This window comes from Pseudomonas entomophila L48 (genome assembly GCF_000026105.1).
Taxonomy (GTDB): Bacteria; Pseudomonadota; Gammaproteobacteria; order Pseudomonadales; family Pseudomonadaceae; genus Aquipseudomonas; species Aquipseudomonas entomophila.
The window spans coordinates 4,085,872-4,143,542 of the sequence record NC_008027.1; the positions used below are offsets into that span (position 1 = coordinate 4,085,872).

Sequence of the window (57,671 nt, forward strand, 5' to 3'; positions counted from 1 at the left end):
GCATGTAGCGCTGGCGCCCGTTCTGGTTGAAGTTGACCACGAAGGCCGGCGCCAGGGGTTCATAGATCGCCGCCGCCTTGACGTTGGCCTGGGCCGGGTCCACGGCAGGCGCCGACTCGCTCTTGTGCATGAAGAACCAGGTCGCGCCCACCGACAGGCCGACCGCCAGCAGCAAGGCCAGCACCAGCAGCAGGATCAGCTTGAGTTTGCCTTTAGTGGCGGGGTCTTTCACTGCGTCGCTCTTCGCCATGCCAATAATCCGTCGTCCAACAGGGTTTCTAAGTAGGATGACGTGGCTTGAGCAAGTGTTATGCCAGATTTGTCTGTAGGAGCGGCTTTAGCCGCGATCACCCGCAACGCGGGTGTCAGGCACCGTGGTGGCGGCATCGCGGCTGAAGCCGCTCCTACAGAAGACCCCTGGCGGGATCAGGCGTAGTAGTCGACCACGCTGTCGCCGATGACGACCTGCTGCTCCACCGGACGAGCGGCATCGGCCAACTCACCTGGCTCACCCTCACCGCGCTCGGCGCGACGGGCCGCTACGCCAGAGAGGTTCGAGCCCTCCTGCTGCGCCTGCTGCTGTTGCTGCTGACCTCGTGACTGGTCGGCGACACTGACATCAGGCTGGGCCAACCCCTGCTGGGCGAACAATTCGCGCAAACGGTGGGCCTGGCTGTCCAGAGCGTCGCGCACGCCCGCGTGACCACTGATGAAGTGGATCTGCGTGGGCTGGTCCGCCGCCACATTGACGCGGATGTCCAGGCGACCGAGCTCGGCAGGCTCAAGCTGGATATCGGCCGACTTGAGGTTCTGGCTGGACAGGTACATGACCCGGTTCACCAACCCTTCGGTCCAGGCGCCCTGGTTCATCTGCAAAGGTTGCTGCAACGGGCTCGGCGTGACAGGCACGGCGTTGGCCGTCTTCGGCGTGGCCGCCTGGGTGAGGCTGGCCAGGCGATTGGCGAAGTCATCCACCCGCGTGTCGCTGCTGGCGCTCTTGAGGTCCTTGAGGCCGTCGTCGAGCAACCCGGCAAAGCCTTTTTCACCATGCTCGGATCGGCCCGCCTCAGCCTCGACCTTCTCGGTCAGGTTCGCCAAGGTATTGACGGGCGCCTGATTGGTTTCCGCCGCCTGCTGCCCCTGGTCGGCGCGAGCGCTGCCGGCATGCGCCGAGGTGGTACCGCGCGCCTGCGCATTCTGCTCAAGCGCCAGGCGCAACGTCGGCATATCGGCCAACGGGTCGACCTCCGGGTCGAACGCCGCCTGCACGGGCTGCTCTTCGACTACAGGGGTTGGGACTGGCGCAGGAGCAGGCGGCACTGGCGGCTGGACCGCAGCCTGCAGCACGGGCGCAACCGCCTCGGCCTGGGCCTGCAACAACTGGGCGCCTGGCTGGGCGTCGGTCACCTGCCCGGCAACCAGGCTGGCATCCACGAGCGCCGAAGCACCACTGTCAGCAGCCTCGTCACTGCCATCGGCAACGGGCGGCTTGTCCGTGACGGGCAACTTCTTGCCGCCATCGGCAACCGCAGGCGCAGCATTGCCATCCTTGTTGCCGCTGGAGGCGTCGACTTTGTCCTTGGGTTTGGCTTGCCCCGAAGCGCCCGGGGAAACCTTGTCATCGCGCGCCGGGGCCGCGTCACGCCCTTGCCGGGCCATGACTTGATCGAAGCCCGCGCCTTGGTCACCCGCCGCCTGCAGCGGTTTGTCGGCCACACTGGCGGCCGGACGCGCTGCCTTGCCCAGCAGGCCGGCTTGCAACAATGGATTGGATGCGACAGGCATTGAAAAGTCTCCGCGCCAGAAACATGAAAATTACGTCCAGGCAAAGACAGGCAAAACTCGCGCCAGGTTTCCTAACCTGCGGAAATCCGTTGCCGCTCGTTCCGATAGAAGCGCTGCACCTCCAGGTACTCCTGGTCGATGCGATTGATCAGGTCTTCGATACCGTACAGCGGCACCTGGCGCACGCGATCCTCCAGTTGCTGGCAGAGACCGGCCAGGCCCACGGCCCCCATGTTGCTGCTGCTGCCCTTGAAGCTGTGCGCCGCCATCCCGAGTTCACCGGCATCCTTGGCTTCGTGCAGCTGATTGAGACGTCGCTCGGAGTCCTCGAGGAAGGTTTCCAGCAATTGCGGGTAGCCGTCCTCCATGACCTCCCGAAGGTCACTGAGCACCTTGTGATCGATATGCACGTCCACCACTTGCTCACTCCTTGATCAAGCCTGTTTACACCTCGGCCCGAAGCTCACTTCGGGCCAACCCTCGACTCACCACTCGAACTCCACCCGCGCCAGGCGCCCACCCTCAAGCCACTGAGCGCGGCAACCCAGGCGGCGAACCAAACCCAACCCACGCCCACTGAAGCCCTGCTCGACCGGCGCCAGCGCAAGCATTCGCGCAACATCGAACCCGGCACCGCTGTCGCGAACCTCGATCCTCAGATGCCCGCCCTCACCGCGCGGCTCCACCAACAGGGCGATTTCGACAAACCCCTCGATGCCGCCCGCCAGGCGCTGCCCCCGTTGACGATAGTACTCGGAGAAGCCCTGCGCGTCGCGCTTGAGGCGCGAATCCAACCCCAGCACACCGTGCTCCAGGGCATTGGAATACAACTCGCTCAACACACTGTGCAGCATCCCGCTGACAGGCCGCAGGCCATGTATTTCCTGCAAGAGCTGCACCAGGTAAGGCACCGGGTTGAAACGCCTGAGGCTCTCGCCACGCAAGGTGAAGTTCAACGCCCACTCCAGCGGGCTCGAGCGCCCACTGTCGGAGTAGACCACCGCCTGCGGCACGACATCCGCAGGCGCCAGCATGCGGATGTCGCACAGGCTGATGTCGTCCCGGGTCTGGCCACCGAAGCGCTCCAGCGCCTGCATGACCTCCTCGAACAACAGCGCGGGCTGACGATTTTCAGCCAGCACCTGACGCAGCCGCGCCACACCGAACAGGCATTCCTGCGCATCGCCGCTGTCGATCACGCCGTCGGACAGCAGAAACAACCGCTCCCCCACGGCAAGCGGCATGACCTCGGTGGTGTCGTCGAACTGATCAGGTGCCAGGATCCCCAGGGGCAGATGACGCGAAGGCATTACCGCCAGCACCTCACCTTGCGCCGAAAGCTGGTAGCCATCCGGCATCCCGCCATTCCAGATCTCCACCGTCCCACGCTGGAAGCTCAAGTTGAGCAGCAGCGCGCAGCAGAACATGTCCACCGGCAGGATGCGCTTGAGCTTGGCGTTCATCTCGCGCAGCGTCTCGACCAGGCCGTAGCCCTTGGCCGTCATGCCGTAGAAGACTTCCGCCAGGGGCATGGCGCCGACCGCTGCCGGCAGGCCATGCCCGGTGAAGTCCCCCAGCAGAACGTGCATATCGCCGGACGGCGTGAAGGCGGCCAGCAGCAGGTCGCCGTTGAACAACGCATAAGGCGACTGCAGGTAGCGGATGTTCGACGCATTGAGGCAGCCGGAATGCGCGACCTTGTCGAACACGGCCTTGGCCACCCGCTGCTCGTTGAGCAGATGATGGTGATGGCGGGTGATCTGGTCGCGCTGCTCCAGCACCACGGCCTGCAACCGGCGCAAACGGTCCATGGCGCGAATCTTGGCGCCCAGGATCACCGCGCTGTAGGGCTTGGCCATGAAGTCGTCGCCTCCGGCCTCCAGGCAACGCACCAGCCCCTCTTCTTCGTTGAGCGAGGTCAGAAAGATGATCGGCACCAACGCCTCACCCGCCAGCGCTTTGATCCGCCGCGCCGCCTCGAAGCCATCCATCACCGGCATCAGTGCATCCAGCAAGACCAATTGCGGCCGCTGCTCGGCGAACACCGCCACCGCCTGCTCGCCGTTCTCCGCGGTGATGACCTCATGCCCCTGGCGCCGCACGATCTGCGCCAGCAGCATGCGGTCCGCGGCGCCGTCCTCGGCGATCAGCACGGTCAACGCCTGTTCGGCAGGCATGACGGCATTCAACTGATGTCGAACAGCTTTTCAAAATTGGAGATAGCCAGGATCTTGCGAACGTCGGGGCTGGCGTGGACCACGCGGATATCCGGCTCATCCCCCCCGACATGATCACGCAGCAACAGCAGCATGCCCAACGCGGAGCTGTCCAGATAGGTGGCCTCTTTCAGATCAACGATCACCGAGTCCGGCTGGCGACGCTCGTAGGCGTCCCTGAATTCCTGATGCTTGCCGAAATCGAAACGACCCTTGACCTTGATCGTCAGCTGTTTCCCGTCCTGTGAAAAATCAGTCTCGACTGCCATGCCAGCGATTCCTTCGGTGATGGCTAATACAACATCTGAAGGTTTAGCAGCCAGCCCGGCACCCCGCAAGCCAAGCGGTTTTTCCCAAACCTCTGTAGGAGCCAGCTTGCTGGCGAACCCGGACACCACGATTCGCCAGCAAGCTGGCTCCTACAGGGGAGCGTGGCGCGGCAGGCGCTGGGAAAGTTCGTCGAGCAGGCGCTGCTCGCGCTTGTCCTCGGCTCGACGGGCCTCGTCCAGGTAGCGCTGCACCAGCTTGCGCAGCCCCTCCACCCGGGCATAGGCCTGCTGCCAGGTGTTGCGCGCGTTATTGAGGTTGTTCTGGTGCCAGGTCAGGCTCTGGCGCTGCTGGGTCATCGCGGTTTCCAGCTGCGCAAGGAAACGCTGGTAGTTGAGCAGCCAGCTGCCATCGACGCCCTGCCCGCCGCGATTGATCCACTGCATCTGATAGGCTTCGCGGAAACTCTCAAGTTCCGCCAGCTTGACCTGGGCGTCACTGACCAGCCGCTGGAAATGCCCCACCCGCTGGGCAGCCTTGCGCTCGGCCTCTTCGGCCATCTCCACCACCGGCACCAGGCGCGCGGCGCGACTTGGCTGGGCCATGACCTATCACCCCGCCGGCGGCACGAAGATTGCGCCCAGCTCTTCGCGGCTCTGGGCCATGCCGACATTTTCGTCCAGACCCTGGCGCAGGAAGTCCACCAGCTTGGGCTGCAGGGCGATGGCCAGGTCGGTCTCCACGTCGCCACCGGCCACATAGGCGCCGACGCTGATCAGGTCGCGGCTCTGCGACAGGCGCGACCACAGCTGCTTGAACTTCTGCGCCTGGCGCAGGTGGTCGGGGTCGACCACCTGGGGCATGACCCGGCTGATGGACGCTTCGATATCGATGGCCGGGTAGTGCCCTTCCTCGGCCAGGCGCCGCGACAGCACGAAGTGGCCGTCGAGCACACCCCGCGCCGAGTCGGCGATCGGGTCCTGCTGGTCGTCGCCTTCGGATAGCACGGTATAGAACGCCGTGATCGACCCGCCACCCGGCTCGCCGTTACCCGCCCGCTCCACCAGCTTGGGCAGCTTGGCGAACACCGAAGGCGGATAGCCACGGGTGGCGGGTGGCTCGCCGATGGCCAGGGCGATTTCGCGCTGGGCCTGGGCGAAACGGGTCAGGGAGTCCATCAGCAACAGGACGTTCTTGCCCTTGTCGCGGAAATACTCGGCAATTCGCGTGCAATACATCGCCGCGCGCAGCCGCATCAACGGGGCGTCGTCCGCAGGCGACGCGACCACGACCGAACGCTTGAGCCCTTCCTCACCGAGGATGTGCTCGATGAATTCCTTCACTTCGCGACCACGCTCACCGATCAGCCCGACGACGATGATCTCGGCTTCAGTGAAGCAGGTCATCATGCCCAGCAACACCGACTTACCGACACCGGTGCCGGCGAACAGGCCAAGACGCTGGCCGCGCCCGACCGTCAGCAAGCCATTGATGCTGCGAATGCCGACATCCAGCGGCTGGCTAATGGGGTCGCGGTTGAGCGGGTTGATGACCGGGCCATCCATCGGCACCCAGTCCTCGGCCTTCATCCCACCCTTGCCATCCAGGGCCCGGCCGGCACCGTCGAGCACCCGCCCGAGCATGCTCATGCCCATGGGCAGGCGGCCACTGTCATCCAGCGGCACCACCCGGGCTCCCGGGGCCAGGCCGGCGATGCTGCCGACCGGCATGAGGAACACCTTGTCACCGGAGAAGCCCATCACTTCGGCTTCGACCTGCACCGGGTGATAGCTGTCGTCGTTGATCACCAGGCAGCGGCTGCCCACGGCGGCGCGCAGGCCCTCGGCCTCCAGGGTCAACCCGACCATGCGCAGCAGGCGGCCTTCCACCACCGGCTGGTCCGGCAAGCGGATGGCATCGGCGTAACCTTCGAGGCGCTTGCCGAAGCTGGTGCGATCAAGGCGCATCAGCGGCTCCCGGCTGGTCCTCGAGCTCGATGGAGATATCCGGCGCGGCAGGATGCAGCGAATGGTCGTGGGACTGGTCGAACAGCTGCGCCACGGCCTTCTCGATTCGCGTCTCCATGGTCGCGTCGATACGGCTGTGGGCGGTCTCGATGCGGCAACCTCCCGGCAACAACGCCTCATCCTCGAGCAGCTTCCAGCTTTCCTCGTGGCGCTCGCGCAGGGCCTTGGCCAGTTCGAAATCCTGGGGGTTGAGATGGATGCGAATGTTGTCGGCGCCCATGGGCAGCAGCTTCAAGGCTTCGCGCAGGACATGGGTGATATGGCTGGAGTCGGTGCGCAGCTCGCGGCCGATGACCTGGCGCGCCATGTGCGCCACCAGTTGCACCATGCCTTTCTCGATCTGGGTATCCTGCTCGGCGATCGGCTCGAGCAGATGACCCATGAGCTGCTCCAGGCTCGCCAGCTTCGCCGCCAGGGCGACTTCGGCCTCCTGGCGCACCTTCAGCTGGGTGCTATGGAAACCTTCGCGCTCACCGGTGGCGAAACCTTCGTTGTAGGCCTCCTGGCGGATGGCTTCGAGTTCTTCGAGGGTCAGTGGCTGGACTTCCTCCAGCGGCACTTCCTCGATTTCCTCTTCGACGACCTCGGGCTCAGGCTCGGGTACCGGCTCAGGCTCGGGGTCGAAGCTGGGCAACGCCCAGACATCGACACCCTCGAGGTCGCGGGCGCGGATCAGGTCGCTGGGATGTTCGGTGGTAGACATGTTTTCAGGTACTCAAAAGCCATCTGCAACCAACGCGCCCCCTGTAGGAGCGGCCTTGTGCCGCGAAAGGGCTGCAAGGCAGCCCCGGCATTCTGCGGTGACATCAAGGCTGCGCAGCCCTTTCGCGGCGCAAGGCCGCTCCCACAAGGACCGCTTCGCCCCGCAGGTCAGATCATTTCCTCGGCACCCTTGCCGCCAAGCACGATTTCGCCGGCCTCGGCCATGCGTCGGGCGATGGTGAGGATTTCCTTCTGCGCCGTTTCCACGTCGCTGACCCGCACCGGCCCTTTCGCCTCCAGGTCGTCGCGCAGCAGTTCCGAGGCGCGCTTGGACATGTTCTTGAAGACCTTGTCCTTGACCTTTTCGTCGGCGCCCTTGAGCGACACCACCAGCACGTCGGAGGACACCTCGCGCAGCAGCGCCTGGATACCGCGGTCGTCGACGTCGGCCAGGTTGTTGAAGACGAACATCAGGTCTTCGATCTGCTCCGACAGGTCGCTGTCGATCTCGCGGATCGCGTCCATCAGCGCGCCTTCCACCGAACTGTCGAGGAAGTTCATGATGTCGGCGGCGCGCTTGATGCCACCCAAGGTGGTGCGCGCGGCGTTGGAGTTGCCGGAGAACTGCTTCTCGAGGATCTGGTTGAGTTCCTTGAGCGCCGCCGGTTGCACGGTATTGAGCGAGGAGACGCGCAGGACGATGTCCAGGCGCACCTTGTGGTCGAAATTGCTCAGCACCTCACCGGCCTGGTCGGGGTCGAGGTAGGCGACCACGATGGCCTGGATCTGCGGGTGCTCGTAGCGGATGACGTCGGCCACGGCACGCGGCTCCATCCACTTGAGGCTGTCCAGGCCGCTGGTGTTGCCACCGAGCAGGATACGGTCGATCAGGCCGTTGGCCTTGTCCTCGCCGAGGGCCTGGTTGAGCATCTTGCGAATGTAGCCGTCGGAGCCGACACCCAGGCTGGTCTGGTCGCCGACGATCTCGACGAACTCGCTCATGACCTGCTCGACCTGCTCGCGATGGACGTTGCCCATCTGCGCCATGGCCACACCGACCCGCTGCACTTCCTTGGGCCCCATGTGGCGCAGTACCTGCGCGGCATCGGTCTCGCCGAGCGAGAGCAGGAGAATGGCCGCTTTGTCGACGCGGCTCAGCTTGGCGGTAATGGCTCGATTGTCACTCATCGGCGTTGATCCACTCTTTCACGACCTGGGCCACGCGGCCCGGGTCTTCGGCCACCAGGCCCTTGATTGCGTTGAGCTGTGCCTCGTAACCCTCGCTCGGGCTTGGCAACAGAATGCTTGTCGGGCCACCCAGGCTGACGCGGTCGTTGGCCAGTTCGCCATCCAGACCGATCATGCCGCCCAGCTCCATGTCGCTGTCCGTGGCAGCCTGCTTGCCGCCACCTGTGATATTGGTGAGCACCGGACGCAGCACGCCGAACACCAGCACCAGGATGAACAGCACGCCCAGCACTTGCTTGACGATGTCCCAGAACCACGGCTGCGAGTAGAACGGAATGTCGACCAGCTCGTCGCCACGATCGGCGGCGAACGGCACGTTGATCACGGTGACGCTGTCGCCACGGCTGGCATCGAAGCCCACGGCGTCCTGCACCAGGCGGGTGAAGCGCGCCAGGTCTTCGGCGCCCCACGGGGTGCGTGTGGCTTCGCCACTGGCGGCGTCGAGCTTGACCTGGTCATCCACCACCACGGCCACCGACAGGCGGGTCAGGCGACCCTGCTGCTGGCGGGTGTGGCTGATGGAGCGGTCCAGTTCGAAGTTCTTGGTGCTCTGCTGGCGCTTGTCGCTCGGGTACGGCGCGAGCATCGGCTGGCCGGTGGCCGGGTCCATGATCTGCTGGCCGTTGGCGTCCACCAGCGGCTGGCCAGGCTGGATGGCACCGGCCGGCGTCGCGGCGGCACGGGCGTTCTCTGGCGCGGAGGCGCCGGCTGGCGGCTGGTTGCTCAGGGCACCCGGCACACCTTGCGGGCCCTGGCTGCTGGCGCGCTGTTCGTTGACCGACTGCTCGCTGCGCAGCGCCGGCTGGTCAGGGTTGAACTGCTCGGAGGTGGACTCGACGGCGCTGAAGTCGACGTCGGCCGACACTTCGGCCTTGTAGCGGTCATTGCCCAGCACCGGCTGCAGGATGTTGTGCACGCGCTGGGTCAGCAGGCCTTCCATGCGGCGGCTGTAGTCGAACTGCTTGCCGGCCATGCTCAGGGCGGTGTCCTGCAGTTGATCCGAAAGCAGGTTGCCTTTCTGGTCGACCACGGTCACCTGCGACTTGTCCAGCTCCGGAACGCTGGTGGCCACGAGGTTGACGATGGCCATGACCTGGCCGGCTTCCAGGGCGCGGCCCGGATACAGCTCGACCAGTACCGAGGCGCTGGGCTTGCGCTCGTCACGGACGAACACCGAGCTTTTCGGGATCGCCAGGTGCACGCGCGCGGCCTTGACATTGTTCAGGCTGGAAACGGTACGGGCCAGCTCGCCTTCCAGGCTGCGGCGGTAGCGGGTGGTTTCCATGAACTGGCTGGTGCCCAGCCCCTGCTCTTTATCCAGCAACTCGAAACCGACGTTGCCGTCGCTCGGCGCCACGCCGGCGGCGGCCAGCTTCAGGCGCGCACGGGAGAGGTCGTCGGCCTTGACCAGCAGGGCACCGGAGTTCGGTTCCACGTGATAGGGAATGTCGGCGGAGGCAAGCGTGTCCATGACCTGCTTGGTGTCCATGCCCGCAAGGCTGCCGTACAGCGGCCGGTAATCCGGCTGCTGCGACCAGAGCACCACGGCGAAGCCGATGGCCACGCTGGCGGCCAGGCCGACCAGCAGGCCAACCTGCCGCAGCATGGGCATCTGCGAGATATTTTCCAGGAACGCCATGCCGAACAGCGGCGGCTTGGCCGCTGGCGGGCCACTTTTGGCGGGGGCGTTATCGACGACTGCTTCGGCCATGACTCACTCTCGCCCTTATACCGGCATCTGCATGATGTCCTGGTACGCCTGTACCAGCTTGTTGCGCACCTGGGTCAATGCCTGGAACGACACGGAGGCTTTCTGCGAGGCGATCATGACGTCAGTCAGGTCGACACCGCTCTTGCCGATTTCAAAGGCGTTGGCCAGTTGGCTGGAGGCCTGCTGGGTTTCATGCACCTTGCCAATCGCCTGGCCGAGCATGTCGGCGAAGCTGCTCTGCCCTGGCGCCAGTTCTGGCGCGGCAGTGGTCTTGGGCGTGGACATGGCTTCGGCCTTCATGGCGCGCATGTCCATCATCAGACGATTGAATTCAACACCTTGGGTCATGGACTTCTCTCTCCGGCGGCCGCATTTTTTTGACACTCATGCAGCGAATAGGCTGGGACTAGCAAGAGGAGTGCCAGCCCGCCCGTCATACATTCAAAACAATTGATCAGCCAAACAGGCTGGCTTCCACATCGAGCCCCGCATCGCGCATCTGCGCCAGCTTGTAGCGCAAGGTGCGCGGGCTGATGCCCAAGCGCTCGGCAGCCTCCTTGCGACGGCCGCGCTCGGCGCGCAAGGTGTCGATGATCATCTGGTATTCGTGGCGACGCATGTCGTCGCCCAGGCCCATGGACTCAACCGCGCAGTCCTCGACCACTGGCGTGGCCCTGGAGGGAGCCGACAATGGAATGACGCCCGCCAGACAGAAATCCGCCGCCTCGATCACCCCGCCCTGCTGCAGGATCAGTGCCCGCTGCAAGGCGTTGTCCAGTTCGCGCACATTGCCCGGCCAGGCATGCGCCTGCAGGCAGGCTCGGGCATCGGCGGACAGGCGCACCGGCGCATGCCTCATCTTGCCGACATGGCGCGCCAGCAGGCGCTCGGCCAGCGGCAGGATATCCCCCGGACGTTCGCGCAGGGCACGCCATGCCAGTGGGAATACCGACAGGCGATAGTAGAGATCTTCACGAAAGCGCCCGGCCGCCACCTCGCCTACCAGGTCGCGGTTGGTGGTGGCCAGCACCCGGATATCCAGGGCGATCGGCTTGCGCCCACCGACCCGCTCCACCTCGCGCTCCTGCAACACCCGCAACAGTTTGGCCTGCAGCGCCAACGGCATTTCGGAAATCTCGTCGAGCAGCAAGGTGCCGCCATCGGCTTGCTCGAACTTGCCGGCCTGCGCGGCAATGGCGCCCGTGAAGGCCCCCTTCTCGTGACCGAACAGCGTCGCTTCGAGCATATTGTCGGGGATCGCCGCGCAGTTGATCGCCACGAACGGCGCCGCCGCCCGGGGCGACTGCTGATGAATGAAACGCGCCAGCACTTCCTTGCCGGTACCCGACTCCCCCGAGATCAGCACGGTGGAGTCGCTGCGCGCGACCCGCGCCGCCAACTCGAGCAGCTGCAGGCTGGCAGGCTCACAGGCGACCGGCCCCTCCTCCTCGCCCACCTCGAGATGACCCGCAGCGTGTCGCTCCACCAGGCTGATCAGCGCCTTGGGCTCGAACGGCTTGACCAGGTAGTCGACCGCCCCCTGGCGCATGGCGTCGACCGCCCGCTCCACCGCGGCATGGGCCGTCATCAGCAGCACCGGCAGTTGCGGATGATGGCGCCCCAGTTGCGCCAGCAACTGGTGACCATCCATGCCCGGCATGTTCACATCACTGACCACCAGGCTGAACGGCTCGCGCGCGACCGCTTGCAGCGCCTCCTCGGCCGAGCCCACGGCAAGATGGGCGAAACCGCCGATCTCCAGGGTGTCCGCCAGCGCCTGGCGCAGAGTGCGGTCATCCTCGACCAGCAGCACCTTGATATCCATCAGTGCTCCCCCTTCGTCGCAGCGGTGATCAATGGCAGGATCACTTGCGCACAGGTGCCACGGCCCGGCCTCGAACGCAGCCGCACTGTACCCTGGTGAGCGCGCACCACGGCCTGGACGACCGCCAGGCCCAGCCCGGTACCGGTCGACTTGGTGGTGAGGAATGGTTCGCCCAGCCGCGCCAGGAGCTCGGCATCGATACCGCTGCCGGCATCACTGACACACAAGTGCAGGTGCTGGTCGCGCCGGTACAGGTGAACCTTGAGCCGTACCACCCCTTCGCTGGCCTGCACGGCGTTGTCGATCAGGTTGAGCAACGCGCCCACCAGGGTGTCGCGATTGCACAGCAACTCGCCAAGGTGCACATCGCACTGCCAGCGCACCGACTGCCCCTGGACATGGACCTGCGCAGCCTGCTGCAACGCCTGGAACAATGCCTTGGGGGTCAGCCGATCGCCCAGCGGCAGCTCGCCACGGGCAAACACCAGCATGTCGCGGACCTGGTGCTCCAGTTCGTGCAGGCGCTCCTTCAGGCTCCCGGCAAAGCGCTGCCGGGTATCGTCCGACAAGGCTTTTTCGCTGCTGGCCAGATGGCTGGCATAGAGCATCGCCGCAGACAGTGGGGTACGGATCTGGTGCGCCAGCGAGGCCACCATGCGGCCGAGCGACGACAGGCGTTCGTGGCGCGAGAGCTGATCCTGCAGGCGACGGGTCTCGGTGAGGTCGGTCAGCAGCACCAACTGCCCGGGCTCGGCATCCAGCGAGCGCGTGGCGATCGACAGGCGGCGACCGTCACGCAGCGACACCTCATGGCCGTCATCCTTGCGCGGTGCGAAGCTGCGTGCGATCACCTGGCGCCAGAGTTCACCAACCAGCGGTTCGCCCAGCAGGTCGCACGCGGCCGGATTGGCCTCGCGCACGCAGCCCTGCGCATCAATCACGATCACTCCACCCGGCAACAGGGCCAGCAGGTTCTGCAAACGATTGGCCACCCGCTCCTTCTCGCCAAGCTCCGCCATGCGCTGGGCACTGACCACCGCCAGCTCACCCTTGAGCTCACTGACGCGCGCCTCGAGCATGCTGTACGACTCGCTGAGCTGGGAGGAAACCTGATTGAACAGGGCGAACGCCTGCTCAAGACCCTGTCGGCTTTCCTGCTCGACCGGGGTGCGCCCCTGCGGATCGGGGACTCGGGACATGTGGGCGGCCTGGGGCATCGTGCTCTCTCGCGTGGCTGACCGTCAAAAACGGTGTATTGCCAGCGATATAGCAATACGCGTGCCGGAGGTGGCGAGAGACAACCGGGCAACATGCTCATGAACGGCCGCAAGACCGCTGATCACGGGGCTTTGCACCCCTTCGAAAGGTAGGGGCATTGCATCCGCGGGGCTTTCCATAGCCCTCGACGGATACCGCAGGCGTCAATCCTCCGCCTGTTCCTCGCCACCCTGGCGGCTCATGCCGTACTTGCGCATCTTCTCCACCAGCGTGGTACGACGGATACGCAGCCGCTCCGCGGCACGGGCAACGATGCCATTGGCGTCATCCAGCGCCTGCTGGATCAGCCCCTGCTCAAGACCGCCGAGATAGTCCTTCAGGTCGAGCCCTTCCGGTGGCAGCATGGCATGGCTGGCGAAGTTCGGCGTGCTGCCGTTGATCGCCACGCGCTCCTCGAGGTCGCTGCGCAGGCTGTCCACCAACTGCTCGTCCTCGTCATCGACATAGCGGAATTTCTTCGGAAGTTCCGACACGCCGATCACCCCATAGGGGTGCATGATCGCCATGCGCTCGACCAGGTTGGCCAGCTCACGCACGTTGCCCGGCCAGCCATGCCGGCACAGCGACATGATCGCCGCCGAATTGAAGCGGATCGAGCCGCGCTTCTCGTGCTCCATGCGCGAGATCAGCTCGTTCATCAGCAGCGGGATATCCTCGACACGCTCGCGCAGCGGCGCCATCTCGATGGGGAAGACGTTCAACCGGTAGTAGAGGTCTTCGCGGAAGGTCCCGTCCTCGATCATGCTCTCGAGGTTCTTGTGGGTCGCGGCGATGATGCGCACATCGATGCTCTGGGTCTTGTTGCTGCCCACCCGCTCGAAGGTGCGCTCCTGCAGCACGCGCAGCAGCTTGACCTGCATGGGCAGCGGCATGTCGCCGATCTCGTCGAGGAACAACGTGCCGCCGTTGGCCAGCTCGAAGCGCCCGGCGCGGCTGGTGATCGCCCCGGTGAACGCGCCCTTCTCGTGACCGAACAGCTCGCTTTCGAGCAGCTCCGCCGGGATCGCCCCGCAGTTGACCGGCACGAACGGCGCTTCGCGACGCTTGGAGTGGTAGTGCAGGTTGCGCGCCACCACCTCCTTGCCGGTACCGGACTCACCCAGGATCAGCACGCTGGCGTCGGTGTCGGCCACTTGCTGCATCATCTGCCGCACGTGCTGGATGGCACGGCTGGTGCCTACCAGGCTGCGGAACAGGTTGGGCTCGCGCTGGCGGCCGCGCTCGCGGGCCTGGTCATACATCTCGCGATAGACCTGGGCACGGTGCAGCGAGTCGAGCAACTGGCTGTAGCTCGGCGGCATTTCGAGGTTGGAGAGCACCCGGCGACGCAGGTCGTCGGGGAACTCGGCAGAAGAAATTTCACCCAAAAGCAGAACCGGAAGGAACTCATCCCACCCAGCCACTGTCTTAAGGAGCCCCAGCACACTGGCTGGAGCATTCACGGTGCCGATCAGTACGCACAGCACTTCACGGCTCGAGCTCAACGACTCGACGGCTTGCTGCCAGTCCTGACTGGAACAGGACAGGTTTTCTTCGCCGAGGAAGTTCAGCACCACTGCCAGATCGCGGCGGCGGGCGCTGTCGTCATCGATCAGGAGGATTTTGGTTTCACGCCACATGCAATAGCAACTTCCCTAGTCATATCGGCGCCCTGAGGGCATGCTCGACATCATTCCGACTGAATGGTCAGTGTTCGGACGTCTGAAATTCGAAAACAGCCACTAGTAAAGTCAAAAAACCGCACACAGTCAAATTTATGGCGCGCTGGTTTTTACACATCCGTGGTCAAGAGAACAGATGGTATACCTTTGCGGCATTTTCCGCCTGACGGATCTGCGTCATCTCGTCGACTATTGATTGACGCTCGCCACTTGCAATCTCGATCAGTTGCCGATAGACCCCCAGCAACTGCTCCAGGCTACCGCGCACCTCATCTTCGTTGACCGCCGCCTCCGCCACGATATCCTCGACGCAGACACGGCACTCCAGATCGAGCTCGCCGATGGCGTCCCAGTCACGACTGGCCAGCGCGGCCAGCAAGGCCTCGCGGGTCTGTTCGATACGCTCGACTACCTCGCTCATGACATCTCTCCTGATTCAGGGCGTCGGCTGTTGATCGCCGATCGCATCCCAGCCTTCCTTGACGGTGATCAGCAGGCGCGCCACTTCATCGATGATCGCCGGGTCGCTCTTTACGTTCGCCTCGATCAGACGGCGGCTCATGTAGGTGTACAGGTTGTCCAGGTCCGCCAGGCTGTCGGCATGGTTTTCCAGGTCCAGCCCTTCACGCAGGCCGCCGATGATGTCGATGGCCTTGCCGATCAGAATGCCGCGCTGGGCAATGTCATTGCGCGCGATCGCGCCCTTGGCCTGGGCCAGGCGATCGAGGCCGCCCTGCATGAGCATCTGCACCAGGCGGTGCGGGCTGGCCTCGGACGTCTGCGCCGCGCCATTGACTTTCTGGTACTGCCGAAGGGCCAACATCGGGTTCATGGATCTACCTCGTTGCAGCGAAAAAGGTGCATATACCCTTGTATCGCCGTCACGTCAAAAAACTTTAGCCGTCAAACGATGAAGCCCGGGGCACCTGTTCGGTGCCGCCGGGCTTCTGTCACCAGCGATCGATTACTTCTTCGCCTGGGCGTTGATCGCCTCGAAGATGGAGACGATCTGCTCGCCCTGCTTCTTCACCTTCGCCAGCGCCGCGTCCAGGGCCGCGTACTTCTTGGTCAGCGATTCGGTCAGGGTCGCGGTGCGACGATCCAGGGCCGCCTGCTGGTCGAGCAGGCTCTTGGCCGCCTTGTCGAGGTTGCTCTTGCGCGAGTCCAGCGAACCACCCGTCGAGTTGTACGGGTCGATAGCCTTGTTCATGCGCTCGAACAGGCCATTGGTGCCAGTGAACAGCTGCTGAATATCCGGGCCGAGCTTCTTGTCGTTCAGCGCCGAGGAGAACTTGGTACTGTTGAACTCCAACGTACCGTCCTTCTGGGTGTTGATACCCAGCTGGCTCAGCGTGGTCAGCCTGTCGCCGTTACCGACTTCGGCCAGCACCTTGCGCACGTCACCCAGCAGCGAACGGGTGGTCGGGTCGTTGGTCAACGGGCCAAGGCTGGTGACATTGCCACTGGAGTCCTTGGTCGGCGTTGTCAACGCAGTGACGGCCTTTTGCAGCGTGTTGTAGGCATCGACGAACGACTGCACCGACTTGCGCAGCCCATCGTTATCCAGCGCCACGGTCACCTTGGCGCCGGTGGCCGCACCAGGAGCGGTAACACCCGTGAGTTCCAGGGTCAGGCCGCTGATCGCGTTATCGACCGTGTTCTTGGGGCTGGTCAGCTTCAGGCCGTCAATCGTGAACTCGGCGTCCTGCGCTTTATCGGTGATGTAGCCCGCACCAGTACCGGAAATCTTCTGAGTGCCATCGATAGCCAGTTCCGGGATGCCACTGACGGAAATATCACTACCCGCACCCGTGGTGGTGGAACCGAACACCAGGCGTGAACCACCCGCCTCGTTGATAATGTTGGCGGTGATGCCCTTGGCGCTCATTTCCTTGTTGATCTGGTCACGCACGCTCTGCAGCGTGGCGCCACTGGCAACAGTGATCTTGTAGTCCTTGCCGCCTTGGCTGATGGTCATCTCACCGGCAGTGATCGCCGAAGAGGCACCACCGGCGAACTGCTGGCTGGCGACCTTGGAGGACGTGGCAAGCTTGTCGACCTTGATGTCGTAGGTGCCGGGCACCGCGGTGTTGCTCGACTTGACCTTGACCACGTTTTCATTCGCGGAAGTACCCGCGAAGGCGTTGAAGGAGGGAGCATCCTTGTCGTTGAGCTTCTTCATGGCATCCTGGAACGCCGTCAGCGCGCTACGCAGGGAGCCGATACCCGAGAGCATCGCCGAGTTGTTGCTCGACTGCCGGGCAATCTGATTGGACTTGGCCGAGGTGTCGGCTTTCACCAACGCATCGACGATCTTGCCAATCTCGAGCCCGTAGCCCTGGCCCGTGCTTGGAATAATGGGGCTTGCCATGCTGTTGTCCCTCTCATCAACGCGTCAGCCCCACTCCTGCAAGGCTGACATGATTCACATCATTGGGTGTTCGCCGCCGGTCAGACCTTGGCGTCGAACAGAACACTTTTGACATCGCTGAGGCTGTGGGCGATACGCAGGGCTTCTTCCGAAGGAAGTTGCCGGATCAGCTCACCGGTCTCGCTGGCGATGACTTTGACCACGATCTTGCCAGATTCTTCGTCAGTGACGAACTCCAGGTTGCGTCGGGTCTCTTTCAGGAATTTCTCGATCTCGGAGACGGCATCCTTGACCTTGTCGGTGGCGTTCACCTTGACCGGGTCTTTTTTCTGCTCGCCATCCGGGGAAACCTCGGTCGACCGGGTAACCGGTTTCTCGGCAACCTGCTCGGCCGTACGTGCGGCCGGGTAAGACAGGTTCAGCTTGAGGCTCATGTCCATGTCTACCACCTCACAATGAAAAGGCGGGGAAGCGCCCGAAGGGCACTCCCCCGCCGCAAGCTACAAGGCAGATTAGCCCAGCAGCTTCAGGACTGCCGATGGCAGCTGGTTGGCTTGAGCCAGAACCGAGGTCGAAGCTTGCTGCAGGGTCTGCTGCTTGGTCAGCTGGGCAGTTTCAGCAGCGAAGTCGGTGTCCTGTACACGGCCACGAGCGGCTTCGGCGTTCTCGTTGATGTTCTGCAGGTTGTTGATGGTGCTGGTCAGACGGTTCTGGTTGGCACCCAGGTCGGCACGGGTGGCGTTGATCGCGTCCAGAGCGCTACCGATAGCGTCCATGGCGGCGCTGAAGGTGGCTTCGGCGGCGGTGCTGTTGGCACCGGTGATGCTCTTGCCAGCCAGGGCGGTCAGGGCAGCGCCAGTACCGGTGGTTTTCATGGCAGCGCTGAGGGTGATGGTGATCTGGTTGGCGGTACCGGTGTTGGAGCCGACCTGGAAGGTCATGGCGCCAGCGGAGCCGTCCAGCAGGTTCTTGCCGTTCAGCTGGGTGCTGTCAGCGATACGGTCGATCTCTTTCAGCATCGACTGGAACTCTTTGTCCAGAGCGTCACGGTCGGTCTGGCTGTTGGAGTCGTTTCGCGATTGCAGGGCCAGTTCGCGCATACGCTGCAGGATGTTGGTCTGCTCTTGCATCGCGCCTTCAGCGGTCTGGGCGATGGAGATACCGTCGTTGGCGTTTTTGATAGCCATGGTCTGACCACGGATCTGCGAGGTCATGCGGGTAGCGATCTGCAGGCCGGCGGCGTCGTCTTTGGCGCTGTTGATTTTCAGGCCGGAGGACAGACGGGTCATCGAAGTGCTCAGTGCGTCGGAAGCACGGTTCAGGTTCTTCTGAACGCCCAGAGAGGTGGTGTTAGTGTTTACAGTCAAAGCCATGACGAATTCCTCGTTGGATTGGGTACTACGGCTTCCGGCCTTGGCAATTCGCCGGTTATGTGGCCTAGAGAACCTTCGTAATGGTTATCGTCGTCGGGGCAGTTTGCTTTAGCGCCTTTTGCGATTTTTTTTACTGGCACCCTGCCACCTCAATGAAATCAAGGCTTTGACGCCAGAAATCCACCACCCTAGAGGGCTTGCGGTAGAGCGGCCGCCCCGTGAATCGCAGGCACAAAAAAAGCGCCGACCGGTTTCCGGTGGGCGCTTTCTCTATGGCAAAGCAGGTCAGTCGCTGCGCTCGATGATCGCCGAACCCCACGACAGGCCGACGCCGAAGCCACTGAGCGCCACGCGCTTGTGCTGCGAGCCGAGCACGTGCTTCTCCAGCAGCAGCGGAATGCTCGACGACACGGTGTTGCCGGTTTCGAGCATGTCCTTGACGAATTTCGCCCGGTGCGCGCCGTCATCGAAACGCTGGGAGACTGCGTCGACGATCGCCGCGCTGCCCTGGTGCAGGCAGTACAGGTCGATCTGCTCGGCCCGCAGTTGGCTGGCGTCGAGCAGTTGCTGCAGGTGCGCAGGCACCTTGACCAGCGCGAAGTTGTAGACCTGGCGGCCGTTCATGAAGAACTTGCCATCGGTGGTGCGCAGGTGTTCGGCACCGGCACCATCGCTGCCGAACAGCGACTTGCCCAGCTGCCAGGCAGCACCCTCGCCCATCCAGGTCGCAGTGGCGGCGTCGCCGAACAGCATCGTGGTGTTGCGATCTTCCGGGTCGACGATCTTCGAATACGGGTCGGCGGTGATCAACAGGCCGTTCTTCAGGCCCGTGGCCTCCATGAAGCCTTTCATGGCATACAAGCCATAGACGTAGCCGGAGCAACCCAGGGAAACATCGAATGCCGCGACTTGCGTGGAGAGGCCCAGCTTGTGCTGGACGATGGCCGCAGTGTGCGGCAGGCCTTCGGCATCACCGTTCTGGGTGACGACGATCACCACATCGACAGTGGCCGGATCGAATGCCGGATTGGCGGCGAACAGCGCCTTGGCGGCCTCGACACACAGGTCCGAGGTTTCCTGGGTGCCATCCTTGCGCGGCAGGAAGGTCGAACCGATCTTGCCGAAGATGAAATCCTGATCCTTGCCGAATTTCGCGCCCTGGGCGTAGTTGTCTACCCCTTGAGTCGGCAGGTAACTGGCGATGCTTTTAATGCCAATCATATGGCTTCCCGTTCAGTAACAGCGAAGTAGCCACGGCGCCCACAACAGCAAAACGCCAGGGAATCGGGGGGATTCCGGTCCCTGTGCGGTTTTTTCGGATGCGCGACGGCGGCTCCAGGTTTTCGACAATATAACAGTGAAGATGCGCGTAGTGACTCTGAAGTCACGCGCAATTTGTCGAATGGGCAGAAGTACGGCTCGAACGGCCGCACAGAAAGCGCCTTGTCGGCACTCGGTGCTGGCGGACTGACCCAGGCATGCGCCATCGATCAGTCCGCCGCGCGCGCCTCAGTCAGGCAGCCAGGCACGTCGCCAGACGCCCAGGCGCTCGCCTTCGAGCAACCACTGCGAGCGCACCGCCGCCTGCAAGGCGTCGCCCAGCGCGGCGGACGCGTCACGGTCCGACAGGTGCAGGCGGATCGCCTGGAGCCAGTCGGCGGCCTGGTTATCCACCCGCGACAACGGCAAGGCGTCCCCACCGGTGAAGCCCGGCACTCGGCTGCAGATCACCGGATGACCACAGGCGGCATGCTGCAGGATGCGCATGTCACCGGAGCAGGCGTTGCCCAGAGACTGCGCCATGGGGACGAGCGCCAGGTCGAGGTTCAAGTCGGCCAGGGCCATGCCGAGCTGATACGGCTCGACCTGGGCACGCACCTCGCTGACAAATGGCCTGAGGTTGGCCGGGCACTCGCCCAGCACCACCCATTCCACTTCACCGGCCAATGCCGGAACCACCTCGGCCAACAGCGCATCGTCCTTGCCGGCCTGCCAGCCCAGCCGCGGCAGCGCGCTCACGCGCCGCTCGCCCTTCAATCGCCCCCAGCTGTCCGGCAAGCCCGCTTCCACCACCCGCACATCGTCATGCTGCCCCTGCAGCAACTCGGCCAGGGCAGGCGTGGGCACCAGCACCCGGTCGACCTGCATCAGGCCGATGCGCAGGCGCTGCAACAGCTGCTCGGCATCGAAATCAGCCGCCAGCCCCATTTCCGGCAGGTAGCCATCCAAGTCGTAGACCTTGAATGCCTGGGAGAAAGCACTCAGGCGACGCAACGCCTGCAGCCCGGCGTCGTCCAGAGGGCGCTGCAGGACAACGCTGGTGGGAGCGAAACGCTCCAGCTCCACGGGCGTCAGCAAGCCAGTGATAGCGGCGCCTTCGGCCTGGCCACCCTCGCACAGCGCCGCCAGCGGATGAACCAGGCGCGAAAGTGCCTCGCCCGGTTGCTCGGCCACGCAGGCCAGCACCCTCGTCGCCCTGCCCTGCAACGGATGCCAGCTCAGGTCGTTGCTGTCCAGGTCGAAGCCCTTGCCGCGGCGCAACGACAAGTTGCTGTTGTACGCCGGGTCATGGGCCAGTTGCGCCAGCCAACGCGCATACAGTGCATCCTCCTGCTCGGCACTGGCGTGGGCCGCCAGCGGCGCCTCCGACAACAGCCGTGCGTAGGGCGTGAAGACATTCAGGTAACCGGCCTCGCGCAGGCGCAGGCACAGGTCGACATCGATCCAGGGTTCGAGCAGTGGGTCGGTGTCGAACCCACCGGCTTCGAGGAACAGTTCCCGCCGCAGCATCAGGCAACCGCTCCCAACCGCCGAGCAGTTCTGATCGAAGCCAAGCCTGCCCATGTAGCCCGCAGCCTGCGCCGGCACCCCGGTGAAGGCACCTGCGGCACTCCCGCCCAGGCCCAGCACCAGGCCGGCCTGACGCACCGCGCCATTGCCGCCGAGCAACTTGCCGCCAACAACCCCCACCTCCGGGCGCTGGCCGTGGTTGAGCAACGCCGGCAACCAATCGCCGTCCAGCACCACGTTGCGCCCATCGAGCCAGACCAGGTACTCGCCGCGCGCCTCCTGGGCCGCCGCATTGAACAGGGCCGCCCGCGGCTGGCCGGGCATGAAGCGCAGCACCTGGAAGCGCCCCTCGCCGATACGCTCGACCATCTCCAGCCACTCCAGCAAGGCGGGATCGTCGTTGCCGGGTTCGATCAGCAGCACCTCGTACTCGGGATGGGGCGTCTGCGTCAGCAGGCTTTCCAGGCAGCGCTGGAACTGCACCAACTGCCCGTCGAGATGGACCAGGATGCTGACCGATGCCTGGCGCGCATGGCCATAGTCGATGCGATAGCCGCCATCCTGCACGATCACCGCGGCCTGCGCATAGCCTCGCTCCCCCAGGTGCCGCTGGATGACCACGCGTTCATCATCACCCACCGCCGTGCGCCCGGCCTGGGCAATCAGCAGGGGCTCGGCGACATGGCCTACACACCCCAGCCCATGCTCGGCGAGCAGACCAAGCTGGTAGCCCAGTTCGAAGGCCTGGCCATGGCTGCCCTCGAAACCGCCCGCCTGCAGCAGCGCATCGCGACGGTAGAGCCAATGACGGGACAAGCCGGCGGGATTGGCCAGCAGCAAATCCAGGTTCAGGTCCGGGCGCAAGGCGATATCGACCACGCCATCAGCATGGCGCAGGCCTTCGTCGCCATAGACCGCCAGGCAGCCCGACGGGGCATCGAGCAGGTTCACCGCCGTCGCCAGCAAGCCACTGGCGATGAAGGTCTCGCCCGCCTCGACCAGCATGCACCAGTCCCCCGTGGTGCGTTCCAGCACAGCGTTGATCGCCGGCAGCGAATGGTGCGGATCACAGGCCTGCCACTGGACATTGACACGCCCAGGGTCGCACTCGCCCAGCACGTGCACCTGAAGATTGCGGTACAGGCCACGATCGAGGCTTTCCAGGGTATGCAGCAAGGCCGCCTGGTCACCTCGATCAAGCACCAGCACCGAAAGGCTCGGTGCCTGCGGCCCGGCCAGGCATTCGTTCAGGCGCGCCAGCTGCCCAGGCCGCGGGTAGCGCTGGCGCAACCAGTCGAGCATGCCGCGTCGATTGCCGGCCGCCTCGCGACTGGCCGCCGTCTGGGTCTTGGCAATGAAGGTGTCCAGTTGCTGCCAGAACGACGCCGTGCGCTCCACATAGCGCTGCAAGGCGCCGCCGACGCTCGCCCGGGCCCGCTCTAGCGCATCGGGCTGGTCGAACATGGCGAAACCGACACTGCCGAAGAAGCTGGTGTCGAGCACTTGCTGATCCACCCCGTACCCCGGCATGAAGATCACCGGGCAGCCGCACAACGCGGCAATCACGCAGGTCATGGACCATTCGTAGGTGTACAGCACCTCGGCCCGGCGGAACACATCGGCCAGCTGCGGCAAGGTCAAGGCATTGGCAACGCGCAGCAGCTGGATATCAGCAGGCAGCTGCATGTAGTCGATCTGCTCGAGCGGGTGCCTGTTCTGGAAGAGGTAGGCCCCTTCGCGCACGGCGCCCGGTGGCGCGGCAGTAAACAGCGAGATGTCGAGGGCCGGCAGGCAGAGCAGGTCGACGTTGACATCGCCACGCGCCTCGGCCAGGCGCTCGGCGTAATAGAAGATCAGGTCGTCGGCCGTCGCCTCCATGCCCTTGCCGGTGATGAAGCTTTCGAAGTTCAGCATGTAGCGCGCCACCACCGAACAGCCGAGCGGGTTGCCGCTGGTCACCTCGGGGTAGATCGCGATCGGCACCTTTCCCTGGGCAAGGTGACGCTGGACGACCGCAGGATCGTGCAAAGGTGTCTTGAGATCCGGGCTGACCACATCGGTGCCGCAGATGTACGCCTCGCGCCCGCTGAGGTTGAGCATGTGGCAGAGGTAGTGCATCGAGACGATGCCGGACGAGGTGTCGCGGTAGGCGGGCGCAAGCAGGTAGTAAGGGTGCTCGGGCTTGGCAAACATCAGCCGCAGGCGTGACAACGCCTGTTCGAGCGAGTGAGCGTCCAACTGCGCAGCGTTCGACATCGGGTACGGACTCCAGGATCAGGGCAAGCGGGGCGCCATCCGTGCGGCCTGACCGTACCTGTGGCGCCCTGTCAATAATTTGCCGGCATCAATGAAAAAGCCGGGCTGAGCCCGGCTTTTTTGCAATTAGCGCGCCATTCAATCCAGCTGCGCCAACCATTGCGGCCCTGCGCTGCGGCCGGCCTCGTGCACCGGCTGATCCAGGCGCGCCAGGCCCTGGAACGCAGCTGGCCAACGCTCGGCCAGCGCTGGCGCCAGGCCAGCCGTTGCAACCGGCAGGCCGCTGGCGAGCAGCTGCGCGCGCGGGGTCCACACCACCATCAAACCCAGTTGGTTCACGGCCAGGCACAGGTCGATGCCCGAGGCCTGCACGCCACCACACTGCTCGAGGGCTTCGCGGCTGAGCATCAGGCACTCATCGGAAACCGCCGGGCAAGCGCGCACCGACAACGGCCATTGCGCCTTGGCGGCCTGCTCGAAGGACAGCCGCTGCCACGGGGCGTGGACCTGCGGGCCGGCGAGCAGTTCATAACCGGCATGCACCAGCGTGCCGTCAGCCGCCCAGAGGCTGGCGCCGACAACACCGACTTCCGGGCGCTGCGCTTCGTTGAGCAGCGATTCGATCCATGCCGGGGTGATCACCTGGCAACGCTCCGACAGCAGCACCAGGTAGTCGCCCCGGGCCTGGGTGGCCGCCAGGTCGAGCAGCTGCGCCCGGGAGGCACCGGCTTCGCCGGCTACCAGGCGCAGTCGACTGCCGAAGGCCTGGGCCACGTCGGCCAGCGCCTCGGCCTGCTGCCCCGGCAGCGCCAGCACCACCTCGTAGCGCGGGTAGCGCGTGCGCTGGAAGATGCCGGCCAGGCAGGCCTGCAGGCGCGCCTGGTCGCCCTCGCCCACCAGCAGGATGCTGACCAGCGGGGTGGCGCTGTGGCGGAAGTCGACGGTCAGCCCGGCAGCCCCTTGCCCGCCGACCTGGGCGCGATAGCCCAGCTGAGTGAGGTGTCGGTTGAGCACCTTCTGCGCTTCCTCGATGAGGGCCGGCGCAGGCTGTTGGCTGATCACCAGGTACTCGTCCATGTGCGCCAGGCTGCCCGCGCCGTGCTTCTCGACCAGGCGCAGCAACAGGTCGTATTCCAGCGCATGGCGATTGGACTCGCTGTACCCGTCCAGGTCGAGCACCGCCTGGCGACGCACCAGCCAGTGCCGGGACATCAGCCCAGGCTGGCTGCGCAACAGGTCCAGGTCGCTGCCCGGACGGCGCACGACCAGCAGGCGCCCCTCGTCGTCACGCTGGACTTCGTCGGCGGCGATGGCCTGGCAGGCCGGCGCCTGGGCCAGCTCGACCGACAGGCGCAGCAGGCCGCCGGCCAGCAGCACGTCGCCCGCCTCGAGCAGCATCAGCCACTCGCTCGGCAATTGCCGCACGACCTGGTTCAGGTGCGTCGCCCAATTGCTTTCGGTGACCTGGATGAAATGCAGGGTATCGCGCGGCGTGGTGATCGCCGGTGGCTTGCCCGCCTTGAGCACGACCAGTTTGAAATTGCGCACGCCGCTGGCCAGCAGGCTGTCGAACGTCGTCTGCAGGGCCAGGTCGTCGTGTTCCAGGTCAAGCACGACGAAGGCGATCTGCGGCGCCGGGTGGCTGGCCAGATGCTCCAGCACCCGCTGGCGCGCGGTTTCATCCGGCGTGGCCGCGTCGATGGCGGCGAGCACGCGCCCCGACGGCGTACCGCCCAGTTGATCGCGCGTATCGATGCCGGGCACCTCGCCCAGGCGTGCCATCCAGTCGCCCAGCTCGCGGGCGTGATTGGCATTGTCGTCGGCGGTCAGCATAGACGCCAGGCGCTGGCACGCTTCGAGATTGAACAGCCCCAGGCGCATTGCCTGCCAGTAGCGCAGCTGCAGCGTCTCGGCGGTGTCGTTGGGGTGCACGATCAACAGGTCGCGCTGGCGAACCCAGGCGCCTTCCAGGGCATGCTGGTGGCGCGCGCCGGTCGGCCAGGCGTGACAGAGGAATTCCAGCGCGTTCAGGCGCTCGAACAGCGGGCCATTGTAGTAAGGCAGCTGCACGCACTGGCGCGGCTCGAACTCGCGCTCCGGCGCGTCGCTGATGCTTTTCCACGGCGAGGTGAACAACAACGGCAGCGCCCCTTGGCTCCAGGTGTCGCGCACGAAGCGATTGAGCGTGGTGAAGCCGTCGTCACTGGCAAAGGCCCCCTGCTGCTCGCCATCCCACTGACGCAGAATCCGCACCACCTGGACCAGGTGCTCTTCGCGCTCGGCCTGGGTCAGGGTGTCCGGCAGCGCCTCGCAGACCACGTCGGTCTGGTCGAGGTGGGCGACCTCGCCCTGCAGCAGGATCGCGCAGGCCAAGGCCACACGCCATCCCGCCGGGTCCAGCCCCTGCGGCAAACCAGCCAGCGCCGCCTGCAGGGTCGAGACCCGCAGCACCGCGCGCCAGGCCTGCTGCTCGGCGCTGGCGTAGTGGCGCAGACGCTCCAGCGCGCCCTGCCCGGCCTGCGCGGCGAACGGTGTACCGACCTGGTGATAGCTCAGTTCACTGTTGCCGACCGTATAGGCCAGGGCATGCCCCTGCGCGGCCACGGCCTGCGGCTGGGCCTTCAGGCAGTGGGCGGCATTGTCCAGCGCCGCCGCCAGGACGAAGTCGGCATCCAGGGCCAGGCACACGAACGGCGTGCCGACCTGCGCCACGGCCGACGCCAGGCGCTCGCCCAGTTGCGCGCCCGACTCGCTGCCCTGCACCGGCTCCAGGCCAAGGCACGGCACGCCGGCCTGGCGATAGTAGTGGAGCGCGCGAGCGCGGTGATCTGCCTGGTCATGCCCCAGCAGGACAACGGTCACTTCGTTACGCGAGCCGATTGCAGTTTCGGTCATAAGGCACCTGTTCAAATGGTCGGTTTCAGTCAGCCAGCCAGGCGTTGGCCCAGTGCTGCAGATGGTGTTCGTTCAATACATAGTCACGCAGCACGGCTTCACGCAGCGCGTCCCCCTGGCGGTAACTGGCCAGCGGATCGTTCAGGTGCATGCGGATCGCCTCCAGCCATTGCTCGGTGGTGTTTTCGCGGACCCGGGTGCACGGCAGGTAGCCGGCATACGCCTTGGTGTCGGTGCAGATCACCGGGAAACCGCACGCCCCGTACTCAAGCAGGCGCAGGTTGCTCTTGCAGTCGTTGAACAGGTTCTGCTCCAGCGGCGCCAGTGCCAGATCAAGGTTGAGGCCGGCCAGCTTGCGCGGATACTCGGTGAACGAGATACCCGCATGGAACTCCTTGACGTAGGGCCGCAGGATGTCCGGGCACATGCCGAAGAACACCCAGTCGACCTCGCCGGCCAGGGTCTTGATCACGTCCAGCAGCAGCTCCAGGTCACCACGGTGGCTGGTGCCCCCCGCCCAGCCGACTCGCGGCCGCGCGCTGCTCTGACGCTGGCTGACCAGCCCCGTCCACAACGGCGCGGCGAGCATGTTGGGCACCACGCGGATGTCCTGGTGCATGCTCGACAGGGCATCGGCCAACGGCTCGGTGGACACCACCACCCGGTCGCACAGGGAAATGGCGCGGCCGACCAGTTCACGGATGTTGCTCGGCATGTTGCGCGCGTGGTCGTTCTTCTTCGGTGGCTCGATGATGTAATCATCCAGCTCGTAGATGCGCCGCGCGTTGGAGAAGCGCTTGTACTGCTCGATATCCTTGACGTTCGCCGGCGTGTAGCGGCACTGCAGGATCATCACATCGGGCTTTTCCCGCTCGAGCTCGACCAGCCCTGGAGCGCTGAAATCGATTCGCCCCTGGATCCATCCTCCCTGCTCCAGGTCGGTGAACGGCTGGACGACACGGTATTGCCCGGTCGCGTTGGTGCTGCTGGGCAGCGCCAGTACCGACGGCATGGCCCGGGCGATGAACGGGTCCCAGCCACCGCGCAGGCCTGGTTCGAAATTGAAGTTCGGCAGTTTCAGGCTGAGGTTGCGGTTGTAGGCCGGGTCGAGCGCGATCCACGCCATCCAGCGCTCGTGCATCAGGTCGCGGTCGGCCTGCAGGTTCGGCGTCGCCGCCTGCTCGAGCGCAGGCACCGGCAAGCGGGCCACGCGCGAGTACGGCGTCCACACCGAAAGATAGCCTGCCGTCCGCGCGCGCAGGCACAGGTCGGCGTCGAACAGGGAACCTTGCAGGTGGGTCGCATCCAGCCCACCCAGCTCAGCGAACAGATCACGCCGCACCAGCAGGCAGTCGAGGCTCAGCGCACTCCAGTTCTGCACCAGGCGCAGGCGGTTCATGTAGCCGTCCGCGCTGGTCGCACAACCGAGGAATGGGCTGCCGGCCGTGCCCTGCATGCCCAGCACCAGGCCGGCAGACACGATCGTGCCTTTGTCGTCGAACAGCTTGGGGCCGACCATGCCGACTTCCGGGCGCTGCCCCAGGTGCATCAGCTCGACGAGCCACTGGTCGTCGAACAGCACGCAGCCGGCATCCAGCAGCAACAGATAGTCGCCACGGGCCTGCAGGCTGCCTTCGTTGAGGCTCTGGGCCAGCCCCTGGACGGCCACCTCGACCACCCGCAGCTGATCGCTGCCCAGCCCTTGCAGTCCGGCCAACCAGCCACGCACCTCGGCAGACGTGTCGGCACTGGCGATCAGCAGCACTTCGAAGTCGCGGTAAGCCGTGTTCGTGAGCAGCGACTCGACGCAGCGCGTCAGCACCGCCAGGTCGGCACCGGCATGGATGAGGATCGACACACTGGCGGCCTGCGCATGGTGATAGGTGACCCGGGTCATCATGCTGCCTTCAATGCCGGACACCTGGGCTTCCACGCCCAGGCGCCGCAGGTGGGCCTCCAGCACACGCGGGGCCTGGACGTGCCCGCTCGGCTCGGCGAGCCAGTCGGCATAGCTGTGCTGGCACTGCACGAGCACTTCGGCGATATGGTCCACCACCTGCAGGCCATGGGCCTCGACCAGCCGCCACAGCAGGTCGTGGGGCGCCAGGCCGTCGAAGCCCACGTCGAAACCACCCTGCTCGCGCAGCGCCGCGCACTTGAACGCCAGCAGGCGGCCGACGTAGGGCAGGCTGCGCATCAGGTCAAGGTTGAAGTCCGGCTTGAAGATCGGCGCCGACGGCGCGAGGTTGTCGTTGCTACCTTCATCGAGATAGAGGCACAGGCCTTCGCCCCGCAGCGCCATGCGCTCGGCCATGATCACCAGGGCGTGAGTGTGCAGGCGATCCCCCGCCTGCAACAGGAACAGCCAATCAGCCTGGCCATCAGCGGCAAGCCACTGGTTGAGCAGGTCGAAACCGGCGCCGCGACGCGTCAGGTAGCGCACGTTGTCCCGCACCACCGGCTCGAAGCCCTCGGGTGCGAGCACCAGGATGCAACGGGCCGGATAAGATTGCTGGGCGAGGCTGTCGAGGGTGGCGCGCAAGGCCTTCTCATCGCCTTCCCGGCAGGACACCATCGCCGCGATGCGCGGTTGAGTGGGCCACTGCTCGATGCGCTTGGGCAGCAGGCGCTCCTGCCCGGCGGACAGGCGACGGTACTCCAGCCACTCGGCATACAGCTCGTCGAAACTCAGGCTGAGCGTACCGACCTGCTGGTTGAAGTTGGCCATCTGCGCGGTGAACAGACGACGAAGATCGAGCTCGTCCCATTTCTGCCCAGGGTCGGCAACATAGTCGGCCAACGGCAGATAGCGCACCCAGCCCTCGGCCGGCGCGGCCTCGCCGGTACGGCCCTGGAGCATCTGCAGCAGCCAATCGGTTTCGGCGTCGAACACCTTGACCATGCTGCTCTGGTGGCTCAGGCGCCCGGGGTGTACGCGCTCCAGGCTCAGGACCTGGTCCAGGCTGCACAAATGTCCACGGCGCAACAGGCAGGCGTAGAGCGCCAAGTCCAGACGCGCGGCGAACCCTTGCCCCTCCTGCACCAGGGTCGGCAGGTAAGTCTCGACCTGTTCGCGACGCAGCAGTGCATGGCTGAGCCCGCCGAACAGGTTGACGCCGTTGTCGGAGATGCCTTCCAGCAAGTCGTTGCCGTTGAGCACCGCACTGCACATGGAGATGACGAAGTTCAGCGAGCGCGACGGCAACAGGACGTCATCGGCGGCACACAGCAGGCGCTGGCAGATGACCATGCTGACCTGCGGCAAGTCATTCAGCATCGCCGCCTGCTGGCTGATGCACGCGCCGAACAGCGTATCGTCGTCACAGAGGAACTTGATGAACGCGCCGGACGACTGCTCCAGGCACGCCAGCAGGTTGCGGGCAAAGCCTTGCCGCGCGGGGTTGCGCACATAGCGCACAGGCACGTGGGTAGTGGCGCGCAGCTCATCGCAGATCGTCTCGACCTGCGCATCCGGGCTGTCGTCGCACACGACGACCTCCAGGTTCGCGTAGTCCTGGGCAATCGCGCTGGCCAGCGTGCTGCGGAAGAATTCGGGGTTGTACGCGGGGATGGCGATACTGACGAGGGGTTGGGCGCTCACGGGTACTCACTCAAAGCAATTGATCGATGCCGCCTGGCTCGCCCCTGCCCCGGCCCGGCATCCTGCCATGGCCGGTGCCATGGCCGAGCCGCCTCGCGTCCCAGCAGGTAGCGAGGCGGCCCTTGCGGGTGATCACCCCGCTCGGCACAGCATCGTGATTCAGATGTAGTTGACCAGCGACAAGCCGGAGATCTTGGCAAAGGACTGCATCGAAGCCTGGAGCATGTTGGTCTGCATCTGCAGGCGCAACATCACGGTCGCCGGGTCGACCTCGCGGATCGAGCTCTGGGTCTTGGTATTTTCGGTGCTCAGTGCCTCGTTGGTCTCGGCCTGGATGTCCAGGGCCTGGCCGCGACCACCAATGGAGCTGATCGACGACGCCACCTGGTTGGTCGCACTGGCGACGTTGCCGATGGCCGAGTCCAGGGAGGCCAGGAAGTTCTGACGGGCTGCCGGGTCCTTGTCCATCGGCACCGACAGCGCGGTGCGCAGTTGGCTGATGGTCTGCAGGATGTTCTGGGTCTGGTGGGTGTCCACCTGGACCCCGAACGAGTCACCCGCGGCCGGTGCGCCGGACAGCTCGAAGCTCACGCCGGACGCGGTGGCGGTAGTGCCCGACAGCGTGCCGGTGGAGATCGGCCGGCTGTTGGCCGACATCGGCGCCGAGTACAGCTCGAAGTCAGTCGGGCTGGTGAACTTGAGCACCGCGCCACCGCCTGGGAACGAGGCGTTGTACTGGGCCTGGTTGGTGATGCTGGCACCGGTGACCTGGGTCGTCGAGCCGTTGCCCGGGCTGCGGCTGCCGGTGATGGTGTCCGGCTTGGACTGCAGCGAGAACGTGTGGCCAGCAATGGCCGCGTCCGGGTTGGCTTCGTCGCCCGGCTTGAAATCGATCTTCAGGCGCAGGTCGACGCCACGGAAGGACACCGAAGTGTTCACGCCTTTCGGGTCGAAGTTACCGCCTTGGCTGGCCTCCAGCGTCACGTCGTTGCCGCTGGCATCGAGGATCTTGTACTGGGTGCTGCTGGTGAACTGGACGCTGTAAGGCTCGCCGCTGCGGAAGCGGTCGTTGTAGGCGACGCTGCCGGAAACCTGGCCATTGGACAGGCTGACACGGCCATCGTCCACGGCTGGCGAGGTGAGCTTGGTCTGGCTGCGGCTGGTGTTCAGCGCCTGCTCGAACGCATCGTAGCCCGTCTCGTTGGCGGCCAGGCTGAGCATGTCACCCACCTGCAGCTTCAGCTGGCTCTGGTCGCCCTGGTAGCTGTAGGAGCCATCGGTGTTACGGACATACGGCTGGGTGTCGCCCTTGGACCCGGAGAACAGGTACTTGCCGTTTTCATCCTTGCTGTTCATCAGCGAGAACAGCTGCTCTTCCAGCGCCGCCAGCTCGGAGGCATTGGCCTTGCGGTCGGCGTCGGTGAAACCGGCGTTGCCGGAAGTGACCGCCAGCTCGTTGACCCGTTGCAACACGGCACCGATCGAGTTGAGGGTGGCTTCGCTGGTGCCCAGGGCATTGCGCACGTTGGTGATATTGCCCTTGTACTGGTCGAGCATGTTCTGCTGCTGCTCGAGCTGCAGCAGGCGCGCAGCGCCGACCGGATCGTCGGCGGCGGTACGCACGCGAATGCCGTCGCTGGATTGCTCCTGGCTCTTGACCGTGTTGGCCAAGCCGCGCTGATAGTTGGCGCTGCTGGTGTTGTAGAACTGCGAAGTGGAGATGCGCATGATCTACGGCTCCTTAAAGACTGTTGATCAAGGTGGCGAAGGTTTCCTGGGCCGCCTTGATGATCTGCGACGACGCGGTGTAGTACTGCTGGAACTTGACCAGGTTGCCGACCTCTTCGTCGACCGACACACCGGATGCGGTATTGCGGCTATCCAGCGCCGAGGCCTGCAGGGCATTGGTGGCATCGGCGTCCATGCTCGCCTGGGAGGCCTTGCCACCGACGTTGGACACCAGCTTGGCGTAGGCATCGGTCATGCTGATGCCCTTGCCGTCGGCCCCCACCTCGACCGTGGACTTGGTCTGCAGGCCGATCACCGACTGGGCATTGCGGTTGTCCGCCGAGCCGGAGCCGGTCAACGAGACGGTGAAGCTGTCACCGTTCTTCGGCGCGCCGGTGATGTCCATCTCGAAGTTGAACTTCTTCTGCACGCCACTGGCGTCATTGATCGGGTTGCCACTGCCATCGACCATCGGCACGGACAACTGCAGCTTGTTGTTCTGGCCAGGGACGATAGTGCCGCTGCCGATGTTGTTACCCTGGGCGTCGAACATCGTGTACGCCTGGGGCGAGGTCTCGTTGCCGAACACCAGCTTGACCGGGGTCGAGTACTTCAGGCCGGCCTGCAAGTCGCTGCGCTGGGTGGCGTCGTAGATGTCCAGCTTGGACGTCAGCGTGGGCTGGGTGATCAGCCCGGTGCCCTTGTTGCCCGAAGCGTTGACGGCGGTTAGTGGCGCGGCGAATGCCAGGCGCTTGGGGTCGGTGAGCGTCGAGTCGATGGTCCCGGCGGCGTTGCGCGTCGGGGTGATCTTGAAGCTGTCGCCGACACTGGGGGCGCCGCCATTGAGCGCCAGGCTGAAACCATCGATCACCGGCGGCGGGTTGGTGCTGAGGTCGAAGTTGCCCATGTCTTTGCCATCGGGCAGCCGGCGCACGTTGTAGCCCGTGCCACTGGTGAAGGTCACCTGGTAGTCGTTGGTCGACAGCTTGCCGGTGTCCTTGATGGTCACGTTCAGGTTGCCGGTGGCCGGGTTGTTGCCCAGCTTGGGCACGCTGCGCTCGCTGATGGCCTTGGCACTGTTGATGTCGCCGAACAGCAGCGCACCGAACTCACCGTTCTTGTCGATGCCCTGGGCCAGCTGGCTGTTGATCGCGTCGGACACGACCAGGGCAACCCGCCCCAGTTCGTTCAGGGCCGGGTCGAGGGTGTCCTTGCGGTAGCGGATCAGGCCACCCATCTCGCCACCGCTGGCGCTGTCGGTGATGTCCATCTTGGTGCTGCCGCGGTTGAGCACCAGGCTCATGCGCGTCGGGTCGGTCGGGCTGGGCGCCGTCTCCAGCTTCTGCGTGCCGGTGCCCAGCACCAGCGATTGACCGTTCTTCAGGTAGATGTCGTAGTTGCCTTCACGCTCGACCACGTCCACGCCAATCAGCTTGTTCAACTCGCGCACCGCGCCATCGCGCTGGTCCAGCAGGTCGTTGGGCTGGCCGGTGATGGCGGCCATCCTCACGATCTGCTGGTTGTAGTCAGCGATGGTGGAAGTGAGGTTGTTCACCTGGTCGGCGATCGACTTCATGTTCGAGTTGATGTTGCTGTTCTGCTGGTTCATCTGCGCCGACAAGGCGTTGAAGCGCTTGGCGAGGGTCTGCGCGCTGGTCAGCAGCAACTGGCGGGAGGCATCTTCGGTGGGCTTGGCCGAGGCATCCTGGGCGGCGGTGAAGAAACTCTTCAACGCGGCGGTGATACCGGTGTCAGTGCCGTACAGGGCCTTGTCCAGCGGCGCGACCTGGTCCAGGTACGAGGACGCATCGGCCGACAGCGAGGTGGTGGTGCGCAGCTGGTTCTCGAGGAACGAGTTGTACACCCGGCGCACGTCGGCCAGCGTAGTGCCGGTGCCGATGAACACCTGGCCGACCTGCTGGCTACCCTTGGTCTTCTGGACGATCTGCTGGCGAGAGTAACTTTCGACATCGGCGTTGGCGATGTTGTTACCCAGGGTGTACATCCCGGACTGGGCGGCACCCAGGCCCGACATACCGATATTGATCAAACTCGCCATGGTTCCCTGCCCTTAAAGTTGCGTGGTGGTACCGAGCATTGCGTAGCTCTGTTCCGACTTCATCTGTCTTGCGATCTGCGAGATCTTGCTGGCGTAGTTCGGGTCGGTGGCATAACCGGCCTTCTGCAGCTCTCGCACGAATTGTTCTGGTTTATCGGCAGCCTTCACCGCATCTTGATAGCGCGAATTGTTCTGCAGCAGGCTGACCAGGTCGTGGAAGCTGTCCTGGTAACTGTCGTAGGAACGGAACGCCGCCGTTTCCTTGACGAACTGGCCGTTGCGGAACTCGCTGGTGATCGCCCGCGCCTCGCCACCCTGCCAGCTGCCGGTGGCCTTGATGCCGAACAGGTTGTGGCTGCTGCTGCCATCGGGGTTGCGCATGACCGACTTACCCCAACCGGTTTCCAGCGCGGCCTGGGCGACCAGGTAGCGCGGGTCGATACCGATGCGCTTGGCGGCCTGCTCGGCCATCGGCAGCATGGTGGCGACGAAGGCGTCGCTGTCGGCGAAGGCTTTCTTCGGTGCCAGCGGCGGCTGCGCGCGACCGAGGATCTGCAGCTTGGCGTCCGGCGCGGCGAAGGTACGTGCCGGCGCCCAGTCGCGCGCGGCCACGCCACCGACCGGAATATCGCCACGGCGCGGCATGGCGGTGTTGGTGGCGGCCGCGGCAGTGCCAGTGGACGGCACGATGCCTGCGAGCAGGCGATCGGTGAGCTTGGACGGCAAGGCCAGGCGTCGCGAGTTGAGCGCGGCCACATCATTGCGCGTGGCGACGTCCTCGGTGGCACGCACAGGCTCCGCCACCTTCGAGGCCCACAGCGCCGGAGCCGCCCCCTCGATACGCGGGAACGGACTGGTGTTGGGGTGCACGGCCTTGTTCTTCGACAGCTGGCGCACCAGCACGTCCTGCAGGCCGATACCGCCACCCTCGCGGGACATGCTCACCGCCAGTTGCTGGTCGTACATGTCGCGGTACTGCTTGACCGTGTCGCTGTTCATCGGGTCGTCTTCGGAGGCCATCACATCGGTGGCCTTGCGCGACGCCTTGAGCATCTCGCTGACGAACAGCGACTCGAACTCCTTGGCCACCTTGCGCACGTTGGCGTCGCTGTCGCGATCACCGTACTTGAGCGAGCTCAGGCGGCTGAGGTCGGTGTAGGCGCCGCTGTCGGCGGGCGAGGACACCAGGCTCTTCGAATTCATCCGTGGCGTCCTCAGATCACGATCAGGTCGGCTTGCAACGCGCCGGCCTGCTTCAGGGCTTCAAGGATCGCCATCAGGTCGCTCGGCGCCGCGCCGACCTGGTTCACCGCACGCACGATCTCATCCAGCGTGGTGCCCGGGCCGAACTTGAACATCGGCTTGGCCTCCTGCTGGGCGTTGACCCGCGAGCGTGGCACCACGGCGGTCTGGCCATTGGAGAACGGCCCCGGCTGGCTGACGATCGGGTCTTCGGTGATGGTCACGGTCAGGCTGCCGTGGGTGACCGCCGCCGGCGACACCTTGACGTTCTGGCCAATGACGATGGTGCCGGTACGCGAGTTGATGATGACCTTGGCCACCGCCTGGCCCGGGTCGATCTCCAGGTTCTCGAGGATCGACAGGTAGTCGACGCGCTGGCTCGGGTCCATCGGCGCGGTGACGCGAACCGAGCCACCATCGACGGCCTGGGCCACGCCAGGGCCGAGCAGCTCGTTGACCTTGTCGACGATGCGCTTGGCGGTGGTGAAGTCCGGGCGATTGAGGTTGAGGGTGAGGCTGTTGCCCTGGTTGAAACCGCTCGGTACCGCACGCTCGACGGAAGCACCGCCCGGGATGCGGCCGGCCGACGGAACGTTGACGGTGATCTTCGAGCCGTCACGGCCCTCGGCATCGAAGCCGCCGACCACCAAGTTGCCCTGGGCGATCGCATAGACGTTGCCGTCGATACCCTTGAGCGGGGTCATCAACAGGCTGCCGCCGCGCAGGCTCTTGGAGTTGCCGATCGACGACACGGTGATGTCGACCACCTGGCCAGGCTTGGCGAACGGTGGCAGGTCGGCATGCACCGACACCGCGGCGACGTTCTTCAACTGCACGTTGCCCGACCCTGGCGGCACCTTGATGCCGAACTGCGACAGCATGTTGTTGAAGGTCTGCAGGGTGAACGGCGTCTGGGTGGTCTGGTCACCCGTGCCGTTGAGCCCCACCACCAGGCCGTAGCCGATCAGCTGGTTGGCGCGCACGCCGGAAATGCTGGCGATATCCTTCAAGCGCTCGGCGTGGGCACCGAACGCGCAGGACATCAGGAGTGTCGCGGCAATCAACCGCCTAGCGTTGAACATGGTCATCCGTACTCAGAAGGGCCAGAGCGGGCTGATGAAGAAACGGTCCAGCCAACCGGGCTGGCTGGCATCGGCGAACGAGCCGGTGCCCGAATAGGTGATGCGCGCGTCGGCCACACGGGTGGACGGCACGGTGTTGTCGGTGGCGATATCGTCGGCGCGGACCAGGCCGGCGATGCGCACCAGCTCCTCGCCGGTGTTCAGGGTCATCCACTTCTCGCCACGCACGGCGATGATGCCGTTGGGCAGCACTTCGGCCACGGTGACGGTGATCGAACCGGTCAGGGTATTGCCCTGGGTGGCCTTGCTGTCGCCCTTGGTGGTGCGGTCGCCGCTGTAGCCGGCCTCCAGCGACAGGTCGCCGCCGCCGAACGGGTTGTTGGTGTTTGGGCTGCTGCCGAACAGCGAGGTCAAGCCGATGTCGGCCTTGCTGTTCTTCTGGATCTGCGAGCCGGCATTCTTGCTGGCCGAGGTCCGCTCGTTGAGGGTGATGGTGATGATGTCACCGACCCGAAACGCCTTGCGGTCCGTGTACAGGCTCTGCTCGAAACCGGCCTGGTAGATCGAGCCGTTGTTGGCCGCTGCCGGCAACGGGGTGCGCGGCAGGACCGGCGCGTAGTACGGGTCGTTGGGCTTGGGCGTCGGCGCGACGCAACCGGCCAGCAACACCGCCCCCCCAAGGGCGAAAACGGACAACAGATGTTTCATGACGCTTACCTCACGGTGGAACAGGCGCTGCGACAGCGAGCGGATGGTCAGTGGCCCGCGCCAGGCGGGCCACCCGGGCTTACAGCTGCTGGGTGACGAACGACAGCATCTTGTCGGCGGCGGAGATGACCTTGGAGTTCATCTCGTAGGCACGCTGGGTGGTGATCATGTTCACCAGTTCTTCCACGGTGCTGACGTTGGAGTTTTCCAGGGTCTTCTGCAGAGAAGTACCGAAACCATTCAGGCCCGGGGTGCCGATCTGCGGCGCGCCACTGGCGGCAGTTTCGAGGAACAGGTTGTTGCCGATGGCCTGCAGGCCGGCCGGGTTGATGAAGTCGGCGGTCTGCAGGTTGCCGATGACCTGGGCGGCCGGGTTGCCGGCCGTGGTGATCGACACGGTGCCGTCCTGGCCGACGGTGAAAGTCTGCGCCTCTGGCGGCACGACAATGGCCGGCTCCAGGGCGAAGCCGTCGGCGTTGACGATCTGGCCATCGGAGTTCAGGTGGAAGGTACCGTCACGGGTGTACGAGACAGTGCCGTCCGGCTGCAGGATCTGGAAGAAGCCACGGCCGTTGATCGCCATGTCCAGCGGGTTCTCGGTGTTCTGCAGGCCGCCGGTCTGGAAGTTCTTCTGGGTGCCGACCACACGCACACCGGTACCGACCTGCAGGCCCGAAGGCAGCTCGCTGTCCTGGGTGGACTGCGCGCCCGGCTGGCGCTTGATCTGGTACAGCAGGTCCTGGAACTCGGCGCGATCACGCTTGAAGCCGGTGGTCGAGACGTTGGCCAGGTTGTTCGAGATGACCGTCAGGTTGGTGTCCTGGGCGGACAGGCCGGTCTTAGCAACCCAAAGAGCTGGAAGCATTTAGTGTTCTCCTCGTGCGCCTGTTTTACGGCACCCGTTCAAATGTGATTAGCCGATTTGCAAAACCCGAGCCATGGCTTGATCGCCTTCCTCGGCCGCTTTCATCATCTTGACGTGCAACTCGAACTGGCGGGACAGTGCCAGCACCGAAGTCATTTCTTCCACGGCGTTGACGTTACTGCCTTCCAGGAAGCCCGACACCACGCGCACATTGACATCGGCGTCGGCCGGCTGGCCGTTCTTGGTGTGGATCAGCCCGTCCGGCCCCTTGGTCATGTTCTTGATGTCCGGGTTGACCAGCTTGATGCGGTCGACCTCGGCCATCACCCGTGGGTCCTCGCCCATGGCGCGGATGCTGATGGTGCCGTCATCGCCGACCTCGACCTTCTGCTGCGGCGGAATCGCGATCGGGCCACCGTTGCCCATGACCGCCATGCCGTTGCCGGCGCGCAGCACGCCCAGGGCGTCAATGTTCAGGCTGCCGGTGCGCACATAGGCTTCGCTGCCATCCGGGGCCTGCACGGCCATGAAGCCATCGCCGCTGACCGCCACATCCAGCTCACGGCCGGTCTCGACCAGGGGGCCTGCGCGGAAATCGGTGGCCGGGCGCTCGCTCATGGCAAACGCACGCGCCGGAAAGCTGTCGCCGAATACCGGCATCGAACGCGCCTGCTCGAGGTCGCGCTGGAAACCGTTGGTGGAAACGTTCGCCAGGTTGTTGGCGTGGGCCTTCTGCGCCAGCGCGTTCTGGCTGGCGCCGGTCATGGCCACGTAAAGCATCTTGTCCACAGTCATCCTCCGCTGCACGGGCGGTCGATTGCCGCTCGCCGTGGCTTTGCGGTGCTTGGAGCAAGTTTCGCGCCAAGTGCTGCAGAAATGGCAAAGGCCCCGTGTTTTCGGGGCCTTTGCTGAAACAGCCGCCGCGCGAGAGACAAAATCTCGGCGGCGGACTGCCGACAACGGCAAGGGCTGGCCGCCCCGCCGTCATCGATCGTCACTTCGCTGTCAGGTGATGGTGAAGATAACTCCGCCGTGCGCCTGCCGACCCAAACGATCGCGCCGGCTCGCAAGCTCCGCGGCATCACGCATGCCCTGGCGAGCACCGCGATCGGCAATCAAGTCAGCAGCACCATCAGCACAATCACACCCAGCGCCAGCGATACCAGCCTGGGCAGGCTGCGGCCGGGATGACCCCGCCGTAGACTTCGAGCACCAACAGGGGGCCGACCAGCACCAACAGATGGATCACACCCGAGAACAGGGTCGCCCCGCATCAAGCCCTCTTTCAGGACTACAGACCGCCGCTCCGGCAGCACGCACGCGCCAGCACCCTTACAGCTTTTCAAGAGCTCCACCCCTGAAAGAGAGACGTTGCGAGACACGCAAACGAATAGGAATGTCGCGGACCATACCCGAAGAAAATGCCGCAATCGATGGCCTCAAGCCATCAATTTTTGCCGTGCGTCAAAGCTCTCGGCAGGCGGCATTGTTGAAGGGGCCGGCAAAGCGCTTCCAGCCATCGCCCGGCGCCCATTGCGAGCAGACCAGGCGCCCATCGGCCTGGCTTTCCCAACGCCACCAGGGCGCCATGGCGGCCTGGGCCTGGAGCAGGCAGAACGCCGCGGCGGCAGCGACGATCAGTGTTTTCATGAGCCAACCCTCGAAGACGACGAACCCCTTCGCGAGAAAGGGGTTCGTGTGGTTACGCGTAGTGCGGCGACCTGCCAGCGACCATCAGGTCATCTGGATGATGGTCTGCATGATGGTGCTTTCGGTGGAGATGGTCTTGGCGTTGGCCTGGTAGTTGCTCTGCGCCTTGATCAGCTCGACCAGCTCCTGGGTCAGGTTGACGTTGGACGCTTCCAGCGAGTTGGACTCGACGCTGCCCAGGGTGCCGGTCTTCGGCGCATCGATGCCCGGGATGCCCGAGGCGAACGACTCTTTCCAGCGGGTGCCGCCGATCTGCTGCAGGCCCTGCGGGTTGGCGAAGCTGGCGATGGCGACCTGGCCGATGGCGCGGGACTGCTGGTTGCTGAAGCTGGCGAACATCACGCCGGTGGAGTCGATCGACAGGTTCGACAGGATACCGGTGGCGTAGCCGTCCTGAGACTGCGACATACGCGCTGTCGCGGTGTTGTAGGAGGTGGTGCTGTTCATCGACAGACGCATGCCGTCGGCATTGCCGACCGCGCCATTCGACGCCCAGTTGCCGGCGGCGTCCTTGGCGGCAGGTACCCAGCCTTTCATGCTGAAGATGTTGTTGGTGACGCTCCATTCGAACTGGCCAGCCGGCGTGGTCGGCACGCCCGTGGCGGCGGTCGACATGTTCTTCACGCTGCCATCGGGGTTGAAGTTGATGGTGCCGGTCAGCGGAGTGGTACCCGCCGGGGCGGCAGCACCTGGCGTGAATGGGTTGCGCCCATCGACCAGGGTATACATGGTCCACTCGTTGGTGCCGGTCTTGCGGTAGAACTGCTCCATGACATGCTCGTTACCCTGGCTGTCGTACACCTTGGTCGGGAACGAGTCGGAGTAGGTAGTCCGGTCAGTCGGATCGAACGGCTTGTTCGGCACCATCGCCGGTGGCGTCGCGGTGGCGTCCCATACCTGCAGCGGGATATCGAGGGCCGACGAGTTCAGGTTGATACCCTGATCGATCAGGGTGGTGGACTTGGGCGCCAGCGCCGAGGTGTCGATCTTCAGGTCGGTCAGCACGCCCTTCTGGATCTTGCCGTTGGCATCGGCGGCATAGCCTTGCAGGCGCAAGCCGTCGGAGGTGACGACAAAGTTGTCCTTGTTGGTCTGGAACGCACCGGCACGGGAGTAGCTCAGCGAGCCGTTGTCGGACAGGACGAAGAAGCCCTGGCCCTGGATACCCATGTCCAGCACGTTGCCGGTGTTGTTCACGTCACCCTGGCCGAACTGCTGGGACACGTTGGCCAGGCGCACGCCGTTGCCGACCTGGTTCTTGCCCACGCCCAGGCGGTTGGCGCCGGCGTAGACGTCGGCGAACTCGGCACGCGACGACTTGAAGCCGTTGGTGTTGACGTTGGCGATGTTGTTGCCGGTGACGTCCAGTTGCTTGTTGGCTGCGTAAAGACCGCTAAGGCCGATATTGAAAGACATGTATTCGCTCCTTCTGCCGTTCTAGCGGCCTTAGATTCCGATGGTTTGTACTTTGGAGATACCCAGCTTGCCGATGCCGGCAAGGTTGAGCATCATCTCGCCGCCGTTCTGGAAGCTGACGCTGTTCACCGTGGCCGGCAGCAGCGTGTACATGATCGCTGCTTTGCCATCGACCGTGGTGGTGGCGGTAAAGGTGTAGTTGCCCGGGCTGAGCTTCTCGTTCTTGTCGTTGGTACCGTCCCAGATGAAGTCGGCGTTGCCCTTCTTCTGCTCGCCCAACTGGATGGTCTTGACCACGTTGCCATCCTTGTCCTTGATGGTGACCTTGCCATCGGTGATGTTCTGCGGCACGACCACCTGGCCGGTGAAGCTCTTGGTGGTGTCGACCATGGCCTTCTCGTTCTGCACGATCACCGAGCGCCCGACCAGGGACGAGGCCTGCAGCGCCTGGGACGAGCCCATGCCGGTGATGATCGAGTTGACCGAACTGTTGAGGGTCTGGATCCCCTCCAGGCTGCTGAACTGCGCCAGCTGGGCCACGAACTCGCCGTTATCCTGAGGATCCAGCGGGTTCTGGTGCTGCATCTGGGTGACCAGCAACTGCAGGAACGCATCCTTGCCCAGGGCGTTCTTGTCGGTCTTCTCGGTGGTGGGCTTCTTGGTCGTGCCGTCGCTGACACCCGAATTCTTCAGGACATCATTGAGGTTCACGCCAGTAGTGCTTTCGACTGCCATGGTCCGGTTTCCTTATCACTGACCCAGGGTCAGCACTTTCTGCATCATGGTCTTGGCGGTGTTCATCAGCTCGGCGTTGGTCTGGAACGCACGGCTGGCGGAGATCATGTCGGCCATCTCCTCGACCACGTTGACGTTGGGGTAGTAGACGTAGCCGTCCTTGTTCGCCGCCGGGTGGTTCGGCTCGTAGCGCGCCTCGAGGTTGCTCTGGTCCTCGATGATGCCCTTGACCTGCACGCCCTGCCCCGCCTCGCCCTGGTCCTCGAACAGCGACTGGCCGACGCCGCCCTGGGCCTGCTGGAAGGTGGTGGCGAACACCGGGTGACGGGCGCGGTAGGTCTGGTCGAGGCTCGACGAGACGGTCTCGGCGTTGGCGATGTTCGAGGCGACGGTGTTCAGGCGCGTGTTCTGCGCGCTCATGCCGCTACCGGCGATATTGAAGACACTGGCAAGGGACATGGTCACTCTCCGCGCAGGGCTGCGACCAGCCCTTTGAATTTACTGTTGAGCAGGGTGAAGCTGGCCTGGAAGCCGACGGCGTTCTCGGCGTAGTTCGACTGCTCCATCTGGGCGTCCACGGTGTTCTGGTCGATCGACGGCTGCATCGGCGTGCGGTACTGCAGCGTGTCGTCGGCCATCGCCAGGCCTTCGGCCTCGATGTGACGGCTGTTGGTACGGTCGAGGGCGATGCGCCCCTTCTGCTGCTTGTCGGCCTCGGCGGCGAGCACCGACGAGAAGTCCATGTCACGCGCCTTGTAGTTGGGCGTGTCGGCGTTGGCGATGTTGTTGGCCAGCACCTCGGCGCGCTGGGCGCGGAAGCCCAATGCCTTTTCGTGGATGCCGAGCGCTTTGTCGAAGCTGATGCTCATGTCGGGGAAACCTTCGAAGGTTGACCAGAATTTCGTTGGCAAAGCTTTAGCAAGGGTTGTGCCAACCAACAAATCCCCGATAAACACTGGCCTCTGACCCTTTCCATCGCCCGACGGCTGCCAGAAAAGCGGCAAAGTGCTTCCGCCTCGTGGAGCCCGAGCGGCAAATGACAGGCGGCAAAAGCGGCAAATCAAAAAATTGACGTCAACAGAAGTGTCAATATGCCACTACCTGGGATAGGATTCGCTCCCCGCGCAGAGGCGTGCCCGTAAGGCCACTCCCGAGAGGATTGCAGACCTCCCGTCACGCATGGATGCGCGCCGCTTCCCAAGACGATTTCCAAGGAACGAAAACGTGCCTGCGCCCACTTTCCGCAAGACCCTGCTGGCCCTGACCATCAGCGCCAGCCCCCTGCCTGCCTTGGCGGTATCCGCCCCCCAGACCATCGTCCTGACGGACGCCGGCTATAGCAGCCAGCACCAGACCTACGGCGACGATCTCACATTCACCGGGAGTTCCAGCGACATCTTCCGCACCGCCATCGACCTGATCGATGCCAAGGTGCAGGGTGACCTGGCGTTCGATAGCGCGATCAACGCCAACAACGGCAACTCCTTCGGTTCGAAGAGCGGGGTCGACGGCATTCGTATTGCCGACAGCGAACTCAGCGGCTACTTCTATAACCGCGGCATTGTGAAGACCAATAGCGCGCAGGGCTCCGCCCTGAAGATCAGCGCGACCGTGCTCGACGGCGACCTGGTCAACGAAGGACAGCTGCAAGCAGGCGGCGATATGACCTCGGGGCCTTTCGCCCCGCCGAAGGCCGCCATCGACTTGAGCGGTCGCACAGTCATCAACGGCGACCTGATCAATGCCAATGGTGCGCGCATCGTCGGCAACGGCACGCAATTGCGCGGCATCAACCTCGCCGGCGCGAGCCTTGAAGGGCGAGTCATCAACAATGGCGAAATCAATGTCGTCGGCCCCAGCGCAGTCGGTATCGATGCCACCACCGGCAGTGTCCTGGCCGGCGTGACCAACACCGGCCTGCTGTACATCGGGGCGCAGGAGTCGATCGGCATCAACCTGGACGGCACCACCCTGGTCGGCGGCATCGGCAATCACGTGGTCAACACCGGAAGGATCACCGCCGGCAACATCGCGATCAAGGTCGGCAATGTCGCCTATGACGGGCCGGGCCTGCAGCCGCAATACAAGGCCAACGGCGACCTGAACATCTTCAACAGCGGCCGGATCTGGTCCAGGGTGGCTGTCGACGCCACCACCAGCAACCGCCCGGTGGAGCTGATCATGCGCGAGGGCAGCGATATCCTGGGCGACCTCAATGGCCTGGCCAACATCGAAGTCGAGGGTAATGCCCGCTATGGCGCCTACTACCCCTTCCAGGGCAACATCCGCCTGCGCGATGGCGGCTGGCTCGAGGTCGGCAGCGCCGACGAGCCTCCGATCACCTTCAGCCTGGACAGCCAACAGATTAACCTCGAAGGCAACCTGCGGGTTGCGGACCACTCTTCGCTGGGCCTGTACCTGAGCGAGGAGAGCAACCCAGCCCAGCCCGTGCTCAAAGTCAGCGGCATTGCCGAGTTCGGCCAGGATGCGCGAATCGCGCTGGCCCCCGAGAGCGAGGACTACCTGCCCGCTGGCGGGCGCTACCTGTTGCTCGAGGCCGGGCAGGTCCAGGTGCTCGACGCCAGTGGCCAGGCCGTCGACCCCAACGGCAAACCCAAGGTGGTCAGCACATCGGCACTGCTGAACGTGCGCACCAGCACCCTGGAAGACAACAAGGTCTATGTCGAGGTCAACACCAAGTCGGAACAGGCCATCGACGAGATGGTCCAGGAACAAGGTGGCGACAAAAACGCCCAGCACGCCCTCAACGGGCTGGCCGGTTCCGGCCTGCTGGCGCTGTTGAGCAAGGACGATCCGCTGCTGCGCATCGCCTCCCAGGCCGATGAGGCGCAACTGACCCGGCTGGCCGAGCAACTGGCCCCGGATGTCAGCGATGGCGCCCGCCAGGCCGCCACCGCCAGCCAGCGCCTGATCACCAACGTCACCCTCAACCGCACCAGCGGCCTGCGCGGGGTCGCCTCGGGCGACACGCTCAAGGACACCGGCGTGTGGGTGCAGACCCTGTACAGCGACGCCACCCAGCAACGCCGCGACGGCATCGCCGGCTACAACGCCTACAGCCGCGGCATCGCCGTCGGTGCCGACGGCAAGCTCGACGACCAGCTGACCCTGGGCGTGGCGTACAGCTTCATCGACACCGACGTCAACGGCCGAAGCGGCAGCAAGACCGACGTAGAGGGCCACGCCTTCACCCTGTACGGCGGCTATGAGCTGGGCAATTACTTCGTCGACGGCAACCTCACCTACGGCTTCAACGACAACGAAGGCAAGCGCGACATCGCCGGCACCCGCGCCAAGTCCGACTACGACAGCAAGCAACTGGGTCTGAACCTGGTGGCTGGCTACACCTGGCAGGTCAGCTCGCAATGGCTGGTCGAGCCGCGCCTGGCCGCGCGCTACAACCGCGTCGACATCGATGGCTACAAGGAGAAAGGCTCGTCCGCCGCACTGAAGATCGAAGACCAGCGCTACGAAGCCATCGAACTGGGCGCCGGCGTGCGCCTGGCGGGTAGCTATGCCCTGGGTGCAGGCACTCTGGAGCCGCAGTTCAAGCTGATGACCTATCACGACTTCGCCGCCGACAAGGTGCAGAACACCTCGACCTTCCTGGTGGGCGGCACACCGTTCGTGACCAACGGCGCCAGCACCGCGCGCAACAGCTACGAGGCCGGCGTGGGCGCCGACTACAAGCTGGGCGCGGTCACCGTCGGCCTGAACTACGACTACGTCGGCAAGTCGGGCTTCGATGCCGACGTGTTCTCGGCCAAGGTGCGCTACGACTTCTGACCCCATTGATGCAACGAAACCTCTGTAGGAGCGGCTTCAGCCGCGATCACCCGCGAAGCGGGTGCCAGACACCGCGTCGCCCGCATCGCGGCTAAAGCCGCTCCTACAGGCGAACACCACCCGATTAACCAACAAAAAAGGCCGGTATCTCGCGATACCGGCCTTTTTTTGCCTTATCCAGCCTTACTTGGCCTGGTAGATGATGCCCGGGCTGCACTGGACCATCTGGTAATGGTCCGGCAACCCGTTGAGCGCCTCGGAGGCACCCAGGAACAGGTACCCGCCCGGTTTCAGCGTGCTGTGAATACGCATCAGGATGTCCTTCTTGACCTGGGCCGAGAAGTAGATCAGCACGTTGCGGCAGAACACGATGTCGAACTTGCCCAGCGGCGCGTAGCTGTCGAGCAGGTTGTACGAGCGGAACTCGACACGGCTGCGAATCGGCGGCTTGATCGCCCAGCGCCCCGGACCCTTGGTGTCGAAGTAGCGCTGCAGGCGCTCCTGGGACAAACCGCGAGCGATGGCCAGGCTGTCGTACTCGCCGGTCTTGCAGTTGTTGAGCATCGCGCCGGACAGGTCGGTAGCGACGATCTGCGCGCCCATCTTCAACTGGCCGAGGTTGGTGCGCTCGAACTCGTCGATCGACATCGAGATCGAATATGGCTCCTGCCCCGACGAACAAGCCGCCGACCAGATGCGCAGGCGCTGGCCCGGGTTGTTCTTGATGAACTCCGGGATCACCTTGTTCTTGAGCACCTCGAACGGATAGGTGTCACGAAACCACAGCGTCTCGTTGGTGGTCATGGCATCGACCACCTGTTCGCGCAGGCCACCCCGTGGCTGCGCCTGGATGCGTTGCACCAGCTCGCCAAGGGACTTGATGCCCTGCTGCTCCATCAGCTTGTTGAGACGGCTGGAGACCAGGTACTGCTTATTCTCGCCCAGCAGGATGCCACAGGCTTTCTCCAGGAAGACCCGGAACTGTTCGAAATCCAAATTACCCGTAGACAATGCTGCCGCCTCTTTCTAAATCGCTAGCGCCGGGGACGGGCCCCGGCCGTTTCAATGGGACGCCTTGATCCGGTCGACCACGCGCTGGGCGAGATCATCCGGCCTGAACTTGGCCAGGAAGTCATCGGCACCGACTTTCTTGACCATTGCCTGGTTGAATACCCCGGACAACGAAGTATGCAGGCAGATGTGCAGCTTTTGCATGCGCGGATCGCTGCGAATCTCAGCGGTCAGGGTATAGCCGTCCATCTCCGGCATTTCAATATCCGAGATCATCATGAGGAACTCGTCCTCCGGACGCTTGCCCTCGTCCACCAGCTTGCGCAGGTAGTCCAGGGCCTGGCGACCGTCGTTGAGCGCCACCACCTCGACCCCCACGGTCTGCAGGCAACGGCTGACCTGCTTGCGCGCCACCGACGAGTCGTCGACGGTCAGCACCCGCAGCATTACCGCCTTGTCCTGCACCTCGGCATCCACCACGCCCGCCGACACCGATTCGGACGACGGCGCCACTTCCGCCAGCACCTTCTCCACGTCGATGATCTCGACCATGCGGTTGTCGACCCGGGTCACCGCAGTGAGGTAGTGATCGCGCCCGGTGCCCTTGGGTGGCGGGTGGATCTCTTCCCAATTCATGTTGACGATGCGTTCGACCGAGTGCACCAGGAAACCCTGAGTCTTGGTGTTGTACTCGGTGATGATCACGAAACTGTTGCGCGTTTCTTCCTGCAGCCCTGGCAGCCCGGTCGCCATCGACAGGTCCAGGATCGGGATGGTCGCCCCGCGAATGTTGGCCACACCGCGCACCACCGGATGGGATCTGGGCAGCAGCGTCAGTTCCGGGCACTGCAGCACTTCCCGGACTTTGAACACATTGATGCCGTAGAGCTGGTCGCCATTGAGGCGGAACAACAGCAGCTCCAGGCGATTCTGCCCCACCAGTTGCGTGCGCTGGTTGACCGAATCCATCACTCCAGCCATGCCAGTCTCCTTCAACGATTGCCTGTTTACCAAGTCGGCACGGGCTTTGCTTTTTTGAGCGCCATGTACACGAAAACGACATTTTTCCGACGACTGACGCACCTGCTGACCGGCTCGCTCGCCGCGATGTGCCTGCTGGCACCCGGCGTTCGCACGCTGGCGGATGCGTTTACCTTGCCTGAACAGCTTATCGGTGTCACCCAGGGGTTTCTTGAATTCACCGTAGAGGATTATCTGGCGACCACCCAGACCCAGGGCCGCTACGAGATTCAGGTCAACACCCTCGACCCGCGCCTGCGCATGCCATTGTGCAGCCAGCAGCTGGACGCCTCGCTGGAAAGCCCGACGCCGTTGGGGCGGGTCACGGTCAAGGTGCGTTGCGACGGCACCGCGCCCTGGACGGTATTCGTCCCTACCCAAGTACGCCTGCTACGCGAAGTCGTGGTGATGACCCGCCCGCTCAAGCGTGAAAGCGTGATCGACCAAGGCGATGTCGCCCTGCGCGAGCGCGACGTGGGCACCCTGACGCAAGGTTACCTCACCCAGCTGGAACAGGCCGTGGGCATGAAGCTGGTGCGCCCCACCGTGCTCGACCAGGTGCTCACCCAGCAGCATATGGAGCAGGCTGACGTGATCCGCAAGGGCGACCAGGTGGTGATCGTCGCCCGCAGCGGCAGCCTCAGCGTGCGCATGCCCGGCGAAGCACTGGACAAGGGCGGCATGGAAGCGCAGATCCGGGTGCGCAACCTGAACTCCAAACGCGTGGTCAAGGCGCGGGTTACCGGCCCCGGCCAGGTCGAGGTGGCCATGTAGGGGAAAAGGGCGACAGGATGACGACAGAAAGCTGGCGGTGAGCAGGCACTCCCCCTAAACTGTGTCGGAAATCGGGTTACGCAAGCCAACTGACCGGCGGTGATGCATTCCTGCCTAAAGTTTCTTTCGGGTTGGCCGAAAACCAGGCATGCGTCCAAATACCCAGAGGTTCTGATCATGGTCATCGACTTCAGTCGTTTGAATAATTCTCCGTCCGTCACGGGCGGCGTTCGCGGCAATGCCGCGGCCGGCCAGGCCGACAAAGCCGGCGCTGCAAACGTCGCGCCCAAGCAGGCCAACGCCAGCGGAGAAGCGGTACACCTCAGCCAAGAGGCACAGCAGTTGCAGAAGATCAGCGACAAGCTGCGCGATCAACCGGCAGTCAACAGCGCCCGCGTGGCCGAGTTGAAGCAGGCTATCGCCGACGGCAGCTACAAGGTCGATGCCGGCCGGGTCGCCAGCAAACTGCTCGAATTCGAAGCCCAGCGCTGACCTCCAGGCGCGCTGACTTCAAGGACGCAACAAGCCAAGAGTTAGCCATGCACGACATCACTCTGCTGCAATTGATCGAAGACGACATCGCACCCACGCAGGAACTGCTCGACCTTCTACAAAAGGAAGCGGTGGCCCTGCATGGCCGGGAAATGGGGATGCTGGAACAGATCCTGGCCCGCAAGCAGTCATTGATCGTGTTGCTCGAGCAGCAGGGCCTGCGGCGCAACCAGCTGCTCGCCAGCCTCGGCCTCAGCGCCGACCGTGCCGGCGTGCAGGCGGTGGCCGCGCAGTCGCCCAACGGCGAGATCATCCTGCAACAACTCGATGTGCTCACCCAGTTGATGGATGCCTGCCAGAAGGTCAACGAGACCAATGGCCGGATCATCCAGGTACAGCAGTACGCCACGGCCAACCAGATCAGAATCCTCATGGGCGGCGATTCTCCGTCGCTCTACGACAGCCGTGGCGCCACTTCGCCGATGGACAGGCCCCAGGCGCTTGGCCAGGTGTGATTAGTTCTATCAAGGCACGGAACATACTGGCAAAATGCCGTTACTTGCGTGTGTCGTTTTTGCCTGGAGATTGATAACCCGTGTTCAATGAATCCGATGCTCCCCAGCCGCCAAAGGTGCTCACCACGCCTCTGGAGATTGCGGCCAACCTGCGCCAGCTGCTGGAGAGCCACGACCCGCTGATCATCAGCTTCCACGAGCGCAGCCAGCGGTTCCAGAGCTACGTGGTGCACGTCGACCGGGACAGCAACGCCCTGGCGCTGGACGAGATGATCCCGCGCGACGGCGAAAAATACATCGAGAACGGCGAACCGTTCCGCGTCGAAGGCTTCCATGACGGTGTACGCATCGCCTGGGAATGCAACACCCCCCTGACCATCAGCGCAATCGACGGTCACCGCTGCTACCGCGGCCCGCTGCCTGAGGAAGTCACCTACCACCAGCGCCGCAGCGCCTTCCGCGCCGCGCTGAAGCTGTCGCAACTGGTCGACATCGTCCTCGACGGCACCCACCTCAAGGGCAATGGCGCCCTGCGCGGCAAGCTGCTGGACATCTCCGCCACCGGTTGCAAGCTGCGCTTCGAAGGCAACGTCGAGGACCGCCTGCAGCTGGGCCAGGTTTACGAGCGCTTCAAGGCCGGCAATCCGCTGGGCCTGACTGACACCATGGTCGAACTGCGACACCTGCACTTCGAAGAGCGCATCAACACCACCTTCGCCGGCGTGCGCTTCCACAACCTCAATGGCCAGGCACAGCGCAAGATCGAGAGCTTCGTGTACCAGTTGCAACGTGAAGCGCGGCGCTTCGACAAAGACGATTACTGATCGGCTGCCGAACGCAAAAACGCCACCCATCGGGTGGCGTTTTCATTTGCCTAACGCTCTGTAGGAGCGGCTTCAGCCGCGATGCAGGCAACGCGGTATCTGGCACCCGCTTCGCGGGTGATCGCGGCTGAAGCCGCTCCTACAGATTCACCTCCGGCTTGGCCGAACCCTTCTCATCCTCTTCGGTATCCTCCGCCGCCACCGGCGCCTGCATCACATCCTGCACCGTCTGTTCATCCACTCGTGGATCGAGCGCCGCCGACAACGGCGAACCCGCCGCCGGCATGGCCACGTGCCCCAGCGGCGCGTCCTGGACCTGGTGCAGCCCAGTGACCGCCTTGGGCCGGATGCGCCAGACCAACACCAGAGCGAAGAACAGGAAGAAGGCATACAGCATCTGCGGCCCCAGCAGCTTCATCAGCACCCCGGCCGCCAGAGGTCCGATACAGGCCCCCACGCCATAAGTGACCAGCAGCATGGCCGTGAGCGATACCCTCCGCTCGCTCTCCACATGGTCATTGGAGAAGGCCACCGCCAGCGGATACAGGCAGAACTGCAGCAGCGAAATGACGAAGCCGATGGCGAACAGCAACTCCAGCGGTACGCCCGGCAGGATCGCCAAGGGCGCCGAAGCCAGCGCCAGGCCAATGGCCGCGCCACGGATCAACACCGCGCGGTCGTAGCGGTCGGACAGCCAGCCCAGCGGCCACTGCACCACCAACCCGGCAAAGATGCAGCTACCCATGAACAAACCGATCTGCTCGGTGGTCAGCCCCTGGGTGGCCGCATACAACGGTGCCAAGCCGTAGAAGGAACCGACGATCAGCCCCGAGCCGAGCACCGTGGACAGCGATTGCGGCACCCGCTTGATGAAGAACTTCGGTTCCATCGGCGCCGGGCGCAAAGGCGCAGGGTGGATGCGCCGGGTCATGGCCACCGGCACCAGGCACAAGGCGAAGCACATGGCCACCAGCATCAGCAGTTCCGGCCCCAGTTGCGGGTGTACCACCAGGATCAGCTGTCCAAGCACCAGGCCAAGGTACGAGGCGATCATGTAGCCGCTGAACACCGCGCCGCGGTGCTTGGCGTCGGCCTGCTCGTTTAGCCAGCTCTCGATGACCATGTACTGGCACATCATTCCCAGGCCGACGATCATCCGTAGCCCGACCCAGGCCGGCAGCCAGTTGGTCAGGCCATGCCCGAGCACCGCCGCGCCAACAATGCCGGCGCAAGTGGCGTAGGCGCGGATATGCCCGACCCGGCCAATCAGCCGGTGCCCCACCTTGCCACCGACCGCCAGGCCGAAATAGTTGGCCGCCATCAACGCGCCGACCCACAGGCTGTCGACATGATCCGCGGCCAGGCGCAACGCCAGGTAGGTGCTGAGCAGGCCCGAGCCGATCAGCATCATCAGGGCGGCGAAATACAACGACTGAAACGGCTTCCAGATGTTTCGCATACGTCCCGTCAAGCTCCTTGATCAGGTGGCGTTGGGTTGCAGGCAAGCATAAGGGCAAATCCGTCGCGGCGCAGGCCCCCGGCGGTGAAAGTAGCCACCGAGGGCGCATCCAGAGGGGGTTGTGTCGCGCTTAGGCCTGTGCCGCCAGCACACGCCGCTCCCAGGGTGTGATCTCGTCGAAGAAATCGGTCAGTTCCAGGGTCTTGGTGGCGATGTAGCCTTCGATGAACTCCCGACCGAACAGTTCCCGCGCCAGTTCGCTGCGCTTGAGGCGCTCAAGCGCTGCATGCAAGGTACAGGGCAGGCTCAAGTGCTCCGGCACCTCGAACTCGCCCTGGATCGCCGGCGCCGGGGCAATCTGCCGCTCGATGCCATGCAGGCCTGCGGCAAGGCTGGCGGCAATGGCCAGGTAAGGGTTGGCGTCGGCGCCCGGCAAGCGGTTCTCGACCCGTCGCGCCACCGGCGAACTGGCCGGGATACGCAGCCCCGCGGCACGGTTGTCCTGCGACCAGCAAGCGTTGTTAGGCGACGCATAGGGGTGGCAAAGGCGTTGGTATGAGTTGACGTTGGGCGCGAACAGCACGGTGAAGTCGGCCAGGCACGCCTGCAGACCGCCAATGAAGTGGTGGAAGGTGTCGGTCGCCCTGCCCTGCTCGTCGCTGAACACGTTGCGCCCGGTGGCGATGTCCACCAGGCTCTGGTGGATGTGCATCGAACTGCCGGGGGTATGCGCCAGCGGCTTGGCCATGCACACCACGGTCAGCCCGTGACGCAGCGCCACTTCCTTGAGCAGGTGCTTGAACAGGAAGGTCTGGTCGGCCAGCAGCAGCGGGTCGCCATGCAGCAGGTTGATCTCGAACTGGCTGACACCCATCTCATGCATGAAGGTGTCGCGCGGCAAGCCCAGCGCCGCCATGCAGCGGTACACCTCGTTGAAGAAAGGCCGCAGGCCATTGTTGGAGCTGACACTGAAAGCCGAATGACCCATCTCCCGGCGGCCGTCCTTGCCCAGCGGTGGCTGGAACGGTTGGCTTGGGTCGCTGTTCGGTGCAAAGACGAAGAACTCGAGCTCGGTGGCGACCACGGGTGCCAACCCACGCGCCGCGTACCGGGCGATCACTGCCTTGAGCTGGCCACGGCTGGACAGCCCCGACGGCCTGCCGTCGAGCTCCACCGCATCGCAGATGGCCAGGGCGCGGGGTTCGTCGCTCCAGGGCAGGCGATGGATCTGGCTGGGGTCGGCCACCAGCGCCAGGTCACCGTCATCGCTGCCGTAGAACCTGGCCGGCGGGTAGCCGCCCATGATGCATTGCAACAGTACGCCCCGCGCCATCTGCAGGCGCCGGCCCTCGAGAAAGCCCTCGGCGGTCATCACCTTGCCGCGCGCAACGCCGTTGAGGTCCGGGGTGACACATTCGATTTCATCGATGCCCTTCAGGTGCTCTGCCTGGTTGCGCGGGCCTTCGGTCGTCATGACGCTGTCCTTCTTGTTGTTTTCGCATGCCGGGAATGGCGACGAGCACAACATAGGCCTGGGGTGTTTAAAATATCAAGCACCTACAGTTTTGCCTGCAGGAGCCGGCTTGCCGGCGAACCGCAATCACTGCTCGCGCAATGTCATGCCATTGGCCGGCAACGGTAACGCGGTCTTGTAGCGCACCTGCTTCAAGGCAAAGCTGGAACGAATGTTCGCCACCCCCGGCAACCGCGTCAGGTAATCGAGAAACCGCTCCAGCGCCTGGATGCTCGGCAGCAGTACCCGCAAGAGGTAATCCGGGTCACCGGTCATCAGGTAGCACTCCATGACTTCCGGACGCTCGGCGATCTCCTCCTCGAAACGGTGCAGCGACTGCTCCACCTGCTTCTCCAGGCTGACATGGATGAACACATTCACGTCCAACCCCAGCACCTCGGGCGCCAGCAAGGTCACCTGCTGTCGAATCACCCCCAACTCCTCCATGGCCTTGACCCGGTTGAAACAGGGCGTGGGCGAGAGATTGACCGAACGCGCCAGCTCCGCGTTGGTGATCCGCGCGTTTTCCTGAAGGCTGTTGAGGATGCCGATATCGGTGCGATCCAGTTTGCGCATGAGACAAATTCACCTGGTTTTTGTGTTTGTACGGAATGTTTATCTGCGCCGCCGAACAAACGCAACGAACTTGAGAGAAAAATTCTCCCGCCGTCCCCCTATGATGTAAAAGACGCTGACTTGCCAGTCACAAGCCGGTACTCAGCGGCGGCCGCTTCAAAGCTCACAAAAACAACATTCGAGCGAGCGTAAAAAGCATGAACGAGTACGCCCCCCTGCGTCTGCATGTGCCCGAGCCTACAGGCCGGCCAGGCTGCCAGACCGATTTCTCCTACCTGCGCCTGAACGACGCGGGTCAAGTCCGTAAACCCCCGATCGATGTCGAACCCGCCGATACCGCCGACCTGTCCGGCAGCCTCGTGCGCGTGCTCGACGAGCACGGCAACGCCGTCGGCCCCTGGGCCGAGGGCATCGCCCCCGAGGTGCTGCGCCAAGGCATGCGCGCCATGCTCAAGACGCGCATCTTCGACAGCCGCATGGTGGTCGCCCAGCGCCAGAAGAAAATGTCCTTCTACATGCAGAGCCTGGGCGAGGAAGCCATCGGCAGCGGCCAGGCCCTGGCCCTGAACCGCACCGACATGTGCTTCCCCACCTACCGCCAGCAGAGCATCCTGATGGCCCGCGAGGTGTCGCTGGTGGAGATGATCTGCCAGCTGCTGTCCAACACCCGCGACCCGCTCAAGGGCCGCCAGCTGCCGATCATGTATTCGGTGCGCGAGGCCGGCTTCTTCACCATCAGCGGCAACCTCGCCACCCAGTTCGTCCAGGCGGTCGGCTGGGCCATGGCTTCGGCGATCAAGGGCGACACGAAAATCGCTTCGGCGTGGATCGGCGACGGCGCCACCGCCGAGTCCGACTTCCACACCGCCCTGACCTTCGCCCACGTCTACCGCGCGCCGGTGATCCTCAACGTGGTCAACAACCAGTGGGCGATCTCCACCTTCCAGGCCATTGCCGGCGGTGAATCGACCACCTTCGCCGGCCGTGGCGTGGGTTGCGGCATCGCCTCGCTGCGAGTCGACGGCAACGACTTCATCGCGGTCTACGCCGCCTCGCGCTGGGCCGCCGAACGCGCCCGCTGCGGCCTGGGCCCGACGCTGATCGAGTGGGTCACCTACCGCGCCGGCCCGCACTCGACCTCGGACGACCCGTCCAAGTACCGCCCCGCCGACGACTGGAGCCACTTCCCGCTGGGCGACCCGATCGCGCGCCTGAAGCAGCACCTGATCAAGGCCGGCCACTGGTCCGAGGAAGAGCACCAGGCGGTCAGCGCGGAACTCGAGGCCGAGGTGATCAAGGCGCAGAAGGACGCCGAGCAGTTCGGCACCCTGAGCAATGGCCATATCCCCAGCGCCGCCTCGATGTTCGAGGACGTGTACAAGGAAATGCCCGACCACCTGCGCCGTCAGCGCCAGGAACTGGGGGTCTGAGATGAACGATCACAACAACAGCATCCATCTGGAAAACGCCATGTCCACCACCACCATGACCATGATCCAGGCCCTGCGCTCGGCCATGGATGTCATGCTCGAGCGCGATGACAACGTGGTGGTCTATGGCCAGGACGTTGGCTACTTCGGCGGCGTGTTCCGCTGCACCGAGGGCCTGCAGACCAAGTACGGCAAGTCGCGTGTGTTCGACGCGCCGATCTCCGAGAGCGGCATCGTCGGCACCGCCGTGGGCATGGGCGCCTACGGCCTGCGCCCGGTGGTCGAGATCCAGTTCGCCGACTACTTCTACCCCGCCTCCGACCAGATCGTCTCGGAGATGGCCCGCCTGCGTTATCGCTCGGCCGGCGAGTTCATCTCCCCGCTCACGCTACGCATGCCCTGCGGCGGCGGCATCTACGGCGGCCAGACCCACAGCCAAAGCCCCGAAGCGATGTTCACCCAGGTCTGCGGCCTGCGCACCGTGATGCCCTCGAACCCCTACGACGCCAAGGGCCTGCTGATCGCCTCGATCGAATGCGATGACCCGGTGATCTTCCTCGAGCCCAAGCGCCTGTACAACGGCCCGTTCGACGGCCACCACGACCGCCCGGTTACGCCGTGGTCCAAGCACCCGCACAGCGCCGTGCCGGATGGCTACTACAGCGTGCCGCTGGACAAGGCGGCGATTACCCGCCCCGGCAACGACGTCACCGTGCTGACCTACGGCACCACCGTGTATGTCTCGCAGGTGGCCGCCGAGGAGACCGGCATCGACGCCGAGGTCATCGACCTGCGCAGCCTGTGGCCACTCGATCTGGAGACCATCGTCGCATCGGTGAAGAAGACCGGCCGCTGCGTGGTCGTGCACGAAGCTACCCGCACCTGCGGTTTCGGCGCCGAACTGGTGTCGCTGGTCCAGGAGCACTGCTTCCATCACCTCGAGGCGCCGATCGAGCGCGTCACCGGCTGGGACACCCCCTACCCCCACGCACAGGAATGGGCCTACTTCCCCGGCCCTTCGCGGGTAGGCGCGGCATTGAAACGGGTCATGGAGGTCTGAATGGGCACGCACGTCATCAAGATGCCGGACATTGGCGAAGGCATCGCGCAGGTCGAGTTGGTGGAATGGTTCGTCAAGGTCGGCGATGTGATCGCCGAGGACCAGGTGGTGGCCGATGTCATGACCGACAAGGCCACTGTGGAAATCCCTTCGCCGGTCAGCGGCAAGGTGCTGGCCCTGGGTGGCCAGCCGGGTGAAGTGATGGCGGTCGGCAGCGAGCTGATCCGCATCGAGGTCGAAGGCAGCGGCAACCATGTCGACACGCCGCAGACCAAGCCGGCCGAGCCTGCACCTGCGCCGGTCAAAGCCGAAGCCAAGCCCGAGGCGCGCCTCGAAGCGCAACCGCAGGCAAGCACCAGCCATACCGCCGCCCCCATCGTGCCGCGTGAGGCCCACGACAAACCACTGGCCTCCCCTGCCGTGCGCAAGCGCGCCCTGGACGCCGGGATCGAGCTGCGCTACGTGCATGGCAGCGGCCCGGCCGGGCGCATCCTGCATGAAGACCTCGACGCCTTCATCAGCAAGCCGCAGACCAGCGCCGGCCAGGCGCCGGGCGGTTACGGCAAGCGCACCGACAGCGAGCAGGTGCCGGTGATCGGCCTGCGCCGCAAGATCGCCCAGCGCATGCAGGACGCCAAGCGCCGTGTCGCCCACTTCAGCTACGTCGAGGAAATCGACGTCACCAACCTGGAAGCCCTGCGCCAGCAGCTCAACGCCAAGCATGGCGACAGCCGCGGCAAGCTGACCCTGCTGCCGTTCCTGGTGCGCGCCATGGTCGTCGCCCTGCGCGATTTCCCGCAGATCAACGCCACCTACGATGACGAAGCCCAGGTCATCACCCGCCACGGCGCGGTGCATGTGGGCATCGCCACCCAAGGCGACAACGGCCTGATGGTACCGGTACTGCGCCACGCCGAAGCCGGCAGCCTGTGGAGCAATGCCAGCGAGATCGCCCGCGTCGCCCATGCCGCGCGCAACAACAAGGCCACCCGCGAAGAACTGTCCGGCTCGACCATCACCTTGACCAGCCTCGGCGCGCTGGGTGGCATCGTCAGCACCCCGGTGGTCAACACCCCGGAAGTGGCGATCGTCGGCGTCAACCGCATGGTCGAGCGGCCGATGGTGATCGACGGCCAGATCGTCGTGCGCAAGATGATGAACCTGTCCAGCTCGTTCGACCACCGCGTGGTCGACGGCATGGACGCCGCCCTGTTCATCCAGGCCGTGCGCGGCCTGCTGGAACAGCCTGCCTGCCTGTTCGTGGAGTGATCATGCAAGACCTCATCAACACCACCCTGCTGATCATCGGCGGCGGCCCCGGCGGCTACGTGGCGGCCATCCGCGCCGGGCAGCTGGGCATCCCCACCGTGCTAGTCGAAGGCCAGGCCCTGGGCGGCACCTGCCTGAACATCGGCTGCATCCCCTCCAAGGCGCTGATCCATGTGGCCGAGCAGTTCCATCAGGCCAGCCGCTTCACCGAACCTTCGCCGCTGGGCATCAGCGTGGCCTCGCCACGCCTGGACATCAGCCGCAGCGTCGAGTGGAAGGACGGCATCGTCGACCGCCTCACCAGCGGCGTCGCCGCCCTGTTGAAAAAACATGGCGTGAAGGTGATCCACGGCTGGGCGAAGATCCTCGA

Annotated in this window: 49 protein-coding genes (2 of these 49 only partly in view); 9 read left to right on the forward strand and 40 right to left on the reverse strand. The window is 64.5% G+C overall.

The features are described 5' to 3' along the window. From fliL to flgB, 35 genes are all read right to left on the reverse strand, one after another. On the reverse strand, window positions 1–250 hold the 5' portion of the coding sequence (gene fliL / locus PSEEN_RS17555; protein WP_011534900.1) for a flagellar basal body-associated protein FliL. It extends 248 nt beyond the left edge of the window; the window shows 250 of its 498 coding nt (coding positions 1–250); its start codon is at window positions 248–250; its stop codon lies beyond the left edge, outside the window. Window positions 251–426: 176 nt separating this feature from the next. Beyond that, window positions 427–1,785, reverse strand: coding sequence for a flagellar hook-length control protein FliK (locus PSEEN_RS17560; protein ID WP_011534901.1), 1,359 nt, complete (start codon window positions 1,783–1,785; stop codon window positions 427–429). 71 nt (window positions 1,786–1,856) lie between these two features. Continuing rightward, a complete protein-coding gene (locus PSEEN_RS17565) occupies window positions 1,857–2,204 on the reverse strand; it encodes an Hpt domain-containing protein (RefSeq protein WP_044488296.1) in 348 nt (115 codons plus the stop codon). A 66-nt stretch (window positions 2,205–2,270) separates the two neighbouring features. Beyond that, complete coding sequence (locus tag PSEEN_RS17570) at window positions 2,271–3,962, reverse strand: fused response regulator/phosphatase (RefSeq protein ID WP_011534903.1); 1,692 nt, start codon at window positions 3,960–3,962, stop codon at window positions 2,271–2,273. An 8-nt stretch (window positions 3,963–3,970) separates the two neighbouring features. Beyond that, a complete protein-coding gene (locus PSEEN_RS17575; protein ID WP_011534904.1) occupies window positions 3,971–4,270 on the reverse strand; it encodes an STAS domain-containing protein in 300 nt (99 codons plus the stop codon). A gap of 150 nt (window positions 4,271–4,420) precedes the next feature. Then, window positions 4,421–4,873: a flagellar export protein FliJ gene (gene fliJ / locus PSEEN_RS17580; protein WP_011534905.1), complete on the reverse strand. Its 453-nt coding sequence runs from the start codon at window positions 4,871–4,873 to the stop codon at window positions 4,421–4,423. Window positions 4,874–4,879: 6 nt separating this feature from the next. Continuing rightward, complete coding sequence (gene fliI, locus PSEEN_RS17585; protein ID WP_011534906.1) at window positions 4,880–6,235, reverse strand: flagellar protein export ATPase FliI; 1,356 nt, start codon at window positions 6,233–6,235, stop codon at window positions 4,880–4,882. After that, window positions 6,225–6,998: a flagellar assembly protein FliH gene (gene fliH, locus PSEEN_RS17590; RefSeq protein ID WP_011534907.1), complete on the reverse strand. Its 774-nt coding sequence runs from the start codon at window positions 6,996–6,998 to the stop codon at window positions 6,225–6,227. The genes fliI and fliH overlap by 11 nt, the downstream gene beginning before the upstream one ends. Before the next feature lie 167 nt (window positions 6,999–7,165). Beyond that, the gene (gene fliG / locus PSEEN_RS17595) at window positions 7,166–8,185 is read right to left on the reverse strand and encodes a flagellar motor switch protein FliG (protein ID WP_011534908.1); all 1,020 of its coding nucleotides are present in this window, start codon (window positions 8,183–8,185) and stop codon (window positions 7,166–7,168) included. Next, window positions 8,178–9,956, reverse strand: coding sequence for a flagellar basal-body MS-ring/collar protein FliF (gene fliF, locus PSEEN_RS17600; RefSeq protein WP_011534909.1), 1,779 nt, complete (start codon window positions 9,954–9,956; stop codon window positions 8,178–8,180). The genes fliG and fliF overlap by 8 nt, the downstream gene beginning before the upstream one ends. A gap of 15 nt (window positions 9,957–9,971) precedes the next feature. Then, window positions 9,972–10,304, reverse strand: coding sequence for a flagellar hook-basal body complex protein FliE (gene fliE / locus PSEEN_RS17605; RefSeq protein WP_011534910.1), 333 nt, complete (start codon window positions 10,302–10,304; stop codon window positions 9,972–9,974). 106 nt (window positions 10,305–10,410) lie between these two features. After that, entirely contained in the window at window positions 10,411–11,781 is a 1,371-nt protein-coding gene (locus PSEEN_RS17610) for a sigma-54-dependent transcriptional regulator (RefSeq protein WP_011534911.1), read from the reverse strand. Next, window positions 11,781–12,998, reverse strand: coding sequence for a sensor histidine kinase (locus PSEEN_RS17615; RefSeq protein WP_011534912.1), 1,218 nt, complete (start codon window positions 12,996–12,998; stop codon window positions 11,781–11,783). Before PSEEN_RS17615 ends, PSEEN_RS17610 begins: the two co-directional genes overlap by 1 nt. 204 nt (window positions 12,999–13,202) lie before the next feature. Then, window positions 13,203–14,678, reverse strand: a complete 1,476-nt coding sequence (gene fleQ, locus PSEEN_RS17620) for a transcriptional regulator FleQ (protein ID WP_011534913.1) — start codon at window positions 14,676–14,678, stop codon at window positions 13,203–13,205. A 166-nt stretch (window positions 14,679–14,844) separates the two neighbouring features. Next, window positions 14,845–15,141: a flagellar protein FliT gene (locus PSEEN_RS17625; protein WP_011534914.1), complete on the reverse strand. Its 297-nt coding sequence runs from the start codon at window positions 15,139–15,141 to the stop codon at window positions 14,845–14,847. A gap of 15 nt (window positions 15,142–15,156) precedes the next feature. Next, window positions 15,157–15,552 (reverse strand): flagellar export chaperone FliS, encoded by a 396-nt coding sequence (gene fliS / locus PSEEN_RS17630; protein WP_011534915.1) that lies wholly within the window; start codon window positions 15,550–15,552, stop codon window positions 15,157–15,159. A 132-nt stretch (window positions 15,553–15,684) separates the two neighbouring features. Continuing rightward, on the reverse strand, window positions 15,685–17,091 hold the full coding sequence (gene fliD, locus PSEEN_RS17635; RefSeq protein WP_011534916.1) for a flagellar filament capping protein FliD: 1,407 nt from the start codon (window positions 17,089–17,091) through the stop codon (window positions 15,685–15,687). An 80-nt stretch (window positions 17,092–17,171) separates the two neighbouring features. Further along, entirely contained in the window at window positions 17,172–17,531 is a 360-nt protein-coding gene (locus PSEEN_RS17640; RefSeq protein WP_011534917.1) for a flagellar protein FlaG, read from the reverse strand. 72 nt (window positions 17,532–17,603) lie between these two features. Then, a complete protein-coding gene (locus PSEEN_RS17645) occupies window positions 17,604–18,464 on the reverse strand; it encodes a flagellin domain-containing protein (RefSeq protein ID WP_011534918.1) in 861 nt (286 codons plus the stop codon). A gap of 285 nt (window positions 18,465–18,749) precedes the next feature. Next, window positions 18,750–19,685, reverse strand: a complete 936-nt coding sequence (locus PSEEN_RS17650; protein WP_011534919.1) for a ketoacyl-ACP synthase III — start codon at window positions 19,683–19,685, stop codon at window positions 18,750–18,752. A 288-nt stretch (window positions 19,686–19,973) separates the two neighbouring features. Next, window positions 19,974–23,510 carry a glycosyltransferase gene (locus PSEEN_RS17655; RefSeq protein WP_011534920.1) on the reverse strand — a complete coding sequence of 1,179 codons (3,537 nt, stop codon included), beginning with the start codon at window positions 23,508–23,510 and terminating at the stop codon, window positions 19,974–19,976. A 138-nt stretch (window positions 23,511–23,648) separates the two neighbouring features. Beyond that, a complete protein-coding gene (locus PSEEN_RS17660; RefSeq protein WP_011534921.1) occupies window positions 23,649–26,405 on the reverse strand; it encodes a glycosyltransferase family 2 protein in 2,757 nt (918 codons plus the stop codon). 25 nt (window positions 26,406–26,430) lie between these two features. Beyond that, window positions 26,431–30,006, reverse strand: coding sequence for a glycosyltransferase (locus PSEEN_RS17665; RefSeq protein WP_044488299.1), 3,576 nt, complete (start codon window positions 30,004–30,006; stop codon window positions 26,431–26,433). A 159-nt stretch (window positions 30,007–30,165) separates the two neighbouring features. Next, the gene (locus PSEEN_RS17670; protein ID WP_011534923.1) at window positions 30,166–31,734 is read right to left on the reverse strand and encodes a flagellar hook-associated protein 3; all 1,569 of its coding nucleotides are present in this window, start codon (window positions 31,732–31,734) and stop codon (window positions 30,166–30,168) included. Between the two features lie 13 nt (window positions 31,735–31,747). After that, complete coding sequence (gene flgK / locus PSEEN_RS17675) at window positions 31,748–33,793, reverse strand: flagellar hook-associated protein FlgK (protein ID WP_011534924.1); 2,046 nt, start codon at window positions 33,791–33,793, stop codon at window positions 31,748–31,750. Window positions 33,794–33,805: 12 nt separating this feature from the next. Next, window positions 33,806–34,996, reverse strand: a complete 1,191-nt coding sequence (gene flgJ, locus PSEEN_RS17680) for a flagellar assembly peptidoglycan hydrolase FlgJ (RefSeq protein WP_011534925.1) — start codon at window positions 34,994–34,996, stop codon at window positions 33,806–33,808. Between the two features lie 11 nt (window positions 34,997–35,007). Next, a complete protein-coding gene (locus PSEEN_RS17685) occupies window positions 35,008–36,117 on the reverse strand; it encodes a flagellar basal body P-ring protein FlgI (protein ID WP_011534926.1) in 1,110 nt (369 codons plus the stop codon). A 12-nt stretch (window positions 36,118–36,129) separates the two neighbouring features. Beyond that, the gene (flgH, locus tag PSEEN_RS17690; protein WP_011534927.1) at window positions 36,130–36,825 is read right to left on the reverse strand and encodes a flagellar basal body L-ring protein FlgH; all 696 of its coding nucleotides are present in this window, start codon (window positions 36,823–36,825) and stop codon (window positions 36,130–36,132) included. A gap of 79 nt (window positions 36,826–36,904) precedes the next feature. Next, window positions 36,905–37,690, reverse strand: coding sequence for a flagellar basal-body rod protein FlgG (gene flgG, locus PSEEN_RS17695; protein WP_011534928.1), 786 nt, complete (start codon window positions 37,688–37,690; stop codon window positions 36,905–36,907). 48 nt (window positions 37,691–37,738) lie between these two features. Continuing rightward, window positions 37,739–38,479 (reverse strand): flagellar basal-body rod protein FlgF, encoded by a 741-nt coding sequence (gene flgF / locus PSEEN_RS17700; RefSeq protein WP_011534929.1) that lies wholly within the window; start codon window positions 38,477–38,479, stop codon window positions 37,739–37,741. Between the two features lie 675 nt (window positions 38,480–39,154). Continuing rightward, a complete protein-coding gene (locus PSEEN_RS17705) occupies window positions 39,155–39,340 on the reverse strand; it encodes a hypothetical protein (RefSeq protein WP_011534930.1) in 186 nt (61 codons plus the stop codon). An 84-nt stretch (window positions 39,341–39,424) separates the two neighbouring features. Then, window positions 39,425–40,816 carry a flagellar hook protein FlgE gene (gene flgE, locus PSEEN_RS17710; RefSeq protein ID WP_011534931.1) on the reverse strand — a complete coding sequence of 464 codons (1,392 nt, stop codon included), beginning with the start codon at window positions 40,814–40,816 and terminating at the stop codon, window positions 39,425–39,427. A 30-nt stretch (window positions 40,817–40,846) separates the two neighbouring features. After that, the gene (gene flgD / locus PSEEN_RS17715; RefSeq protein ID WP_011534932.1) at window positions 40,847–41,551 is read right to left on the reverse strand and encodes a flagellar hook assembly protein FlgD; all 705 of its coding nucleotides are present in this window, start codon (window positions 41,549–41,551) and stop codon (window positions 40,847–40,849) included. A 15-nt stretch (window positions 41,552–41,566) separates the two neighbouring features. Then, window positions 41,567–42,010, reverse strand: a complete 444-nt coding sequence (flgC, locus tag PSEEN_RS17720) for a flagellar basal body rod protein FlgC (protein ID WP_011534933.1) — start codon at window positions 42,008–42,010, stop codon at window positions 41,567–41,569. Between the two features lie 2 nt (window positions 42,011–42,012). Beyond that, entirely contained in the window at window positions 42,013–42,420 is a 408-nt protein-coding gene (flgB, locus tag PSEEN_RS17725) for a flagellar basal body rod protein FlgB (protein WP_011534934.1), read from the reverse strand. A gap of 355 nt (window positions 42,421–42,775) precedes the next feature. On the opposite strand from flgB, the gene PSEEN_RS17730 reads away from it, so the two are divergent. Then, complete coding sequence (locus tag PSEEN_RS17730; protein WP_231845278.1) at window positions 42,776–45,358, forward strand: autotransporter family protein; 2,583 nt, start codon at window positions 42,776–42,778, stop codon at window positions 45,356–45,358. A gap of 183 nt (window positions 45,359–45,541) precedes the next feature. On the opposite strand, the gene cheR is transcribed toward PSEEN_RS17730, so the two are convergent. Beyond that, on the reverse strand, window positions 45,542–46,369 hold the full coding sequence (gene cheR / locus PSEEN_RS17735; RefSeq protein ID WP_011534936.1) for a protein-glutamate O-methyltransferase CheR: 828 nt from the start codon (window positions 46,367–46,369) through the stop codon (window positions 45,542–45,544). A 51-nt stretch (window positions 46,370–46,420) separates the two neighbouring features. Next, window positions 46,421–47,350 (reverse strand): chemotaxis protein CheV, encoded by a 930-nt coding sequence (locus PSEEN_RS17740; protein ID WP_011534937.1) that lies wholly within the window; start codon window positions 47,348–47,350, stop codon window positions 46,421–46,423. A 63-nt stretch (window positions 47,351–47,413) separates the two neighbouring features. Between PSEEN_RS17740 and flgA the strand changes: the two genes are divergently transcribed. From flgA to PSEEN_RS17760, 4 genes are all read left to right on the forward strand, one after another. After that, window positions 47,414–48,163, forward strand: a complete 750-nt coding sequence (gene flgA / locus PSEEN_RS17745) for a flagellar basal body P-ring formation chaperone FlgA (protein ID WP_011534938.1) — start codon at window positions 47,414–47,416, stop codon at window positions 48,161–48,163. 177 nt (window positions 48,164–48,340) lie between these two features. Beyond that, window positions 48,341–48,655 (forward strand): flagellar biosynthesis anti-sigma factor FlgM, encoded by a 315-nt coding sequence (gene flgM / locus PSEEN_RS17750; RefSeq protein WP_011534939.1) that lies wholly within the window; start codon window positions 48,341–48,343, stop codon window positions 48,653–48,655. A 47-nt stretch (window positions 48,656–48,702) separates the two neighbouring features. Continuing rightward, on the forward strand, window positions 48,703–49,170 hold the full coding sequence (locus PSEEN_RS17755; RefSeq protein ID WP_011534940.1) for a flagella synthesis protein FlgN: 468 nt from the start codon (window positions 48,703–48,705) through the stop codon (window positions 49,168–49,170). A gap of 80 nt (window positions 49,171–49,250) precedes the next feature. Continuing rightward, the gene (locus tag PSEEN_RS17760) at window positions 49,251–49,994 is read left to right on the forward strand and encodes a flagellar brake protein (protein ID WP_011534941.1); all 744 of its coding nucleotides are present in this window, start codon (window positions 49,251–49,253) and stop codon (window positions 49,992–49,994) included. 139 nt (window positions 49,995–50,133) lie between these two features. Here PSEEN_RS17760 and PSEEN_RS17765 read toward each other — a convergent pair whose 3' ends face one another. The 3 genes from PSEEN_RS17765 to bkdR all read right to left on the reverse strand — a co-directional run bounded on the left by PSEEN_RS17765 (window position 50,134) and on the right by bkdR (window position 53,542). Then, window positions 50,134–51,453: an MFS transporter gene (locus PSEEN_RS17765; RefSeq protein ID WP_011534942.1), complete on the reverse strand. Its 1,320-nt coding sequence runs from the start codon at window positions 51,451–51,453 to the stop codon at window positions 50,134–50,136. Window positions 51,454–51,583: 130 nt separating this feature from the next. Beyond that, complete coding sequence (locus PSEEN_RS17770; protein WP_193383926.1) at window positions 51,584–52,825, reverse strand: glutamine synthetase family protein; 1,242 nt, start codon at window positions 52,823–52,825, stop codon at window positions 51,584–51,586. A 228-nt stretch (window positions 52,826–53,053) separates the two neighbouring features. After that, entirely contained in the window at window positions 53,054–53,542 is a 489-nt protein-coding gene (gene bkdR / locus PSEEN_RS17775) for a Bkd operon transcriptional regulator BkdR (protein WP_011534944.1), read from the reverse strand. A gap of 197 nt (window positions 53,543–53,739) precedes the next feature. Between bkdR and PSEEN_RS17780 the strand changes: the two genes are divergently transcribed. The 4 genes in view from PSEEN_RS17780 to lpdA are tightly spaced (at most 2 nt apart) and all read left to right on the forward strand, a layout consistent with a single transcriptional unit that may run on beyond the window. Beyond that, a complete protein-coding gene (locus PSEEN_RS17780) occupies window positions 53,740–54,972 on the forward strand; it encodes a 3-methyl-2-oxobutanoate dehydrogenase (2-methylpropanoyl-transferring) subunit alpha (RefSeq protein WP_011534945.1) in 1,233 nt (410 codons plus the stop codon). 1 nt (window position 54,973) lies between these two features. After that, window positions 54,974–56,032: an alpha-ketoacid dehydrogenase subunit beta gene (locus tag PSEEN_RS17785; protein ID WP_011534946.1), complete on the forward strand. Its 1,059-nt coding sequence runs from the start codon at window positions 54,974–54,976 to the stop codon at window positions 56,030–56,032. Next, window positions 56,033–57,301: a dihydrolipoamide acetyltransferase family protein gene (locus tag PSEEN_RS17790; protein ID WP_011534947.1), complete on the forward strand. Its 1,269-nt coding sequence runs from the start codon at window positions 56,033–56,035 to the stop codon at window positions 57,299–57,301. It abuts the gene before it with no gap. 2 nt (window positions 57,302–57,303) lie between these two features. After that, window positions 57,304–57,671, forward strand: partial view of a dihydrolipoyl dehydrogenase gene (gene lpdA, locus PSEEN_RS17795; RefSeq protein WP_011534948.1) — the 5' portion only. It continues 1,012 nt past the right edge of the window; 368 of the gene's 1,380 nt are visible here — the first part of the coding sequence; its start codon is at window positions 57,304–57,306; its stop codon lies off the right edge, out of view.

Coding starts and splice junctions, on each gene's coding strand:
- fliJ (WP_011534905.1), bottom strand. CDS start 4,873: ATGGCCCAGCCAAGTCGCGCCGCGCGCCTGGTGCCGGTGGTGGAGATG.
- PSEEN_RS17785 (WP_011534946.1), top strand. CDS start 54,974: ATGAACGATCACAACAACAGCATCCATCTGGAAAACGCCATGTCCACC.
- flgG (WP_011534928.1), bottom strand. CDS start 37,690: ATGCTTCCAGCTCTTTGGGTTGCTAAGACCGGCCTGTCCGCCCAGGAC.
- flgJ (WP_011534925.1), bottom strand. CDS start 34,996: ATGAATTCGAAGAGCCTGGTGTCCTCGCCCGCCGACAGCGGCGCCTAC.
- PSEEN_RS17770 (WP_193383926.1), bottom strand. CDS start 52,825: ATGACCGCCGAGGGCTTTCTCGAGGGCCGGCGCCTGCAGATGGCGCGG.
- flgC (WP_011534933.1), bottom strand. CDS start 42,010: ATGTCCCTTGCCAGTGTCTTCAATATCGCCGGTAGCGGCATGAGCGCG.
- PSEEN_RS17570 (WP_011534903.1), bottom strand. CDS start 3,962: ATGCCTGCCGAACAGGCGTTGACCGTGCTGATCGCCGAGGACGGCGCC.
- flgA (WP_011534938.1), top strand. CDS start 47,414: ATGTACACGAAAACGACATTTTTCCGACGACTGACGCACCTGCTGACC.
- PSEEN_RS17685 (WP_011534926.1), bottom strand. CDS start 36,117: ATGTTCAACGCTAGGCGGTTGATTGCCGCGACACTCCTGATGTCCTGC.
- PSEEN_RS17790 (WP_011534947.1), top strand. CDS start 56,033: ATGGGCACGCACGTCATCAAGATGCCGGACATTGGCGAAGGCATCGCG.
- fliD (WP_011534916.1), bottom strand. CDS start 17,091: ATGGCAAGCCCCATTATTCCAAGCACGGGCCAGGGCTACGGGCTCGAG.
- PSEEN_RS17740 (WP_011534937.1), bottom strand. CDS start 47,350: ATGGCTGGAGTGATGGATTCGGTCAACCAGCGCACGCAACTGGTGGGG.
- PSEEN_RS17560 (WP_011534901.1), bottom strand. CDS start 1,785: ATGCCTGTCGCATCCAATCCATTGTTGCAAGCCGGCCTGCTGGGCAAG.
- flgK (WP_011534924.1), bottom strand. CDS start 33,793: ATGGCGAGTTTGATCAATATCGGTATGTCGGGCCTGGGTGCCGCCCAG.
- flgD (WP_011534932.1), bottom strand. CDS start 41,551: ATGGCAGTCGAAAGCACTACTGGCGTGAACCTCAATGATGTCCTGAAG.
- PSEEN_RS17705 (WP_011534930.1), bottom strand. CDS start 39,340: ATGAAAACACTGATCGTCGCTGCCGCCGCGGCGTTCTGCCTGCTCCAG.
- flgM (WP_011534939.1), top strand. CDS start 48,341: ATGGTCATCGACTTCAGTCGTTTGAATAATTCTCCGTCCGTCACGGGC.
- PSEEN_RS17780 (WP_011534945.1), top strand. CDS start 53,740: ATGAACGAGTACGCCCCCCTGCGTCTGCATGTGCCCGAGCCTACAGGC.
- bkdR (WP_011534944.1), bottom strand. CDS start 53,542: ATGCGCAAACTGGATCGCACCGATATCGGCATCCTCAACAGCCTTCAG.
- fliF (WP_011534909.1), bottom strand. CDS start 9,956: ATGGCCGAAGCAGTCGTCGATAACGCCCCCGCCAAAAGTGGCCCGCCA.
- PSEEN_RS17650 (WP_011534919.1), bottom strand. CDS start 19,685: ATGATTGGCATTAAAAGCATCGCCAGTTACCTGCCGACTCAAGGGGTA.
- PSEEN_RS17615 (WP_011534912.1), bottom strand. CDS start 12,998: ATGCCCCAGGCCGCCCACATGTCCCGAGTCCCCGATCCGCAGGGGCGC.
- PSEEN_RS17610 (WP_011534911.1), bottom strand. CDS start 11,781: ATGGATATCAAGGTGCTGCTGGTCGAGGATGACCGCACTCTGCGCCAG.
- PSEEN_RS17660 (WP_011534921.1), bottom strand. CDS start 26,405: ATGACCGAAACTGCAATCGGCTCGCGTAACGAAGTGACCGTTGTCCTG.
- PSEEN_RS17575 (WP_011534904.1), bottom strand. CDS start 4,270: ATGGCAGTCGAGACTGATTTTTCACAGGACGGGAAACAGCTGACGATC.
- fliI (WP_011534906.1), bottom strand. CDS start 6,235: ATGCGCCTTGATCGCACCAGCTTCGGCAAGCGCCTCGAAGGTTACGCC.
- PSEEN_RS17645 (WP_011534918.1), bottom strand. CDS start 18,464: ATGGCTTTGACTGTAAACACTAACACCACCTCTCTGGGCGTTCAGAAG.
- PSEEN_RS17755 (WP_011534940.1), top strand. CDS start 48,703: ATGCACGACATCACTCTGCTGCAATTGATCGAAGACGACATCGCACCC.
- fliG (WP_011534908.1), bottom strand. CDS start 8,185: ATGAGTGACAATCGAGCCATTACCGCCAAGCTGAGCCGCGTCGACAAA.
- PSEEN_RS17625 (WP_011534914.1), bottom strand. CDS start 15,141: ATGAGCGAGGTAGTCGAGCGTATCGAACAGACCCGCGAGGCCTTGCTG.
- fliE (WP_011534910.1), bottom strand. CDS start 10,304: ATGACCCAAGGTGTTGAATTCAATCGTCTGATGATGGACATGCGCGCC.
- PSEEN_RS17765 (WP_011534942.1), bottom strand. CDS start 51,453: ATGCGAAACATCTGGAAGCCGTTTCAGTCGTTGTATTTCGCCGCCCTG.
- PSEEN_RS17670 (WP_011534923.1), bottom strand. CDS start 31,734: ATGCGCATCTCCACTTCGCAGTTCTACAACACCAGCAGCGCCAACTAT.
- flgE (WP_011534931.1), bottom strand. CDS start 40,816: ATGTCTTTCAATATCGGCCTTAGCGGTCTTTACGCAGCCAACAAGCAA.
- flgB (WP_011534934.1), bottom strand. CDS start 42,420: ATGAGCATCAGCTTCGACAAAGCGCTCGGCATCCACGAAAAGGCATTG.
- PSEEN_RS17640 (WP_011534917.1), bottom strand. CDS start 17,531: ATGGACATGAGCCTCAAGCTGAACCTGTCTTACCCGGCCGCACGTACG.
- flgH (WP_011534927.1), bottom strand. CDS start 36,825: ATGAAACATCTGTTGTCCGTTTTCGCCCTTGGGGGGGCGGTGTTGCTG.
- fliH (WP_011534907.1), bottom strand. CDS start 6,998: ATGTCTACCACCGAACATCCCAGCGACCTGATCCGCGCCCGCGACCTC.
- fleQ (WP_011534913.1), bottom strand. CDS start 14,678: ATGTGGCGTGAAACCAAAATCCTCCTGATCGATGACGACAGCGCCCGC.
- PSEEN_RS17655 (WP_011534920.1), bottom strand. CDS start 23,510: ATGTCGAACGCTGCGCAGTTGGACGCTCACTCGCTCGAACAGGCGTTG.
- fliS (WP_011534915.1), bottom strand. CDS start 15,552: ATGAACCCGATGTTGGCCCTTCGGCAGTACCAGAAAGTCAATGGCGCG.